The following is a 43,932-nucleotide window of genomic DNA, read 5'->3' on the forward strand; positions in this document are numbered from 1 at the left end:
CGCTACTCAGGGAATCTCGTTTGATTTCTTTTCCTGGGGATACTTAGATGTTTCAGTTCTCCCCGTTGGCTCCTCCCTGCCTATGGATTCAGCAGAGGGTGACGAGACATGACTCTCGCCGGGTTTCCCCATTCGGGCATCTCCGGATCAACGCCTACGTGCGGCTCCCCGAAGCTTATCGCAGCTTATCGCGCCCTTCTTCGCCTGTCCGTGCCAAGGCATCCACCGTGCGCCCTTAGTTCGCTTGACCGGATTGTCTCGCTTCGTCGTGGTTAGCGACGAGGATCAACCCAGCCCACCCAAAAGCCTACAACACACGCTTGGTGCTCTCGAGTCATCAAGCCAAACCTTCAGCTCGACTTCTTCTTACCCAACCCACTACCCGTGTTTTCAATCAGTCTGTTCGCGGCCCAAAGTGCCGCAGAGCCTTCTAACTTAACCGTCTTGGTCGCGGTTGTCAACGGGGTCCGTCGACATTGTTTGTGGAGCATCTTTCGATGCTCCACCCGCGAAGTCCTTCAATCTACAACCTAACCTATTGTCTGTCAATGGGTTAGGATTCTCGCTTCCAGCTTTTCTTCACCCGGGTGTTCGGCGTTTTGCGTCGAACCACGCTTCAACCATCGCCGCGCCAGGCGTCTCCCCGCCGAGCCCTCAAGGCCCGCGGCGCGGAAGCCGCGCCAGCACTGCGCCGTTCAAGCATCCCGTCGTGAAGGGCCTCCAGTATAATCCGTAACCTGCATGATGTCAACGGGTTACGGTCGAGGAAATCCAGCTTCCTCTCGAACGCGCGGTCGATCCTCGTCCACCCCCGGCACCTCGTCGGGCCACAGCAGGCGGGTGCCGGCGGCCCAGAGGGCCAGGGCAACGAATCCCACCAGCTGGCCGATCGGGCGCAGCGGGCGGTAGTCGGCAAAAGTGCGGCGCACCGACTCCGCGGCGTCGCCCAGGCCGAATGCGGTGCCGGCGGCTGGGCCCATCCGCCCCCACAGGACGGGGATCACGGAGAACTTGATGACGGCCAGCAGCAGGGCCAGGGTCGCCAGGCTGAAGACCAGGCGCCGGCGCGTGCCGCCCGAGAAGGCGCCCCACGAGGTGACGGCGAGCGCCGCCACCACCATCCACTCGATCATCCCCGGCGGCGGCAGCAGCAGCTCCAGCGCCTGCGCGCTCGCCACGGTGCCGTACGCCAGCGCAATCCACCCCGTGGCGCCCTCCGGCCGCGCCCATGCGCCGCGAAAGACGAGCAGGTAGCTGAAGAGGAGCGCGAACACGCCTTCCACCATCCCGAAGGCGCGGTATTCCACCCCCTCCGGCACCAGCGCGACCCCCGCGACGGCGGCGGAGGCCAGAAAGACGAGCGCGGCGGCCACGTTGCGTTGGGCGGCGGTCATCTGCGGGGCACCCATTCCAGCGGCCCGGGGCGCAGCTGCCGCTCGATCCGCTGCGCCAGCGCCTCCGCCCTCTGCTTCGTGGGCGTGGCAGTCGGCGCCGTCTGCACCCGCTGGACGATGGCGGCGGCGTCGCGCAGCATCTGGTTGTCGTCGCCGCGGTACCAGGGGGTCGTGCCGGCGCCCAGCATCAGCCCCGCACGGTCGAGTGCGATGCCTGCCCACAGCTCCGTTGCCTCCGCAGTGCGCTCGGGGGTGCCGGCGCGCTCGCGGGCGGTCAGCGCCTCTTCCTCCGCCTCCGCGTAGCGCGCGATGGCGGCGGCCGTGTCGCCACGCGCGGCGGCGTCCAGCGCGGCCTTTACCCGCTCGCGCGCGCGGGAGATGCGAGGCGTATAGGCGTCCGGCGCCAGCGCGACCAGCGCGCGGCCGCCCACTTCGCCCGCGCTCTGCGGCTGGCTGGCATAGATAAGGATGACCAGGACGGTGAGGGCGGCCAGCAGCGCCAGCCCGGGAATCACCCAGGGGTCGCGCAGGGCGGAGCGGGCGCGGGGGGAAGGATGCACGGCGGGCTCCGTGAAGCCCGCCTGGGGCGCGGGGGCGCTCATCCCGGCGGCGCCAGGTCGAGCAGCTCGCGCACGTCGTCGGCGGGGATGAAGAAGTCGCCCAGGCGCGCGCGGTGCGGCCCGTGCCAGTCCGACCCGCCGGTGACGAACAGGCCCAGCTCGCGCGCAATCCCCCGCATCTTCTTGCCGTCCGTGGGATGCGTGTTGGGGCGAAAGACCTCGATCCCCGCCAGACCGAGCTCGGCAAAGCGGGGCGTGTACGCCTCCACCACCTCCTGCTTGGGGTGCGCCCACACGGCCACGCCGCCGGACGCGCGGATCATGGCGATGGCGTCGCCCACGGAGGGCAGCTCGGTGGGGACAAAGGCCAGCCCGCCGTCCGCCAGATAGCGGTCAAATGCCTCGCCCATGGACCGCACGTGCCCGGCGGCCACCAGAGCCCGCGCCACGTGCGGCCGGCCGATGGCGCGCGCGTCGGCTCCGCCCGCGGCTCGCAGCACGTCTTCGTAGTCGATGGTGATCCCCTGGCCCTGAAGGACGCGCACCATCTGCCGCGCGCGCTCCTGCCGCCGGCCCAGCGCGCCGTGCTGGTGGGCGCGCAGCGGTTCGGCGTCGGGCTGCACGTGGTAGCCCAGCACGTGCACCTCGTCGCCGTCCTGCTGCGCGCTCACCTCCACGCCGGTCAGGACGCGCACCGGCCCGCCTTGCGCCGCGGCCAGCGCCTCGGCCAGGCCGTCGATGGTGTCGTGGTCGGTGATGGCGATGACGTCCAGGCGCGCGGTGGCGGCCGCCTGCACCACCTGCGCGGGCGTGAACTCGCCGTCGGAGGCGCGGGTGTGGATGTGGAGATCGGCTCTCTGCATGGGTCAGTATATAGGGAGACGACTCACCGCCGGCCAGTGGGGCGCGGCGGTGAGCAGCGTTGCGGTAGATGGGGAGCGGCCCTCAGCGGCGCCAGGCCAGGCCGATGCCGAAGCTGGCCCCTTCGGCCAGGTTGATGCCGAACCGCAGCGACACGTTGGACGCAAAGTCAAAGTCCGCGCCGATGTCGGCACGCACGTCCAGGTCCAGCTCGTCGTCGTCCTCCGCCAGCCCGTTGTCGTTGCCGCCGCCGGGTGAGGCGACGATGGCCAGGCGGGGGTGGATGTACGGGGTGACGGTAAACGAACCCGTCGGAAGCGCCTGCCCCGCCACGAACCCCACCTGCCCCCCCACCCGCGGGTCGTCGCCGATCATCCCCTGTGCGCCCGCGGTGAACGCCAGTCCGATCGGCGCGCCGGCCAGGATGACCGGGTTGCGCAGCTCGATCCCCAGCAGCAGCGCGCCCTCCTCCGTGTCCGCATAGCCCGCGCGCAGGCCGATGTCGCCGCCGCGCGACAGGCGGCGCCAGATGCCTTCGATGGCCACGTCGCCCAGATCGCTCACGTACACGCCGAAGTCATTGGTCGGCGTGGGCGACATGAAGGGCGGCGTGTAGACCTGCGCCTGCGCGCTCCCCGCCATGAGCGCGGCCGTCAGCGCCAGCGCGGCTGCGATCCGGATTTGCTTCATCTTCTTCACCGTGGACGGTCTGGTTCCCAACGTAACGACGCCCGCTGAACGGCCGAGTATAGGCCGGCGGGCTTGCTGGTGTTCCCGGGTGCAGGTTTGGGACCATGTGGGGCCTGCGACGGAAGCAGGGGAGGTGAACGGGTGAACGGGTGAACGGGTGAACGGGTGAACGGGTGAACGGGTGTGAGGGTGTGAGGGTGTGAGGGTGTGAGGGTGTGAGGGTGTGAGGGTGTGAGGGTGTGCGCTTCGGATGGTCCGGTGCAGGCCCCCTCCGGGCGGGCACCACCCGCCCACCTCCCCCGAAACTGCCGGGGGAGGTTGAGGTAGAGCACCGTTCCCCTCGCCTCGACACCGTCGAAGCGCGACGGACCTTCCGTCACCACCCCTCCCCCGAAGTTGGGGGAGGGGTCGACCGCCGTTGCGAGGAACGAGCAAACGGCCGGTCGGGGGAGAGGGCCCCCGCGGGTCGCGCCACCCTCCGCCTCCCGCACCGCTTCACCTCAGCCGTTCACGGTCCCCCGGTACGCCCCTTGCCGCCTGGCACAGTTCGCGATCCGCATCGACCGAACCCGCGGCGAGCCTGATGCCCAACCGCCTGGCCAGCGAGACCAGCCCGTACCTGCTGCAGCACAGGGACAACCCCGTGGATTGGTATCCCTGGGGTCCCGAGGCGCTGGAGCGCGCGCGAGCGGAGGGGCGGCCGATCCTGCTTTCGGTGGGCTACTCGGCGTGCCACTGGTGCCACGTGATGGAGCACGAGTCGTTCGAGGATCCGCAGACCGCGGAGCTGATGAACGAGTTGTTCGTCAACGTGAAGGTGGACCGCGAGGAGCGGCCGGACATCGACAGCATCTACATGGCGGCCGTGCAGCAGATGACCGGGCGCGGCGGCTGGCCCATGACCGTGTTCCTGACGCCCGACGGCGCGCCGTTCTACGGCGGCACCTACTATCCGCCGGAGCCGCGCTACGGGATGCCCTCCTTTCGCCAGGTGCTGGCGGGGGTGGCGGACGCCTGGGACCAGCGCCGCGACGACGTGGACCAGAGCGCGGCGGACCTTACGGAGGCCGTGCGCCAGGGCACCGACATGCGGCCGCCGCCGGGGGCGCTGAACCCGGCCGTCCTGGACCAGGCGTTCGCGGGGCTCCTGTCCCGCTTCGACTTTGGGTGGGGCGGGCTGGCGGGGGCGCCCAAGTTTCCGCAGCCGATGACCATCGACTTCGTGCTGCGGACGTGGAAACGCACGGGGAACCCCGAGGCGCTGCGCTGGGTGGAGGTCACGCTGCGGCGAATGGCGTCCGGCGGCATCTACGACCACGTGGGCGGCGGCTTTGCGCGGTACAGCGTGGACGCGCACTGGCTGGTGCCGCACTTTGAGAAGATGCTGTACGACAACGCCCTGCTCGTCCCGCTCTACCTGAACGCGTGGCAGGCGACGGGGGCGGACGAGTACCGCGGGGTGGCTGAAGACGTGCTTCGGTGGGTGGCGCGGGAGATGACGTCGCCGGAGGGCGGCTTCTACTCCGCGCTGGACGCGGACAGCGAGGGCGAGGAGGGGCGCTTCTACGTCTGGACGCCGGCCCAGATCGACGAGGTGCTGGGGGCGGAGGAGGGCGCCATCGTCCGCGCGTACTACGGCGTTACGGAGGCGGGGAACTTCGAGGAACGCAACATCCTGCACGCCTGGCGCACGGTGGAGGCGGCGGCGGGGGAGGCGGGCGTCGCGCCGGAGCGGCTGATGGAGGCCGTCTCCCGCGCACGCGAGCCGCTGTACCAGGCGCGGGCACGGCGCGTCTGGCCGGGGCGCGACGACAAGATCCTCACGGCGTGGAACGCGATGATGCTGCGCGCCTTCGCCGCGGCGGCGCGCGCGCTGGGGAGCGGCGAGTACCGGCGGATCGCCATCGCCAACGCGGAGTTCCTGCTGTCGCGGCTGCGAGTGGACGGGCGGCTGCAGCGCACGTACAAGGAGGGGCGCGCCAGGATCGACGCATTTCTGGACGACCACGCGCTCCTGGCCGGCGCCCTGGTCTCGCTGTACGAGGCGACGTTCGACGCGCGCTGGCTGCGGGAGGCGCGGGCGCTGATGGACCAGACGCTGGAGCGCTTCTGGGCGGAGGACGAGGGCGTCTTCTACGACACGGCCGTGGACGCGGAGAAGCTGGTCATCCGCCCGCGCGACCTGTGGGACAACGCGACGCCCTCCGGCAGCTCCGCCGCGGTGCATGCGCTGCTGCGGCTGGCGGAACTGCTGGGCGAGGAACGCTACCGCCGCGTCGCGACGCGGGCGCTGGAGGGGACGGCGGAGCTGGCGACGCGCGTGCCCGCCGGCTTCGGCCTCCTCCTTTCCGCGCTGGACTTCCACCTGGCGACGCCGACGGAGATCGCGTTCGTGGGGACGCCGGGGGAGGTGGAGACGGAGGCGCTGCTGCGCGTGGCGGCGCGGACGTACCTGCCCAACGCGGTCACCGCGCTGCGGCGGCCGGAGGAGGACGGGGCGGTGGAAGAGCTGGTGCCGCTGCTGCGGGGCCGCACCGCGCGCGGCGGCCGGGCGACGGCGTACGTGTGCGAGCGGCTGGCGTGCCGGCAGCCGGTGAACGAGCCGGCGGAGCTTGCGGAGCAGCTGGAGGCCCGGAATGGCGCGGCTTGACGGGGCGGGGCGCCACTTGCGCCCCGCCGCGCGCCCACGGCAATATGCGCCGTCAAACGGCGGCGCGCCTTTTAACCAGGAGATCGTGCCATGCGTAGCATTATCCCCGCGGCCCTGGCGCTGCTTGCGGCGTGCGCCGGCCCCTCCCAGTCCGCCGGCGGCGACCCGCCCCCGGCGTCCAGCCAGCCACCCGCGGCCCAGCCGCCCGCGTCCGGTCAGCCCCCAGCGAGTGGAGGACAGGTGAGAGTCGACGTGGTGCAGGGCAGCGCCAGCTCCGCCGGCGGCAGCGACCAGCACGCGCGCGCCCAGGGCAACGCGGGCACCGTGGTCATCACCGGCGTGGCGACCACGCCGTCGCCCTGCCACAAGCTGGCGGGGTCGGTGGATCGGAGCGGCGGCGGCGTGACCGTGCGCATCAGCGCCACGGCGGACCCGGAGACCATGTGCATCGCCTCCATCGGCGCCATCCCCTACACGGCGACGGTGCACGGCCTGCCCGCGGGGACGTACGACCTGCGCGTGGAGCACACCTATCCCGGCACCGGGTGGGAGACGGCGTCGGTGATGGACGCCCAGGTGACCGTGCGCTGACCGTCATCCACCTCTCCCGCACCGGCAGACCGATGCTCGCACCGCGCCACGCGCTTCTCCTGCTGCTCGCGCTTTCGACGGTACCCGCCGCCGCGCAGCGGCCGATCCCCGCGGGGCGGGGGAGCCCGGACGCCTACGCCGTTCCCGCCACGCCTGCGCCCGCGCCGATCGCCCGCGAAGAGTTCGCGCGGCGGCGGCAGGCGCTGGTTCGCGAAATGGGCGACGGAGTGCTGGTGGTGATGGGGTCGCTGGAGCCGGACGCGGACTACATGGCCTTCGCGCAGAACGCCCCGTTCCGCTACCTGACCGGGGTGAACGAGCCCAACGCGGTGCTGGCGATCTCCAGGCGCGGGCAGACGGTAGAGGAGCACCTGTTCGTGATGCCTCGCGAGCCGGCGGCGGAGGTGTGGCAGGGGGCGCGGCTGGGCGCGGAAGGGGCCACGCGCCTCACCGGCATCCCCGCGCGCACGACGGAGGAGATGGAGGCGGCGCTGGGCGGGCTCCTACGCGGGGTGCGGACGCTGTACACGGTGGCGCCGCTGAGCATCGACGGCAGCAGCAACCCGTTCCAGCGGCCGGACCAGCAGTTCATCCAGCAGCTGCAGCGTGCGCACGGCGTCGCGCAGGTGAAGGACCTGAGCGGCGAGCTGTTCGCCATCCGCCAGGTGAAGTCGCCGGCGGAACTGGACATGCTGCGGCGGTCGATCCTGATCACCAACCTGGCGCACCGCGAGGCCATGCGCGCGGTGGAGCCGGGGATGAACGAGTTCGAGGTCCACGCGCTCATCGAGGCCACCTTTCGCCGCTACGGCGCGGAGCGACCCGGCTTCGGCTCCATCGTGGGCTCCGGACCCAATTCCACCACGCTGCACTACCGCGCCGCCGACCGCTACATGCAAAGCGGCGAGATGCTGGTGATGGACATCGGCTCGTCGTTCAACGGCTACGCGGCGGACGTCACCCGCACGGTGCCGGTGAACGGCCGCTTCAGTCCGGAGCAGCGCGCCATCTACGAGATCGTGCTGGCTGCGCAGAAGGCGGCGGAGGGTGAAGCGCGCGCAGGCGCGACGATGGGGCGGCTGAACCAGGCGGCCACGCGCGTGATCGCCGACGGCCTCACCCGGCTGGGGCTGATCGAGTCCCCGCAGGCCACCTACGACTGCGCGCGCGGCGGCGGGACGGGGCAGTGCTCACAGGTGGGGATGTTCTACATGCACGGGCTGGGGCACGGCATTGGCCTGGACGTGCACGATCCCGACGGCGGCGGCAGCCCGGGCGGCTTTGTGAACGGCAGCGCGTTCACCATCGAGCCTGGCATCTACGTACGCGCCGACGCGCTGGACTACCTGCCCGACACGCCGCGCAACCGCCAGCTTATCGCCCGGATGCGGCCGCTGATCGAGCGCTACCGCAACATCGGCGTGCGCATCGAGGACGACTACTTCATCACCGGCCGCGGGCTGGAGCGGGTGACGGCCGGCGCCCCGCGCGAGATCGACGAGATCGAGGCGCTGATGGCGACCGAAAGCTTGTGGAACCGCGAGCGGCGGCCGGAGATGGTGGAGTGGTACCGCGGCATCACCCCCCGCTAGGCGCGCCCGCCGCATGACGGAGCCGCTGCCGGCCACGACGGACGAACGCCCCGCGCACGAAAAGCACGGGGTGGCGGGGCTGCTGGTGCTCGCCTGGCTGGTGGCGACCGCCATCCGCTTCGCCTGGACCGCGTGGAGCCGGTTTGGCGAGGACGCAGTGCCGTGGTGGAGCAAGATCGCGACGGCCGCCGTGGCGCTGCTGGCCCTGGCGGCCGTGCTGCCGCTGCTGCGCCTTCGCCGCAGCGGGTGGGAGATGGCGGTGTGGGTGCTGGTGACGGCGGTGGTGATGGACCTGGCGCTGATCGTCCTGGGCACCCGCCAGTGGATCGCCGTGACGGCCGCCGCGGGCGCCTCGGCCTTTTGCCTGGGCTACCTGTGGCGCGCACGGGCCGCCTATGCCGGCGACGATGACCACTGGGAAGAGGGGGTGGATAATGCCCATCGTCCCGCGACCGTCTCCGCCACCGAAGCGCCGCCTCGGGCCGCGGTTCAGCCGGCCGACCCGGTGGCGGATGCGCTGGCGGCGATCCACCGGCGCATCGTGGACGCGGGGAGCGCGTGCGCGGTGCCGCGCGAGGCGCTGCTGGAGGTCGCCGTGCGCAACGGCCTTTCGCCGGACGCGCTGCGGCGCGAGGGGCTTCCCCTCTACCGCACCTTCCTGGACCACTTTCTCGCCAGCGGCCCGCTGACGACGGAGGAAGACCGCGAGCTCTTCTGCCTGGAGGGCAAGCTGGGGCTGGACGCCATCGCCGTCGCGCGGCTGCGGGCGGAGCGCAAGCCGGCGGACCGCGTTCCCGCGGCCGCGGCCGCTTCGGACCAGGCCCTGCATCCTGTGGATACGCCGCACCGGGGGGAGGACGCGGACGATCCCACCGCCGGCGAAGCGGTGGAACCGGGCGCGGTTGAACCTGTGCCGGCGGTGACGTCCACGGGGCTGGCTGGCGCCGCGGGATCGTCCGCGCTGGCGGACTACGAGCAGCACGAACTGGACGCGCTCACCGCGTGGGCCGGGGTGGACGTGCCGTGGAACCGCGAGCCCCGCCCGGCGCTGGACACGCTGCGGGCGTTCCACCGCATCAGCACCGAGCCGCTGGAGGAGGTGGATCCCGGCCTGCCGCTGGGCGAGGGCGAGCGCTGCTTCGCCGTGCGGATGGTGGAGTTGTACCGAATGCCTCCGGGCGCGCAGCCGGGCCCCGTGGTGACGCGCGGCGCGATGGACGCCACCGCGTTCGTGGACGGCAGCCTGGAGCGGGACTGCGACCTGTCGCGCTACCAGCGGGCCGGCGGCTGCCGCTTTCTGATCACGGACCGGCGGCTGCTCCTGGTGGCGCCTTCGGGGCAGCAGAGCCCGCTGCCGCTGGACCGGATCCGCGCCGTGCAGCCGCACCGCAACGGGCTTGAGGTGCACCCCTCGCGCGGCAATCCTGTTTTTCTCGCCTTCACCGACGGCGTGGCCGACGCGGCCATGCGCATTGCCCGCGTGCTGCGGGACATTCGCGGCGGGCGCCCGGCGTGACGCGCCGGAGCCATTCCTCATCCACCGATCCACTGATCCCGTGACCCCGTTCCGCTACTTCGGCGGCATCGACTTTTCGGGGGCCAAGGAGCCCCTGTCCAACCTGTGGAGCGCCGTGGGCGAAGAGCGCGACGGCAAGCTGTGCATCGTCTCGCTCTGCCCGCACCCCTACCGCGAGGACCTGGCGTCGTTCGTGGCGGAGGGATGGCGCAAGCACGCGAACCCCGAAGCCGGCGCCCGCATCCTGTGGGGCGCCGACTTTCCGTTCGGCCTGCCGGTGGACGCGGTGAGCGCGCTGGAGGGGCTGCGTGAGCGGTCGTGGCGCGGCCTGGCGGCGTGGGTGGCGGACCGCCCGCCGGACGAGGTCAAGGAGGCGCTCCCCGGCTTTCTGAAGGCACTGCGAAAGACGGACACGGGTGGCGCGCTGGCGCCGATGGACCTGCGCCTGTATCGGCAGACGGTGGAGGGGATCCGCTTCCTCTGGGAGCTTCGCGACGCGGCGGACGTGTCCATCGTCCCCGGGATGCCGCGGCAGGATGCGGACACGGTGATGATCGAGGTGTACCCGTCCGGCGCCGTAAAGGATCTGGGGATGAAGGGCTCGCGCGTCCCCTCGCGCCCCGGCGAGGTGCGGGCGCGCCCGGCGGCGTTTCGCCCGTTCCTTTCCTTCGATCACGCGTGCATGGAGGCGACCGCCTGCACGCTGGAGGACGCGCGCGACGCCTGCATCGCCTGCCTGGTCGCCTACCTGTGCCGCGACGACCCGGACCAGCCGTACCGCCTGGACCGCGTCCCGCGCGACCTGGTGGAGCTGGAGGGGTGGATCTACCGCGCCCCGGCGGCGCTGGGGTGATAATGATGATTCCACTCGCCGCCACCCCGGGTTGAAACCCGGGGCGGGAAATGCCAGAAGCCCGGTCTCGGCTCGTTACACTCGCCGAACCAGGCTTCACCTTCATGTGCACCACAATCTCGGGTAGAGTCCGCGGGATCTCGTCGCACGAACATGGCCGGCGCAGCCGCGACGGGCCCACACGAGCGGTTGAAGCCCCGTTCGATGCCGCGTGAGCGGCGCCGAGACGGGGCTTATGGCATTTCCAGCCGCGGCTTTGAGCGCCCCGGAAACCGGGGCATCTCGGCGACGGATGGCCTATTGCCGTGCTCCGTCGGTGACCCCGGCCCGCGCATCCAGCTCCTGCCGCCGCCTGCGCCGCGCCCGCGCGATCATCGGGCCGTAGACGGCGGCGTTGATCACCACCACGCCCGCGCCGATGCCGAACTGCAGGCCGCGCGTAAGCCCGCGCGGGTAGAGCACCGACACCACGTAGTGCTCGATGAACCCGCCCTCGTACCCTGCCTGCCCGCCGCGCTGCCGCAGCCCGTTCTCCAGCGGCGTGAGCGGGCAGATCCACCCGGCGAACATGATGAGCGCGCCCCACACGGCGCACGGCACGTGCACCCACGCCAGGCGCCGCCAGCGCAGCACCAGCAATCCACCGATGCCCGCGAAAATGGCGAAGGCAAGGTGGATGACGAGCACCACGTCGGCGAGGGTGCGGTAGATCAACGGCGGCTCCGGTGCGGATCCACGCTCACGATCACGACGCGATCATCGCGCGTCGCGGCCGGCGAGGGCGTGGCCGATCATGATGCGGTGCCCGTCCGGCGTGCGGACGCCGAACTCGCGCAGCCCCCACGGCTTGTCTTCGATCGGGTGATGCGGCCGCACGCCCGCCGCGACGACCTGCGCGTAGAACGCATCCGCGTCATCCACCCGCAAGTAGGCGAAGTAGCTGTGGTCGCCCAGATCGGCCGGGGGAATGGCGTCCGGGCACTCGCCCAGCATGATCCAGCAGTTGTCGCGCCCCACAAAAATCCACCCTGGCGGCTCCATCACGATCTCGAACCCCAGCGCCCGCACAAAGAAGTCGGCCGTCAAGCGGACGTCAGGAACGGCCAGTACGTAGTGGTTCTGCTGGATCGCGGCCATTGTCATCGGCTCCTGTATGCAAGTGTGTTGCTCCTCCCTCATACCAGATCCGACAAAACTGTCATTCTGAGGGAGGCGCCGCGCAGCGCTCTCCGTTCGCGCAGGAGCATGGCGCCGACCGAAGAATCTCCATGCTGAAACGCGCGGTTCTTTCCGTCACGACCGGGTTCCCCGGCGTTGCCCGGAAAGGGGTTCCGCGCGAGGTGAGGGAGATTCTTCGGTCGCGCCACTGGCTTCGTGGCGTTCCCGAGAGGCCGACGAGGGCGCTCCCTCAGAATGACAGGTGTTTTCCCGGATTCCGTATCACACACCCTCACACCCTCACACCCTCACACCCTCACACCTTCAAGACAGACGCGCCGGGACCGGAGAAATCCCGTCCCGGCGCGGCCCACAAACACAGGCCCCCGGTACGACCATTGGGGGCGTCTGCGTGCCGGGCGCCGTGGTGCGCAGCTCGCGGCGGATGATCTTGCCGATGGGGCTCTTGGGCAGGTCATCGCGGAACTCCACCTGCCGCGGCACCTTGTACCCCGCCAGCGACTCGCGGCAGTGCTTGACCACCGATTCCTCCGTGAGCCCCGGGTCCTTCTTGACGATGAACGCCTTGACCGCCTCGCCCGAGTGCTCGTCCGGTACGCCGATGACGGCCGCCTCGCGCACGCCGGGGTGGTTGGCCAGGCAGTCCTCCACCTCGTTGGGATACACGTTGAAGCCGCTTACCAGGATCATGTCCTTTTTGCGGTCCACGATCTTGAAGTAGCCTTCCTCGTCCATCTGCGCGATGTCGCCCGTGTACAGCCAGCCGTCGTCCAGCACCTTGGCCGTTTCGTCGGGACGCTGCCAGTACCCCAGCATCACCTGCGGCCCCTTGCACGCCAGCTCGCCCGGCTGGCCGGGTGCCACGGGCTTGCGGTCCTCGTCCACCAGCTTGACGTCGGTGCTGGGGAAGGGGATGCCGATGGTCCCCTCCTTGACCCGGTCCACGGGGTTGAAGCTCACCACCGGCGACGCCTCGGTCAGGCCGTAGCCCTCGATCACCGGTGTGCCCACGACTTCCTTCCAGCGCTTGGCCACGGCGCCGTGCAGCGCCATCCCGCCCGCCACCGAAAGTTTGAGGCTCTTGGGGGGATTCTGCTGGAACCACGCCTCGTTGGCCAGCGCGTTGAACAGCGTGTTGACGCCCGAGAACCACGTCACCGGGTACTTTTCGAACGCTTTCTGCAGGTTCTGGGGCGGCCGCGGCGACGGGATGAGCACGTTGTGCCCGCCGATCTGATAGAAGAGCAGCAGGTTTACGGTATAGGCAAAGATGTGGTACAGCGGCAGGGCGGTAAGGATGGATTCCTCGCCCTCCTTGAGCAGCGCCGCGTTCATCGACAGCATCTGCGCCACGTTGCCCAGCAGGTTGCCGTGCGAGAGCATGGCGCCCTTGCTTACGCCCGTGGTGCCGCCCGTGTACTGCAGCGCCGCCAGCGTATCCAGCTTCACTCCGTTCATGTAGCCCTTCACGTCCGCCCCGCCGGCCACGCGCTCGCGGCCGGCCTTGAGCGCGGCCTGCAGCGACGTGTGGGGAACGGTGGTGGGGGGCAGCTGCTTCTTGACGTACTTGAGCACGGTGCGGATGACGAACGCCGGCACCGCGGGGAACCACTCGGTGATGCGCACCGTCACCACGGTCTTCACCTGCGTCTTGGGCAGCACGGGGGGGAGGCGGTCGGCGAACAGGTCGCTGATCACCAGCACTTTGGCGCCGCTGTCGTTGAACTGGTGGATCATCTCCGGCGGCGTGTACAGCGGGTTGGTGCTCACCGCCACGCACCCCGCTTTGAGCACGCCAAACAGCACCACCGGGTACGAGAGCGAATTGGGCATCTGGATGGCCACCCGGTCGCCCGCGTTCAGCCCCAGCGCGCCGCGCAGGTAGGCCGCGAACTCGTCCGACATGCGGTCCACCTGCTCGAACGTCAGCGTGCCCGCCATGCCGTTGGGCATCACCTGCGTGAACGCCGTCTTCTGCGCGTACCTGGCGCTCAGGCGGCGCACCATGTCAGGCATGTGCGCAAAGGCGATGGGGGCCATCTCGGCGTGGCTGCCGGGCGAGTAGTGCGAAGCCCAGGGACGGTCCGTCATAGATGCATCCTCCTGGCGGAGCAGGGTGGGGCAGATCGAGGGTGTTGACTCACAGGTTACACGCGTCAGCCCCCGTGCGCCAGTCGCGCGGTGAGCAGAGTTCATCCTGATGGTACCGGGGATGGAAGCCGATTGGACGGTGTCGGCGTGCCGAGGAGCGCGCATCCCGCGGAAACTCCGCGCGGCATGAGGGGGGATCCGTCGCCGCCCTACATCTTGTCCCAGTCCCAGATGGCGTACGAATCCGCTTGAGGAACGCGGTGGCCGGCCAGCTTGAGCGTGAGCAGGATGTTGCCGCGGTGATGGCTCTCGTGCGAGATGAGGTAAGCGAGCGACGTCATCAGCCCCTTCTTGAAGCCGCGCTTCTTCGTCTCCCCCGCCGCGGCCAGGCGAAAGAACTGCTCGACGGCCTCGCCGGACTGCCGGAGGGCGGCGATCAGCTCTTCGCGCGGCACCACGTCCTCGCCGCCGTACTTCGCCAGGCCGATGGACAGCGGCTTGTGCCAGTTCTCCAGCTTGTAGGCGCGGATGGTGTGCATGTGCGCGAACTGCTTCCATACCCGTCCGCCGCCCCGCGGCCCCGACGAGCACGCCAGCCCCTGGTCGCTGATGCGCTCCAGCAGGAACAGGTTGATGCGGTTGTGGGTGCGCCACGCCTCCACCAGCTCGTCGATCAGCGCTTCGGACATACGAGTACAGACGAGGGGCTGGACACCTGCAGGACATCAGGGAAGGCGGCGGAAGCCGGCCTGCTCGAAGTGCGCATCGAACGTGAGTGCATCCTGCACCCCCATCTGGTTCATCACTACGAACGAGATGCAGTCGGTAAGCGAATACCGCTTGTCCGCATGCTTTACTAGGTACTCCCAGCCTGCTCGGAACAGTTCCTCATCGACGTGCAGCAACTGGACCCAACTGCTGGTGATCAGCAGGGTGCCGATCTCCACCGCGCGTTGATGCCTTCCGCGGCTGTTGAAGGCGGTGACTACCTCATCGACGACGTATGACGTCGTGAGAAGCCGGCGCGTTCGACCGATAAGCCGCCAGTGATCGACCGCACGCTTGTGGTACTGATCGTCCGCCGCGTTCAGCGCGATGAGAAAGCCCGTATCCAGAAAAAGGGGGTCACGCGTCGGCCTGATAGAGGTAGCGATCATGGTTCTCCGCTGCGTCGGGCACCCCAAGGGTTACGGGATCGTTCCCCATCTCCCAGATAGGATCATTGTCATCTTGCAACGGCGTAAGCACCACCACGCCGCCCTCCATCCGCACGTCTACTTCTTCGACGTCCGGGAGCATCTCACGAGGGATATTCACTCCTGAGTCGGTGACTTTCAGCTTCATCTGTGCCTCCATGTAGGCATGGGATCATCTGCCTCATCGTACAAATCTAACGCTACATAGTTCGGCGCGCTCCAGTCTCAATCCAGCACGCCCGTCAGCCAGTGCATCACGTTAAGCAGGAACTGCGCGTTCTGCGGCGCGCGGGGATCGTTCATCCCCATTGGCTGGCGCTGCGGACCGGCGCGCTGGGCGGAGAACATCGCCGCCTCACCGAATGCCGCCACGCGGCCGCGCCCGTGCCGCAGCACCGCGCCCTGCAGCTGCCCGCCGGCGTCTGCCCGCGGTGTGATGGACGAGAACTGCCACGCCACGGACGGAAGCAGCAGCACCGTTCCCCGCGCCAGCGTCATCAGCGGCTCCGCGTCAGGCGCCGTTACCACAAAGGCCTGGCCTGTGAAGGCGAACACGCTGTCTACCCTCTCCGACGCGTCGCGGCCGCGGGTGACGGGGTGGTCCGCCAGCGACCCGTCGGCTCGCGCGAAGCGCATCTTCGACTCCTGCAGCGTGGAGTCGTACGCGAAGCCGTTGCCCATCATGACGCCGAACTCCGCCGCAAGGTCCGCCGCCGCGCCGGGAAAGGGCATGTGGTCGGCGATCAGCAGCAGCGACCCGCCCTCGCGCACCCACGCCTCCACCGCCGCGATCTCCTCGGGCGTAAAGGCGTACGGCGTAGGCAGCTTCCAATCCTGGTCGTTGCCGGGGTGCAAGGCGTTGGCGATCACCAGCACGCGCGCGTCCACCAGCGCCTCCCGCGTGAATGGCGCGCGCAGCCCGCGAACCACGAACCCGTCGCGCCGCAGGGTTTGCGCAAAGGTGTAGTAGCGACCATCCGAGGTATGGAAGTTGGTGTGCCCCTCGTCCAGCAGCACCAGCGGCCCCGCGCCCGCCGCGAACGCCGGACGCGTGATCGCCGGCGCAAACGCGGAGTCCGGCACCTGCTGCGCGCCCGCCGGGGCCGCGATGGTCATCGCGGCCAGCAGCAGCGCGCGCATCCTCTTTATCCGCATCGTTCACCTCCGTGGGGATTCATGGTCGCCGGGCGATGGGCGTGAGTGGCATCCGGAGCCCGGATGGTTGCCACGGAGGAGGGTGGATGATGGATGGGACCGGCCGCCACTCCGCCGGGGCGGTGCGCGGCCGCGTGGGCCGGGCGGCGATGACGCGGGGCGGCGCCGCATCATCGCCGACGCTGGCTACTCGCCAGCCACAGGGGGCGCGAGCAGCCGGGGGGCGGGGGCCATCAGGGTGCGCGGGTTGGCGTAGGCGCGTTCCTGCAGCTCGGGGATGGTGGCGCCTGCGACCAGAAACTTGCCCGCGCCCTCCACCACCCGCCGGCGCAGCAGCTCCGCCTGCTCGGGCGCCATCTGCCCCTGCTGGGCGCGCTCCTTCAGCCGGTCCAGCATGGGCAGGCTTTCGGCGGCCAGGCGGTAGCGCTGCGCCGCCGGCAGCTCGCGATAGAATACCACGCGGTCCCAGAGGGAAAGCACCACCGCGCGCACGGCCGCGATCACCGGTGTGGCACCCATCAGCTCAAAGGTCTTGTCGCTCCCCGAGTCGCAGGCGATCACGGACAGCCCGCCAGGTTCCGCGCCCTCCAGCACCGCGCAGGCGCCGTACATCAGGTCCAGGCTGTCCAGCAGCGTGGCCAGCCGCGTGGGCGTGGAGAAGCGGCGGGGGGATTCGATCACCTGCACCGTAAGAACGTCCGCGCCGCTCTGCACGTCACCCCGGCGGGCGGCGTCCACGCTGGGGATGCCGGCCTGTGCCAGCAGGCCGCTCACGCGCGGCAGGTACTGCGTGGCGAACCGCACCCGCTCCGCGTAGGCAAAGGCTTCCTGTGCGCGGTTCTCCGCCGCGATCAGCAGCGACCAGGTGTCCGCATGCTCCAGCGGGGTAATGCCCAGCTGCTCGGACAGCATGCGGGCGGGGCGGGTGTAGCGGTGGGCCAGCAGGCCGTAGTCGCGCAGGGCGCTCAGCAGGCGGGTGAGCAGCTCGCCCGGCACCGGCTCGCGGCGGTAGCCCAGGCGCGCCACCTCTACCAGCGGCAGTTCCAGCCCGCTCTGGGCAAGCGCGCCGCTCACCTGCTCGACGCCGCTGATCAGATCGGCCTTGCGCATGGTCTCCGGACGGGATCGGGGGATGGGCCCGCCAAGCTAGATGCCCATCTCCCCGCCTGCAAGCGGATGCCCTCTCCTGTCAAACCTCGCGCAAATCGAAACGCATGCTGACGGGGATCTCCGCCGGATCTCGCGTACCAGCCGCCTCGATCCGTTGCTTCTGGATGATGCGATTGATCTTGAAACCCAGGCGCTGATACCAAGCGACCAGATCCGGCTGTGCATCCAGCGTGACATACCGGCAGCCGACCCGCTGTGAGATCTCCAGCGCGAAGTTTACAACGTCGTAGATAATGAGCGTTCCGAGTCCGCGACCGCTGCGCGTGTGATCGACGCCAAGTTGCGCCAGCTTAAGAGCAGCGAGGTTCTTGTACCGCAGCGCCGCCGGCTTTTCACGCGTGCCCAGGACAACGGCGTCCATGCAGACCGTCGTGTACGCCACCAGTTCCCCGGCGGCATGGTATACATAAGTCGTCGTCAGGCGTTGCCGTTGATCGGACCACGCCCACTCGTAGAGAAAGGCATTCTGGGATTCACGCTGGCAGTCAAAGCCTTGGGGTGGAGGTCCCTCCAGCCGTTGCTTCGCCAAAATTACGAACTCGGATGGCGGTGGTAGAGCCATGGGATCGATTCAGGTCGAAAGAAAGACCGGGCGAGTCAACGTGACCCGCCCGGCACATCCTTGCTGCTGCCCCAGCCTCTGTTACTCCCCGGTTTGTGGTGGTTCGCCCGTGTCATTGGCTCTGCCGCTTGCCGCTTGGCGCTTCCACAACTCGGCCATGTACCGGGCGCCCGCGAACGTGCGGCGTCGCTCGGGCGTGTCCTCCGGTGGACGCGCCAACTCTTCGAGCACCTCCCGGGAGCCTTCTTCTGACAGAATCGTCGCGTCGGTGAGATACATGAACCCTTCCGGTCGCTGGTCCCTCGTTCCCTCAAGCTCCTGGACGCTGTGGGTTTTTCCAGGTGGGGTCAAGCCCCCCGCGTGAAAGCGGTCAGCCGTGCGCACGCAGGATTTCGGGACCCGCCAATCGGCTCCGTACCCACTATTTCACAGCGCGCACAAGCAGAATCAGGGCGGCGACAAGCCCCAGGCCGGCGGCAACCAGGAGGCGCGTACGGCTCCGAATGAGCCAGCTGCGGATGGGAGGGCCGGCGACGCTGGTGAGCAGGGCCAGGAGGGTGTACTTGATCCCCCGGCCAACCGCGGAGAAGAGGACGAAGGTGCCCAGCGAAATCCCCGCCGAGCCGGCGACGATGCCGTAGAGCACGTACGGCACCGGCGTGTAGCCGGAGGTCACCAGCGCCAGCGCCGCGTTGTCGCGGTAGAGCGCCGCGACCGCATCCACCCGCTCCAGCAAGCCGTACGAGGCCAGCACCGGCCGCCCCACGCGATCGAAAAGCGCCGCGCCGAACGTCCACGCGATCGTCCCGCCCACCACCGACCCCGCCGCCGCCACGCCGGCCAGCGTCCACGCCCGCCGCGGCCGCGCCAGGGCCAGCGCCGCGTACAGTGCCTCCGTCGGGGCGGGGAACAGGCATCCCTCGATCACCGCGAAACCGAACAGCAGCGCGGGCCCGGCCGGGTGCCGCGCCCACCGGTCCAGCCGGGGGAAGGCGTCACCGGTCGGTGCGTCGCGCACGTCGGTCACGGCGCCACGGCGGCGAGGGAGATCAGGCGCATCAGGAGCAGCGGTGGCGAGGGAAATCGCGGATCGAAGACAACGGACAGCGGAAGATAGCGCGTCGTCGAAGGGACGCGAAGATGTCGCGATCAGGCGCCGCCACGCGTTCTATCGGCCGGGTCGAGCGACGAACATAGAGCGGAGACGACTACGGTGCGGATCGAGAGATTGACGCGGATGCTGGCGATGGCGGCGTGCCTGGCGGCGCCCGCCTGTTCCAGCGCGCCGGGCGAGCCGGACGGCCCCGGGCTGAGCGCCAGCGTGCCCACCGACGCGGCGAGCATCATCGGCGACATCACGGAGGTGGACCGAAGGAACGGAGGGCTGCGCATCCTGGTGGAGCAGATCCCCACGCGCAGCGCCGGCTATCCGGTCGCCTGGATCAGCGTGAGTCCGGGGACGGACGTGGTGCGGCGCGCGGATGGCTCCGTGTCGCGCGGATCGTCGCAGGAACTGGAGGTGGGGATGAAGGTGCAGGTGTGGTTCACCGGTCCGGTGGCGGAATCGTACCCCGTGCAGGCCACCGCCCAGACCGTCGTCGTCGAGCGCTGATGCGCGAAGAAAACTGAGGAAGGGGTACAGAGGAACAGAAAAAGCCAGAGACGCAGAGGAAAGGATGGTCCTCTGTATCTCCGGCTTTTGTCTGTTCCTCTGTACCCCTTCTGTTCTGCCGTTCCGCGATCAGCCTGCTCGCGGGGGAAGCTCGCCGTCGAGGAGGCCGTAGACGTCCAGGTCCTCCATCACACCCCACTTGGGAAAGTGGCTGCGCAGCCGCCCCTCGTGGCGCATGCCTACTTTGCGCAGCACGGCGCCCGACGCGGGGTTGCGCCCCAGGTGCGCGGCGTGGACGCGGTGCAGGTCCAGCGTGTCGAACGCCCAGCGCAGCAGCGCGTCCGAGGCCTCCGTAGCGTATCCCCGCCCCCAGTGCGGACGGCCGATCCAGTAGCCCAGCTCCGCCCGCCTGTGCACCGGCACAAGCCGGATCTCGACCGATCCCGCCAGCTCGCCCGTCGCGCGGAGCGTAACCGCCAGGATCACCGCCTCGCCGGCCTCGTGGCGCCGCGCGTGGGTGGCGATCCAGGACTCCGCCCCGCCTTCAGGGTACGGGTGCGGGATGGCTGCCGTGGTGCTGGCCAGCTCGCCGTCCGACACATACGCCTGCGCCGCCGGTGCGTCGTCCGCCGTGAACGGGCGCAGCACCAGCCGTGCGGTGGTCAGCGTAGACGGTTCGGGCATGGACAGTCGGGTGATAGGGACGGCGGACGGCCGTGCGGAAGATGCGCGGGCTCCGTCGCGAAGGTGGCGAACGGACGAACGCCGGCCGGACCGCCGCGGGTGCGGGGTCCGGCCGGCCTGTCAGAACCGCCGCCTTCAGCGCCAGATCAAGCGGAGCAACCTGCGGCCGATGGGGAAGAACCCACCCAGGAGCCGGGTGACGGCGCCCAGGAGCAGGCTCTTGAAGAGAAAACGCAGAACCAGCATGGCGGGTTGGCGTTGGAGGAATGTCGACGGTCTGCTCTCACGCCCATCCTGTACGTGGGCAGGCCGCCGATGGTTTCATCGTCTTGCATCTACGGCGCCGGGGCCGCCGCCGCGCCGCCTCCGCCGATCCCCAGCGAAGGGATGCTGATCTCGTACAGCCGGGGCCACAGCTTGCCGGTCACCAGCAGCCGGTTGGACTGCTCGTCGTACGCGGTGCCGTTCAGCACGCCCTCTGGGTCGCTCACCGGGGGAATGATGGCGGTAAGGTCCAGCTTGCCCTTCACCCGCCCCGTGGCCGGGTCAATGCGCACGATCTCCTGCGTGTGCCACACGTTGGCCCACACCTCGCCCCGCACCCACTCCAGCTCGTTCAGCTGGTCCACGGGCTGCCCGCCATTGGTTACCCGCAGCGTGGTGTCCACCTGGAACGTCGCGGGGTCGATAAAGGTCAGGTAGCTGGACCCGTCGCTTACGATCAGCCGCCGCCCGTCGGAGGTAAGCCCCCACGCTTCGCCCGTGTACGTTACCTGCCCGGCGGGGCGCATGGTGTTGGCGTCGTACTTGAAGGCCACGCCCTCCTTCCAGGTGAGCTGGTAGAGCGTATCGCCCAGCGCGGCCAGGCCTTCGGCAAAGTAGGTGGCGGCCAGGTCGACCTTGTCGAGCACCCGACCGGTCTCCAGCTCCACCCGCCGCAGCGACGACTCGCCGTAGCGGCCGGTGCTTTCGTACAGCGTTCCGTTGCGCCACACCAGCCCCTGGGTAAAGGCGGTGGAATCGTGCGGGTAGCTGCGTACCTGCTGCACGGCCACCGTCGGCGCGGTCGGCTCCATCGGCGGTTCTTCTCCCTCCTCAGGTGTATTTCCGTTGCTGCCTCTGCACGCGACGACGACCAGCATCGCCGCGGCAAGCACTCCTCCGAACCGCAGACGCACTCGCATTCTCGTCCTCCGTATGGTCATCGCCCCGCCCGCGAGCCCAGCCACGCCCCGCGAAACGCGCGCATCTCCGCCGTCACCGGCATTCCCGCCACCTCGTACGCCACCACCTCCAGCGCGGGGTTCTCCGCCAGCGTCATCGACCCGCTGCGGCGATGCCCTCGCTGCATGAACTCTACCGCAACCACGTCGCCGGCGCGGTGCGCGTCCAGCACCGCCCGCAGCGCGTCGGGGTTGGGGGTGGGGCGGCCGTCCAGCGACAGGATCACGTCATCGGCGCTGAGCCCCGCCTGGTACACCGAGCCGTGGGACAGGGGCCAGTCGTCCACCAGCACGCCACCGTCGCCCTGGCCCAGCTGCACGCCCAGCCAGGGGCGCCCCGGGGCCGGCTTGCGCAGCAGGAACCCCGCCCGCGCCAGCAGCGCGGCGTAATCCACCACCTCGGGCCCTTCGATGTACCGGTCAAAGAAGTCGTTCGCGAACGCCGGGTCGCGCGTGACCTCGCCCAGCACGCGGCGCAGGTCGGCCAGCGTGTACGGCCGCGCCGGCGCCAGCTCCGCCGTCTGCGCGCGGCCAAACTCGCGCCACATGGCGCGCATGTAGTCGTCCAGCGTCACCCCGGGAAAGCGAGTGCGCAGGGTGAGGTCCAGCCCCAGCCCGATCCCCGATCCCCACGTGTAGTAGGAGAGGAAGGTGTTGCCGCGGTTGTGCGGGTCGATGGAGGACGCCGCGTCCACGAACGGCGCCTGCATGCTCATCTCCACCGCCGAAAAATAGCGTCGCCCCGGCGCCGTGACGACGGGCGACACGATGGACCCGCCGATCCCCGCCGCGTACGCCGAGTCCGTGAGGAGCCCAGCGCGGCGGATGAACAGGTCGTCGTAGTAGCTGGTGAAGCCCTCGGCGAACCACAGCTCGCCGCTCATGTTGGCGCGGGTAAAGTCGAACGGCTCCAGCGCGGCGGGGCGAATGCGCTCCACGTTCCACGCGTGAAAGAACTCGTGCGACAGCGTGCCCAGGTTCGCCATCTCGCCCTCGGCCAGCGGGCGGCGGTTGATGATGACGGTGCTGTTGCGGTGCTCCATCCCGTCACCCGCCACCCAGGGCAGGTAGTCCGCCAGAAAGGTGTAGGTGCCAAAGTCGAAGCGCGGCGCCTCGCCAAACACGGCGATCTGCTCGGCGACCACCTTGCGCGCCTTGTCCGCGTAGCGGTCCGCCTCTTCCGCCGTGCCCAGGTGGTGAAGGACCAGCCGGATGGTCTGCGGGCCGTCCGGGCCGGGGACGGTCCAGCTGCGCACGTCCCAGGGGCTCACCTCCACCGGCGAATCCAGGAAGTACTGCAGGTTGGGCGCGGTGAACACGGCGGAGTCGGCCGTGGGCACCAGCTGCGTGGCCACCTTCCACCCGTCCGGCCGCTCGAAGCGCGCGCGGATGGGGGCGTTCTCCATCCCTCGCGCCCACATGAAGGTGGCGGGGGCGTTCAGGTGCGCGTGGCTGGCGTCGATGGCGGCGTAGGTGCCGTCCGCGCGGTCGCCGAACACGGTGTAGTGGACGGTGACGGTGCCGTCGTGCCCCGCCACGTCCCACTGGTGCGGATCCGCGCGGGTGAACGCCAGCGTCCGCCCCTGCCCGTCGGCCGCGCGCACGGCGTAGACGTTCTTGGCGAACTCGTGCAGCGCGTAGCGGCCGGGAGAGCTGCGGCTCATCCGCAGCTGCAGCGGCTGGCCGGCGGGGACGCCGCGAAAGGTGGCGGTGACCTGGGCCTCGTGGTGCGCACGGTTGGGAAAGCGGACGTCGTACTCTACGCTGGCCTGCGCGGCGGCGTGGCCGGCGGCCAGCAGGGTGGCCAGCGCGGCGAGCGAAGTACGGCGGAGGAGCGGGATGGGGCGCATCTTGGATGTTCCGGAGAGCGGAGACGGTGGTTGCGGGAGATTTAGCACCCCGGCGCGGCGGGTGCCAGCGGGAGGCGGGTGCGTGGAACCAGGGGAGGGGGCGGGATGTTCCGTCGGGGCGGCTGACGGGCGGGGATGTTCGGGGATCGAACTGCGTCGTCGGGGTGCCCCTCCCCCGGCCCCTCCCCGTTCGTTCCTCACGGAGAGGGGAGAGGGTTGCCGACAGTAGAGGGCTCGGCGACGGGCATCGAACTGTCGCCCGACAGGCCCCCTCTTCCCCGGCCCCTCTCCCCCGCTGTCGCGGGAGAAAGGGGAGAACTTCGATCCGGTTTCGACAAGGTGCGTCGCACCTCCCTCCCCCGCGCAGTTTGCGGGGGAGGGCCGGGGAGGGGGGCGGCCCACCATCCCGCACCCAATTCGCCGAAGCGCCCCAATGTCCGCCTCACACCCAACCTCCCCCGGCGGTTTCGGGGGAGGTGGGCCGGTGGTGCCGGCCCGGAGGGGGCCCGCCGGGCCGTCCGAAGCACATCCCCAAACGCGAAGCGGGCGCCCTGATGGACGCCCGCCCGCCTCGAAGCGTGGTTCCGCCGTGCCGCTTTACGGGCGCGGGCGGGTGTTGCGCTCCGGGGTGTAGGTGCCGCACTCGGCACCGTTGGAGCTCACGCGAACCTCGATGCTGCCGGCGTGGCACTCGTGGTTCTCGTTGAACTTGCAGTCCGTCACCGTGCACGCGCCCACCACCGACGTCTGCGGGAGCGACTTCTCAAGGGGGTTCTGCATGTTCGTCCTCCGGGTTCGGGTTCGGTTGCCCTGCACACAAGCAAGGTGCGGGCCAAACCCGGAACCGCGCAAGTATTCGATCTACATAGACTTGCGACTCATTCTCATCCGTGCTCAGCGCGTGGCGTTCTCGCGCACGCGCTGCTCGATCCAGCGGGCCAGGCCGGGGTGGGGAAGAAGGGGCTCGCCGCTGTACACCACCGGCAGCCCCTCGAGGTCGCGGCGGAACTTGACCTCGCTCACGCTGCCGCGGGAGATGAGCACCGGCACCACCGTCACCGGCTGCCCCGTGGCCTGGTGCTGGCGCTGGATCTCGGCCCGCACCTGCGCCACCGCCGCCGCGCGCACCTCGGCCGGGGCGTCGTCGCGCACCAGCCCCAAGCCCACGCTGGCAAAGCCGGTGGCGGCGCGCACGGAGTCGGCGACGGGGCGCAGGTTGCGCATCCAGTGCGCGTACGCCTCGTCGTCGTTGGGGCCGTGGCCCATCAGGTACAGGGCGCGCCCGGCCGGCTGCGGCTGCAGGGCGAGCGCGCGCTGCGCCAGCACCCGCGCCACGTCGGGCGAGTCGTCGATGGCGCGCGCCACGCGCATGGGGACCGCCACCTGCGCCCGCTCGATGCCGGCCATGTGCAGGTGGTGCTGCATCATCTCTTCCAGTGCCTCGGTCTCGCCCGCCAGCCAGCGGATCTGCTCGTAGTGCCCGCTGTGGCTGGAGACCAGCAGCGGCACCACGACGATACGCGAGGCGCCCGCGTCGGCCAGGCGCTTGGCCGCGTCCTGAAAGCGGTGCTGCGGCGCCTCGGGGCCCATCAGGAAGCTTACTTCCACGGGCCCGCCCGTGCGCACCGCGCCGGCGACGGGGCGCACCTGGTCGTTCCAGCCGCGGTCGCCGCCGTGGGCCAGGATGATCGTGCCCACCGATCCGCCCTGCGCGGCGGCCAGCGACGGAAGGGCGGCCAGCAGCAGCGCCGCGGCGGCGGTACGGATCGACATCGTTCCCATTCTCCTGGTGGTGTTCTGGATGTGCATGAGTTGCGCTCCCCGGCGGTCCAGGAAAGCGTTGCGTACAGGTTGCGGCCGGTGAAGCCCGGCCATCCCGCCGGGCCGGCGCCGGTCAGGTTGTCCATCCCCACCGCCAGGGCCAGCCCGGCCGGCAGCGTGTGCGACAGGCGGCCGTCCAGCCGCGTGTAGGATGCGCGGTACAGCAGTACGCCCTGGCCCTCCGCTTCCGGCGTGCGGCCCGTGTACGACGCGGTGAGCCCCACGCGCAGCCCGGACGCGCGCGCGTACGCCAGCGCCAGCCGCCCGGAGTGCGCCGGCCGTCCAAAGAGCGGCCGGCCGCTGGCCTCGTCCCGCGTCGCCAGCCACGACCAGCCGGCGTCGGCCCGCAGGCCGCCCAGCACGGCGCCGGTCTGCAACTCGAGTCCCGCCGTCCGCCCCCGCGCCACGTTCTGATAGCGGTAGACGGCCAACTCCGGCGTGGAGACGGCGGTATCCACCACCGTCTCGATGAAGTCGTCGAACCGCGTGCGAAAGGCGGAGGCACGCAGGTAGGTTCGCTGGCCCGCCCACTCCGCGCCCGCGCTCACGCTGAACGAGTCTTCCGGGCGCAGCGCCGGGTTGCCGCGCACGGTGTAGCCGGCGGCGTCGTTCAGAAAGTCCATGTGCAGCTCCTTGAACGCGGGCGCCCGGTACCCCGCCCCGGCGGAGGCGCGCACGGCCAGCGACGGCGCGGGTCGCCACACCGCGGCCAAGCGCGGCGTCCAGTGATCACCCCACCGGCTGCTGTGCGACAGGCGCACGCCGGGCACCAGGCTCACCGCGCCCGCCGTCCACGTTCCCTGGCCGTACGCGTCCAGCGCGGTGGCGTCACGCTCTTCGCCCTCCACGCGGTCGCTGCGGGTCCAGTCCTGGCGCAGCTCCGCGCCGCCGTCCACCGTCAACCCACGCACGGTCCCGGTGTAGGCCAGCGCGGCCTCGGCCAGCCGCTGCACCTCGCGGTCGCCGCCGTCCACGGGCACCGGCCCGCTGGCGCGGCTCAGCGCGTGCTCGAACCCCGCCAGGTACAGCGAGGGGACAAGGCGGTGCGCGCCCGCGGTCCACGCGGCGGACAGACGGCCGCTCCACTGCCGGTTGTCGGCGAACTGGTACAGCTGCCCCGTGCGCCAGCGCTGGCTTTCCTCCACCAGCCAGCCGCCCGCCTCTACCCGCAGCGCGGGCGCGGCGCGCCAGCCCACGCGGGCGCTGCCGTCCCAGCGCCGGGTGCCGGCGTCCAGCGGCCGATCCTGGCCGGGGACCAGGTCCACGTCGCGCAAGCCGCCGCGCGCCGTCCAGTCCACCGCGCCCGCGGAGGCGCGCGCGTGCGCCACGCCGTCGCGCCGGCCGCTCGATCCGCCGGTGAGCTGTACCCCGCCCGCCGGCGCGCCCGGCTGGGGAGCGCGGGTGATCAGGTTGATGACCCCTCCCATGGCCTCGGAGCCGTAGAGCGTGGACTGCGGCCCCTTGACCACCTCCACCCGCTCCACGTCCGCAACCGGCAGCCGCGTAAGGTCGATCTCCCCGCTGATGCGGCCCACCACGGGCTCGCCGTCGATCAGCACCAGCACCCGCTCCGACCCCAGCCCCTGCAGGTAGACGCCGGTGCCCACCGGGTGCCCGCCCTGAACCTCCACCCCCGGCACCATCGCCAGCACGCCGGCCAGGTCGGTGGCGCCCCCGGCTTCGATGCGGGCACGGTCGACTACCTCCGTCGCCACCGGCGCCTCGCCCAGCGTCTGCAGCCGGCGCGACGCGGTGGCTACCATCGTCTCCATCCGCAGCGGGCGCGGGGTGAGTGCGATGCGGACGGAGCCGTCCGCCGGCACCGCCACCTCGGTCCGCACCGCGGCGTAGCCAGGGTGCCGCACCTCCACCGCGTGGACGCCGGCGGGAAGCATGAGCGACCACCCGCCCGCCCCGTCCGACGACGCGGTGGCGCCGCCGGCCTGGATCCTTGCCCCCGCCACGGGTGCGCCCGTCCCTGCTTCCGTCACCGTCCCCAAAACGCGCTCCTGCGCGGCGGCCGCGCTGGCGAAGAGCAGCGCCGCGGCCGCCGCCAACCCCCGAAGCACGGTCATCCGGCGATCTTTGCGTAGCGTACGGTGATGCGGCGGGGCTCGCCGGCCGGGCCGTAGTACGAGGTGAGCTGCACCTTGAACACCGTGTCGCCGCGCTTGAGCAGGTACACGTCAAAGGTGGGCCACACCTGGTGGTCGCTGCCGGTCAGGTTGTAGCGGTACCACGGCTTGGCCTTGAAGACGCCGCCGTAGCTGTCGCCCTTGAACGCTGTAGCCGGGGGCGAGGCCGCGCTGGTGATGGCGTCGAACGCCTCGGTGGCGGCCACGGCGCCCGCCTGCCCGCCGCCGCTCGCGCCGCCGTTCACGCGGATGTCGTAGCCCTCCAGCGCCAGGTCCCAGTCCGCCGCCGTGGAGACGGCGCCGGTCGCCAGGTCGAAGTACACGCGCCCGCCGGAGACGTCGACCGTCGTCTGCTTCGTGGCGCCCAGCGGCGCGCTGGCGGAGGGCTGCACCGCGTACTCGAGCGTCACCTTGCCGGCGTGCGCGCGCTGTGCGTCGGCCAGCGCCACCACGCGCAGCTTGGCGAACGCCGCGCCCTCCGCGGTGCGGACGTAGAACGCCTTTGCCGGGTTGGCGGAAACCACGTGCGTGACGGGGTTGTACGACCACCAGCCGGAGAAGGCCGAGGTGAGCGAGTCCACCCGCCACGCCGCCGGGTCCACCGGCGCCGTGGCGGCGGTGGCGGCCGTGAACGCGGCCAGGTTGCCGTCAGCGGTAAAGGCCTGCACCTGCGCGTCCGTCGCCGCCGCGTTCTGGCACAGGCACCACCCCGTCACGCCCCCCGGCCCCGCCTGCCCGCCGTTCAGCATCACGCTGGTGGCGTTGACGGCGATGTCCCACTCCGCGTTGGCGCCGGGGTTGGCCACGGCCATGGCGGGGGATGCGGCGTCCAGGTCGGCGTAGGCCCAGCCGGCGGAGCCGTCCAGAGTTACGGAAAGCACCTGCGGCGCGCCGTCGTCGTCACCGGCGGCGGGGTTGCCGTCGCACGCGGGAAGGATGAGGAGCGCGGCGGCAAGCGGAGCGAGCAGTCTGGTCATCGTCGTGGATGCGGTTGAGAATGAGTTTCAAACTCATCGTAAGTTGCTGAACATCGAACCGCAAGAGTTTTCTGCTCGCCCGTGCGCCGTGCGCCAAAACGCGGGGACGCGAAGCGCGTTGCTCCACGTCCCCGGCTCCGCGCCGCCGGACACCGGCAACGAAGAAGCGCCCCGCCGGACCAGCCGGCGGGGCGCTTCTTCATCCATCCATCGAACCGTTACCCCGGTCCTCACGTCTCACCCGGAGGCGCAGGGCGGAAATTCGGGCGCATTTCTCCGCGCCTCCGCGCCTCCGCGCCTCCGCGCCTCCGCGCCTCCGCGGCCCTCCGCGTGACACCCGCGGTTCGTGCGGAGACGGCGGGCTACCGCTCCTGCGCCAGCGCCTGGAAGGCCTCCGCGCGTTGCGTGTACTTCTGTACCCCGGCCTGGTCCTGCCGCATGTCGGCCACGGTGGCCATGGCGGCAAAGGCATAGTAGTACTGCATGGGGATGTTGCGCGTGGCGTCGTCGGCCCAGACGGCGCGCTCGGGCATGTTGCGGAACATGAACACGCGCTCCACCAGCTCCACGTTGCGCTGCACGTCAAAGTACCCGCCCGTGAACTGCATGATGGTGGGGTCCGCCGGCATGGGCAGCAGGCCGGCCGTGCCGTTGGGGTCCAGCATCTTGTAGGCAAGCCCCTGCCGCGACGTCTGCTGCACCAGCCCCAGCTCCAGGTGCGTGTTGGTGGTGGCCGCAAAGTAGATGGGGCGGTCGCCCCAGGTGCTCTGCAGCATCATCGTCACAAACTGGTGCGCCGGGTAGATCTCCTGGTTGGGGGGCAGCTTGAACGCCATCCCCCGCGCCTCGAAGCCCATGTCGTCCGTCGACATCAACCCGCCCGAGTTGGTGATCTCCTCGATCTGCACGTCCGTAAGCTGCAGGATGGGGCGCGTGGGCGCCTTCGGGTTGCCGTAGATGCGCGGCGCCTTGGACGGATCGAACGGACGCTGGCAGATGATGCGCGTGGGGTCCTCCATCGCCGCGTTGGGCGTGGAGCACGGCGTGGTGATGTCGCGCAGCTGCTTTACGTACCACGGCGTGTTGAAGTACGACATCACGATCACCGTAACGTCGCGGCGAATGCCCTCCACCTCCTGCAGGTACCACAGGGGGAAGGTGTCGTTGTCGCCGTTGGTGATCAGCACTCCGTACGGTTCAACCGACTGCAGCACGTTGTAGGCAAAGTCGCGCGCGGCGTAGTCGCCCTCACGGGTGGCGTACTTCCAGTTGGTCAGCAGGGGGATCAGCGCCAGCGCCATCACCGGGCTGGCCGCCATCACCATGCTGCGCCCGCTTCCCAGCGCCTGGCTAAGCCGCAGCCAGAGCGAGGTGAGCCCCACGCCCACCCACAGCCCCCACACGGAAAAGGTGATGACGTAGAAGTAGTCGCGCTCGCGCACCTCGCTGTCCGGGTAGCCCATCTGCTGCTGCTGGACGTACCCGTACTTGAAGTTCATGTAGTAGACCAGCCCGAACGACAGCGTAAAGAACAGGACGGCGATGTACCAGAAGCTCTTGCGGTCCCGCGCGTAGTGCTCCTTGGCGCCCCAGATGCCCAGGAGCAGAAAGAGCATGGTGAAGGGCATGCGCGCGGCGCCAAAGAAGCCGTCGCGGCCGCTGAGCGAACGGGCCCACTGCCAGTCGAAGTACTGAAAGAAGTTGGCCATCTGCGCGGGGAACGGCGCCATCCGCTGCGTCATGGGCGGCTTCTGGTACTGCTCGCGCCGCAGCGCCGAGGCCAGGTCGGGGCAGTCGCCCGCGTAACGCCCCAGGGTGACCGCCGAGGCCACGGCCGTCACCATGTTCTCGCACTTGGGCGCCGCCTCGTTGATGACGGGGTCCTGGTTGGCGCGGATGGGCAGGTACAGCTGCACGCACAGCCCCAGCACCGCCACGCCCGCCATGGCCGGGTACAGCTTCCAGTTTCCCAGCACCCGGGGCTTCACCAGCACCAGGAACACGAACAGCGCCGGCGCCGCCAGAAACGCCATCAGGTGGTTGCCCACCGAGAGTGCCAGGACGAAGACCACCAGCACGATGGCGTTGTCGTCGCGCCACAGGCGGGTCTTCTGCCCGCGGTGCTCCTCTACGTGGTCGCGCCACAGAAACGCGATCCACGACATCAGCGCGATGGTGAACAGCGTGACGGTGTACACCTTTTCGTTCACGTTGCTCTGGTTCCACACGGTGAACGCCGTCCCCGCCACCCACACCGAGGCGAACGCACCCACCCGCCGCACCGTCTCGTTGGAGGTGAACGACACCAGGATGCGGTGCACTACCAGGTACCAGAAGAACGCGCTCCCGACGCTCATGAACGCCGAGAACAGGTTGATCCGCACCGCCACCGGCAGCCCCAGCGGCGAAAGCAGCAGCTCCCACGCGCGCGCCAGCAGCACGAACAGCGGGTTCCCCGGCGGGTGCGGAATGCCCAGGATGTGCGCCGTGGCAATGTACTCGCTGGTGTCCCAGAACGCCGTGCTGGGCGCCAGGGTGATGGCGTAGAGGATGAACAGCGCCGCCGCCGACGCCAGCGCCCACAGGTAGGGCGGGCGATGGTGGGCGGGTGCGTCAACCAGCTCCACGCGGGGCGAAACCCGCGCGGGGGATGCGGCTTGGCTCATGAAACCACTCGGCCGTGAGATACGGGATGTGGAGCGTGCTCTTGGGGCAAAACGCATCGAAAGTAAGCGGTTGGCGGGGGCGTGGGAAGGAGTGCGAGAGTGCGGGAGTGCGAAAGTGCGAGAGTTCCCGCGTCCGAAAGCACCGAGGTGACGGCGTCGGGAGGCGTGGCGCGTCCATCGCCCGATCGTCACCCGTGGCTGATGGGATGCCGGCGCGGGGCGGGAAGTTGGATGCAAGGGCTCGATGGGAGGATCGTGTGCCGCGACTAGCCAGCGGAGCGGCGGGGGCGTATCGTCCCCGGTGGACGATTCACCGCGGACGCCGATCACGAGCCGGATGCAAGCCGAATCCCCCGCCCCCGCGCGCAGGCGCGCCCCGCTGCTCCCCGTTCTGGCGGGGTTCGCGCTGGCGGCGCCGTTCCTTTTCCTGTTCCTCAAGCACCCGGACGGCGCGTTCGACCTGCTGGCGCTGCTGCTTGCCTTTACCGGCGGCATCTACTACGGCGCGGCGCTCAATGGCGGCAGCCGGGGGCGGGTGGTGTTCGAGGGCGCCTTTGCCGCGCTGCTCATCGGCTTTGGGCTGCTGTCGCTGTTCTGGACGCCGCTGTGGATGGCGCTGGGCTTCATCCTGCACGGCGTGTGGGACCTGGTGCACCACACCGGCGGCGTGGGGCACGGCGTCCGCCGCTGGTTTCCCCCCTTCTGCGCCGCGTGGGACTGGGCCATCGCCGGCATGGTCGTCTTCTTCACCCTCGGCGGCTAAGTCCTTCCGGCGCCGGGGTTCACGCGAGACGCCGCACCGCCCGTCCGGCTCCGGCCCGCATCTTGAACCGCGGGGCGTCGGCGGCGGGCCGAATGCGCCGGCCGCACCCGTACACCGTCATCGCAGGGTCGTGGTGTCTACCCCCTCCCGATTCGATCGCCTGTTCAAGCGGCTGCTGGCGCAGCGGCGCACGGACCAGCGTCCCGGCGCGGCGCCCGGACGCCGCGCGGCCGACTACCAGCCCATCCGCGGCTGGCGCCCCAGCCTGTTCATTGCCCTGGGGATCGCGCTCCTCGACTGGAGTACCAAGGCCGCGATCTCCGCCTCCATGCCCATCGGCGCCTTTCGCGAGGTCATCGAGGGGCGCGTGGCCTTCTGGCACGTGCGCAACCCGGCCATGATCCTGGGGCTGTGGGCCAACTTTCCGCTGGGCGGCCGCAAGGTCATCGCCTTTATCGCCGCCATCCTGGGCATTCTGGTGCTGCTGCAGATCGTGGGGCGCGCCCACCGGCTGCCCAACCACCACCGCCGCTGGGCGTGGGTGTTCGTGGGCTTTGTCCTGGGCGGAATGCTGGGGAACCTGGGCGAGCGGGTGCTGCACTGGGGGGTCACGGACTACCTGTCGCTGCGCTACGGCGACTACTGGCTGCCGCCGGGCAACGTGGCCGACCTTGCCCTGTTCCTGTCCGTGCCGCTGGCCATCCCGGTGATCGTGTTCGAGATGATGGGCCGCGCCCGCCGCGGCCGCGGCACCGTGCCCGTGCACCCGCGCGGCCCGGAGCCCAACACGGCCTGAGGCTGTTTGGGTGGCTCCAGGCCTGCCCCATGGTCAGTCATCCTGAGGGCGGCGCCGCACGGTATATTGCTCGTACGAAGGAGGTTGGCGCCGGCCGAAGGACCTTGCCGGCAGAATCCGGGGGCTGGATGCCCGGCGTGGATCATGCCCATCGCGATCGGAGAGAAGGTCTTTCGGTCGCGCGCAAGGACTGCGCAAGTTCAGGTTGCCGGCGGCGCTCCCTCAGGATGACTGGCTTTTGAATCTCGTCGGAGAGGTTTAGCGACACCCTTCTGAAGGCCCGGAACGCGGCTGGCGGGGTACGGGAGGGCGCGCCTATCTTGGGCGCGCCCGTTTTTTTGTTCTCTCAGAAGCAGAAGTGATGGCCCCGGATAGCAAGCGCCAGCGCCTCGCGGACGTTCTTCGCGAGTGCGGCTCCGTCGTCATCGGCTACAGCGGCGGGGTGGATTCCGTGTTCCTGGCCCGCGTGGCCGTCGACGTGCTGGGCGCGCCCAACGTGCTGGCGGTCACGGGCAAAAGCGACAGCATCGCCAGCTGGATGGAAGACACGGCGCGCGAGGTGGCCGAGCGCTTCGGCATCCCCTGGCTGGAGCTGGAAACGCACGAGATGCGGGACCCGCGCTACGCCGCCAACCCCAGCAACCGCTGCTACTTCTGCAAGAGCGAGCTGTGGACGCGGCTGGCGGACGTGGCGCGCGACCGCGGCATGGGCGCCGTGCTGGACGGCAGCAACGCCGACGACGTGGGCGACCATCGTCCCGGCGCCGTGGCGGCGACGGAGAACGCCGTTCGCTCGCCGCTGCTGGAGGCGGGGCTCACCAAAGCCGAGATCCGCGAGTGGTCGCGCGAGCTGGGGCTGCCCACCTGGGACCAGCCCGCGGCGCCGTGCCTGGCCAGCCGCATCCCCTACGGCATCGCTGTCACGCCGGAGCGGCTGCGGCAGATCGAGACGGCGGAGCTGGCGCTGCGCGCGCTGGGCTTTCGCGACTTTCGCGTGCGCCACCACGACGGCCTGGCCCGGCTGGAGGTGCATCCCGCGGAGATCGCCCGCGTCGCGGAGCACCGGGCGGGGATCGCGGAGGCGGTGCGCGCGGCGGGGTTCCGGCGCGTGCTGATCGACCTGCAGGGCTACCGCCGCGGCTCGCTCAACGAGGGGCTGGCCGGCGCGCAGCTGGTGCAGCTGGGGGCGTTTGGGTGAACGGGCGATTCGGTGAACGGGTGAACGGGTGAACGGGTGAACGGGTGAACGGGTGAACGGGTGAACGGGATGGAGATGGACGATCCGCGGGTGGCGGAAGCGGAGCGCATATTCGCGACGCGTGGCGTGGCGGCGGACGTATCCGTCGACGGGCACGAGCGCGAGATCGCCGCGGTCCGGGTGGCGGGCGATGCGTGGGGGCGTATGCTGGGCGACGAGGGGGCGGCGATCGCGGCGGAGGTCAAGGCGCTCGGCTTTCGCTACGTCGCGCTAGACCTGGCCCCGCGGGACGACGACGGCGGCTGACGCGGTGACGGACGACGTCATCTACCTGGACTACGCGGCCACCTCCGCCGTCCGCCCCGACACGGTGACGGAAGCCGTCGCGCGCTACCTGCGGGACGTGGGCGCCACCCCCGGCCGCGCGGGGCACCGCCGTGCGGTAGACGCGGGGCGCATCGTCCTGCGCTGCCGGCGGAAGCTGGCGCAGCTCTTCAACGCCCCCGGCGATCCTGGCCGCCTTACCTTTCACCTGAACGCCACCCAGGCGCTGAACACGGCGCTCTTCGGCCTGCTGCGGCCGGGGGACCGCGTGGTCCGGACGGAATACGACCACAACGCCGTCCGCCGCCCCGTGCTGGCGCTCAAGCAGCGCGGCGTGCAGGCGGTGGTGATCGAGGGCGACGTGCACGGCGGCCTGAGCATGTTCGAGGTGGAGCATGCGTTGAAGGGCGCGCGGCTGCTGGTTATCACCCACGCCAACAACGTGATCGGCAACGTGCTCCCCGTGGCGGACCTGGCGCGGATGGCGCACGAGGCGGGGGCGCTGGTGCTGATGGACGCGGCGCAGTCCGCCGGCCACCTGCCGATCGACGTTGAGCGGATGGGGATCGACCTGCTCGCCTTTACGGGCCACAAGGGGCTGCTGGGGCCGCAGGGGACGGGCGGGCTGTGGGTTCGCGAAGGGATCGAGCTGCCGCCGGCTTTCTTCGGGGGGACGGGCGGCGATTCGGATTCGCCGGACATGCCGGATACGCTGCCGGACCGGCTGGAAGCGGGGTCGATGAACGGCCCCGGGATCGCCGGGCTGCTGGCCGGGGTGGAGTGGCTGCTGGAGCACGGGGTAGATGCCGTGCATCGACGCGAAACCCGCCTCAAGCAGCGGCTGTGGGAGGCGCTGTACGACGTTCCCGGCGTGGTGATGCAGAGCCCGATGCACGGCGCGGACGGCGCCGGGATCGTGATGATCACCATCGACGAGATCGATCCGGCGGAGGCGGCGCTGCGGCTGGACCGCGAGTTCGGCGTCTTGGTGCGCGCGGGGCTGCACTGCGCACCGGAGTCGCACACGCTCCTGGGCACCGGCGCGACGGGCGCCATCCGCTTGTCGCTCGGCTGGGCGACCACGGCGGAGGACGTGGACCGCGCGGCGGCGGCGGTGGCGCGCATCGCGGAAACAAAAGGCAGCAGGCGCGGGTAGCTCTGCGGCCGCCGTCCACCGGACGGGACGGCCCGGAAACGGATTGCACGCGGCGTTCGTAAAGGCGTCGGAGATGCTCGTCGCGATCTGGCCGGGTACAGTGCCGTCCCGCATCAGGAGCGAACAAATTCGCCGCTGGAAAGTCGCAAAGTCCGCCTGCGCGGACTCGGCGGCCCGGCGATGTGCGACATCCCACGCACCTGCGCGTCCGCAACACAAGCGGTCGCCGCGATCGCTGGGGGAGCGGCGATAGAGTCGCGGCTACAGTCCGCGAAGGCGGCGCGAAGGCGGACTTCGCGCAGTTCCAGCGGCGAATTTATTCGCTCCTGGTGCGGACTTGGCGACTGGGGAATCTGCGGACTCGGTGGAATCTGAGGATACCTGCGGACTCTGTGGAATCTGAGGATATCTGCGATTCGGGGATTCGGTGGACGCGGTAGGCTTCGCGGTTCGGGGGACCGACGGACTTTGGCGCACTCGTCGCACTCGTCGGACTTGGCGGACTCGGTACGGCGATGTGTTGCGTCCGGTGCGGCTTCCCCTCCGCCTGGTGATCCGACGGGGTTCGGTGCGGCGGGATATAGAGGTGGTTGAGCGGGAACACGAAAGGAATGAGCGATGGCTCGTCGTGGAGTGGCAGGGAAGGTGATCTTGCTCGTTCTGCTGGCGGTGCTGGCGGGCGGAGCGTGGATGTTTCGCGGGATGATCCCCGGGCCCTGGCAGGACCGGGTGGTGACGGAGGTCTCGGAAGCGGCGGCGGCGTCGGCGGAGCGCAAGCTGGAGCGGCTGCGCGAGGAGGGTGACACGGTGCGCCTGAGCGGCGCCGAGTTCACCAGCTATATCCGCTTTCGCATGGCGGAGCGCTTCAGCACGGGCGACCTGGAACTGCCCAACGTGGCCTTTGCGGGCGAGACGGTAAAGGTGAACGGCCGTCTGCCCCGTGACCGCATCCCCGAGCGCGACCTGCGGCGGCTGGGCCCCGCCGCCGACTTCATCGCCGATACGGCCAACGTGAGCGTCGACGGCAAGATGCGGATGCTGGCGCCCGGCCGTGCGGCGCTCAAGGTAGAGTCTGTCAAGTTCGAGATCCTGCCCATCCCCCGCGAGCACTTTCTGGCCGTGCTGGACCGCGTGGGGGGGATGGACGAGCCCGGCCTGGAGCGCGACGAGGTGGCGTTCCAGCTGCCTCCCGGCGTGGCGGCCGCGCGCGTGGAGAACGGGATGCTGGTCCTTGCTCCCGGTACGCGGCGCTGAAGCCGGGGGCGGATGAGGGTAAGACGTGGTCTGGAGTGTTCTTCTAGCGGCGATGGAACCGATCGGACGAGCGCGAGAGCGGTGATGCAAGATGCGTCCGCCTCCAGGAGCGGATAAAGACGTCTCGGTGCGCGTCCGCCCAGGGAGCGAATGGGCGCGGTTCGAACCGCGCGACGCCTTCCGAACCGCGATCAAATTCTCCCCTCTCCGCGAGGAACGAGCGGGGAGGGGCCGGGGGAGGGGCCCCACGCGTGAGGGATGCGCGCCCGCAGGGCCGAGAACCCGGCGCGCATGCACAGTCGTGTCGGAAACGCGCATCCGCACGTGAGCGCCGGGGGCTCGGCGCCGTTGGCAACAGTTGTATCGTTGCCTACGGCGCGCGCAGCCCGACCCGGAGCGCAGCGGAGGGGCACGCCCAAATCAAAAGCAGTTCCAATCCGTTGAAGTCTACTCCACTGACGATATTCAAGGCACACGACGATGGCACGCATTCTGGTCGTTGACGACGAGGAAGGCATCCGGCGCGTCCTGCACCAGCTGTTCGAATACGAGGACCACGAGGTGCGCTCGGCGGGCGGCGGGGCAGAGGCCATCGCCATCCACGGAGAGTTTCACCCCGACGTCACCTTCCTCGACGTCAAGATGGCGCGGATGGACGGGCTGGAGGCCCTGACCAAGATCCGCGAGAACGACCCGGCGGCGGTGGTCATCATGATCAGCGGCCACGGGACCATCGACACCGCGGTCGAGGCCACCCGCCGCGGCGCCTTCGACTTTCTGGAAAAGCCGCTGGACACCGACCGACTGCTCGTCGTGCTGCGCAACGCGCTGCAGACGCAGGGGCTGGTGCAGGAAAACGCGCGGCTGCGCGGCGAGATCGAGAGCCGGCACCAGATCGTGGGCCGCAGCTTCGCGCTGCGGCAGGTTCTGGACCGCGTGGAGAAGGTGGCGCCCACGGACGCGCGCGTGCTGGTGACGGGCGAGAACGGCACGGGCAAGGAGCTGGTGGCGCGCGCCATCCACCGCCTTAGCCCGCGCGGCGACAAGGCGTTCATCGAGGTGAACTGCGCGGCCATCCCGTCCGAGCTCATCGAAAGCGAGCTGTTTGGCCACATGAAGGGCTCGTTTACCGGCGCGCACGAGGACCGTGCGGGCAAGTTCGAACTGGCTGACGGCGGCACGCTGTTCCTGGACGAGATCGGCGACATGTCGCTCCAGGCGCAGGCCAAGGTGCTGCGCGCGCTGCAGGAGGGCATCGTCACGCGGGTGGGCGGCGCCAAGCCGATCACGGTGGACGTGCGTGTGCTGGCGGCCACCAACAAGGACCTGGAGGAGGAGATCAAGGGCGGGCGCTTTCGCGAGGACCTGTACTACCGCCTGAACGTGATCCCCCTGCACGTGCCCCCGCTGCGCGAGCGCCGCGAAGACATCGCCATGCTGGTTCGCCACTTTACGGAATCGTACGCACGCGACGCCAACCTGCGCCCCAAGCCGTTCACGGACGACGCGCTGGACCGCATGCAGCGGATGGACTGGCCCGGCAACGTGCGCGAGCTGCGCAACACGGTGGAGCGGCTGATGATCCTGGCGTCCGGCGCCACGGTGGCCGCGGACGACGTGGAACTGCTGGTGGGCGGGCGAATGAAGGGTGGCGGCCTGTCGGGCGACCTGCTGGGGTGCAACACCTTCGCGGAGTTCAAGGAGGCGGCCGAGCGCGCCTTTATCCTGCAGAAGCTGCGCGAGAACGACTGGAACGTCAGCGAGACGGCGCGCCTGCTCGACATGCCCCGCAGCAACCTGTACAAGAAGATCGAGCGCTACGAACTGGTGCGCGAAGGCTGATCCGGGACAGAAGCGCTCTTCTTGAGAGGGTCGAGAAACCTCAGCTGTTCCCCCGGCAGCACACTGTCATCCTGAGGGAGCGCACGCCTGAACCATCATAGCCACAAGAGCTTGCGCGCGACCGAAGGATCTTTGTCGGGTCGCGACGGCCCAAGCCCTGGGGGGCCGTTCAAGGCTTCCGGGTTTGCAGGGGATGATCCTATGGCGGGCGCGCAAGGTCGCGACAAGCAGAGGGTTCAGCGTGGCGCCTCCCTCCGATCAGGAAATCACCGTTTCATGCCGAGTTCGGACTGATGGGCATCGAGGGCACCGACTGGCTGATCATTGGCGCGGCGTGGTTCGCGGGGACGTTCGGCTGCGGGTGGATCCTGGCGTGGATGTACAAGCGCCTGCACCCGCAGCTTGCGTTCTACAAGCTGTGGGCGTTCTGGTCGGCCATCCTGGGCGGCTTGGTCGCGCTGCTGTTCGCGTTGGGCGTGGTGCGGATGTGAATGCCGCACAGCCACAGAGGTGATAGGGAAAACCGGCGGCTCGATTTCAATCGGGCCCGCCGGTTTTCGTTTGCCGGGTGCTGCCGGCTCAGTCCTCCTACTGGACGTGCACGGATGTGTCCAGCGCCACGGCGCCCGGCCGATCGTTGATCGCGTGCACCACCACCAGGCGGTACACGCCCGGCGGCACGTTGTGGACGGTGGCCTGGTAGCCGATGTTTTCAAGGGCCGCGAAGCAGATGCCGTTCTGCGTGCCGGTCAGCCGGACCGTGAGCACGTGCAGCAACACGTCGGCTTCGGCGCTGCCCTGGTAGCCGCTGCACGGCGCCAGGAAGTTGCCCCGGATCTTCACCTCCCCGTTTCCGTCGCTGACCACGAACGCCGGCTCCGTCTGCAGGCGCTCGATGCGGAAATCCAGATCGACGCGTTGCGGTTGCGTGGCGCCCGTGGCATCCGAGCAGGCGGCGAGAAGGCTGGCGAACAACAGGGTGATCGTCTGACGAATCGTACGGATCATGGCAATCTCCTGAATCGGGGCGAAGGAACCGACAGGATGCGTGGCGCCGCGGTGAATCACGGCTCCACCACAACGCGTGAGACTCGCCGCGTGTGACTGGCGCCAGGCGGCATCCGGAGAGCGCGCTCGCTGTGTTCCAGGAACGCGCGGATTTCGGCGACGACGGGCTCCGGGTTGGAGTTGTGGATGTAGTGGTGGCCCTCGATTACCACGACGCGCGCGCCGGGGACCTGCTGCCGGAACCGCTCGACGACGGCGAGCGCGTTGGGATTGTGATGCCGGTTCAGCCACGCCTGCGCCGCGTCGCGCTCACCCGGAGCGGCGGTGGGCTCCAGCAGCCAGGGAAAGCGGGTGCGCAGCGAACGAGTGGTGTGGATCACCAGCACGGGGGCGCGAAGGCCGGCGTAGGCGGGGGCGAGGGGGACCGCGTCCGCATCCAGCGCGTCCACCGCCTCACGGTTGGGCCGCCCGTAGCGCAGGTCCGCCTCCAGCGCCGGGGTCCAGAAGCCGTAGAAGTACCTCCGCAGCCACTCCACCCGCTCCGCCATCGATCCAAATCCCGCGGCGGGTGTGGGGCGCGCGACCGGCGCGTCCACCATTGCCCATTCCGCCTGCCAGTCCGGCAGCGCGTCCAGGTACACCAGCGACGCCACGCGGTCCGGGTGCTCCGTGGCCAGGCGCGTGATCTCGGCGCCGGCCAGCGAGTGCGCCACCAGGTGCGCGCGGCGGATGCCCAGCGCATCGAGGAACGCGAGAACGTCCGCCGCCGTCTGCGCGATGGTGTAGCCGCCGTCCGAGTGGTCGGAGTGGCCGTGCCCGCGCCGGGTAAGCCCCAGCACGCGATGCCGGTCCGTCAGCCGCGGCGCCAGGTCGTCGAAGCTGTGCGCGGTGCTGCCGCTGCCGTGCAGCAGCACCACGGGCTCGCCGCGGCCTCCCCAGTCCAGGTACTGCAGGCGGATGCCGTTCACCGCGACGTACGCGCACCGGTGCGGCGACGGGTCGGTCCACCGCTCACCCGGGTCCACGCGGGGCTCGCCGCACTCGGCGGCCGCGGCTGGTGACGGCGGGGGAGAAGCGGGTTGTGCGCGGCCGGGTGCACAGGCGGCACACGCAACCAGCAGGGCGACGGTCAGGCGCATGGGGAGGATGCAGATCAGCCGGTGGCGGGGCATGGGTTGCTTTCCGGCTGATGGGATGCTCTCAACCGGTGCCGCTGTTGGATTCCGGCGCCGGGCCGGCCATCTGCAGGCGGTTGCCAAAGGGGTCGTAGAAGCTGCACCAGGTGACGAAGCCGGGAAAGACCACGGGATCGTCGCAGCGCACGCCGCGCGCGCGGAGTTCGGCGCACGAGGCGTGGCAGTCCGGCGTGTCGAGAACGATGGTGGTGCCGGTGGACGGCTGCCACCCGGGCTCCGCTGCCGTGAGCGCCAGGTTGCCGCCCGCGCCGCCGGTGCCGAACTCGATCCACCCCGCCTCCGGCAGATCATAGAGCGGCTCGCCCAGCCCCAGCACGTCGCGGTAGAAATCCCGCGCGGTCGCCAGATCGGGTACGGCGATGGATACGACGTTGATGCCGTGGAAGATCTGCATCTCTCCTAAACCTTTCCGCTTGTCGTCGCCGGCTTGCCTCGGTCGGAATATTCTCTCGCCGCGCCGAAGCCGAAAGAGAAGCGGGTCCGCGGCCTGGTCGCAGGGCGTGCCGTTGTACCCCCGCGATGGTGCGAGACTGGTCCCGCGATCAGTCATCCTGAGGGAGGCGTCGCTCCGCAAACTGCTCTCACGCAAAGGTTTGGTGCCGACCGAAGGACCTTGTTTGCCTGACTGGGCCAGCTGGTACGGCTCCCGGGAGGCTGGGTCTCGCGCGACCCGACAAAGATCCTTCGGTCGCGCGCAAACTTCGGCGTTCGTGAGAGTTGCGGGCGTGCGCTGTCTCAGGATGACAGCGTGCCGCCGTTGAACGGCTCCCGCAGGCTGGGTCTCGCGCGACCCGACAGAGATCCTTCGGTCGCGCGCAAGCTTCGGTGTTCGTGAGAGTTACGGGTGTGCGCTCCCTCAGGATGACACCGTGCCGCCGTTGAACGGCTCCCGAGGGGCTGGGCCTCGCGCGACCCGACAAAGATCCTTCGGTCGCGCGCAAGCTTCGGCGTTCGTGAGAGTTGCGTGCGTGCGCTCTCTCAGGATGACAGCGTGCCGCCGTTGAACGGCTCCCGGAGGCTGGGTTTCGCGCGACCCGACAAAGATCCTTCGGTCGCGCGCAAGCTTAGGTGGTTCTGAGAGTTGTGGGCGTGCGCTCTCTCAGGATGACGCCGTGCCGCCGTTGAACGGCTCCCGGAGGCTGGGCCTCGCGCGACCCGACAAAGATCCTTCGGTCGCGCGCAAGCTTCGGTGGTTCTGAAAGTTGCGGGCGTGCGCTCCCTCAGGATGACACCGTGCCGCCGTTGAACGGCTCCCGGAGGCTGGGTCTCGCGCGACCCGACAAAGATCCTTCGGTCGCGCGCAAGCTTCGGCGTTCGTGAGAGTTGCGGGTGTGTGCTCCCTCAGCTCGACTTTGTCCAAGTTGACATCGTGACGCGGCGGGAGGTCTCGCCCAAACACCCGTCCAGTTTACATTGGGTGCATGTGCTTTCCTATCGCCGCCGCTGGATCCGGATTCGCCGAGTTCGAGGCGCTTGTCCTCTCCTTCGCACCGCTCTTCACACAGCCGACGTTCAGTAACGCTCGCCAGCTGCTGATCGGCGCCCTGCTTTCACCCGGCAGGCGCACCGTCACCGCGGCGCTACGCATAACGGGCCTGGAGACACGGCGCACGTTTCAGAACTACCACAGGGTACTTTCTCGTGCCCGCTGGAGTGCGCTGCAGGCAAGCCGCATCCTGCTCTGGCTGCTCATCACCGTCTTCGTCACGCGAGGACCGATCGTCATCGGCCTCGACGAAACGATTGAACGTCGCTGGGGCAAGAAAATCGAGAAGCGCGGCATCTATCGCGATCCCGTCCGCTCCAGCCGTGGGCACTTCGTCAAGGCAAGCGGCCTGCGCTGGATTTCCGTCATGCTGCTCGTGCGAGTCCCGTTTGCAGACCGCGTTTGGGCGCTCCCCTTTCTGACGGCGCTTGCTCCCTCCGAACGATACGCGGAGCAGCGGGGGATCCGGCACAAGTCCATCACCGAGTGGGGGCGCCAACTCGTCAAGCAGGTCCGCCGCTGGGTGGCAGATCGCAGGATCATCCTGGTCTGCGACAGCACATACGCCACGTACGAGTTCGTCGCCAGCGTGCGCGATCACGTCACCCTCATCACACAGGTGCGCTTGGACGGCGGGCTGTACGCCCCGCCTCCGCTTCCCCCTCCTGGAAAGCGCGGCCGCAAGCGGCGCGTTGGAGAGCGCCTGCCCAGCCTGCAACAGCGCCTGAATGATCCTGACACCCAGTGGCAGACGATCCGCCTGCGCAACTGGTACGGCCGCACCGAGAAGGCGGTCGAGATCACCACCTTCACCGCCATCTGGTACTACAAGGGCAAGCCACCCGCACGCGGCCGCTTCGTGCTGGTCAGAGATCCGGACGGCAAGCTGGAGCCGCGCGGCTACCTCTGCACGGACGAGTCGCTTCGCCCGACGCGCATCCTCTCCTACTTTGTGCGGCGCTGGCAGATGGAGGTCACCTTCGCCGAGACGCGCCGCCATCTCGGAGTCGAGACACAGCGTCAGTGGTCGCGCCTGGCGATCGAGCGTACCACGCCCGTCCTGCTTGGGCTTTTCTCCATCGTGACGCTCCTCGCCGAGCGCCTTCATCGCTCTGGGGGACTGATGCCCCGACAGGCGGCGTGGTATCTGAAGCCGGCGCTCACTTTCAGCGATGCCATCGCCGCCGTGCGGCGCCGACTCTGGGCAAGCGAATTTATGTCGTACTCGCCGTCAGACCGCGAGAGCGCCACAATTCCAGCATCGCTGCTTGAGCACTGGGCGCAAACTCTGGCTTACGCCGCCTGAAGGGCCAAAGTCAAGCTGAGGGAGCGCCACGCCCCTAACTTCCATTCGCACAGAAGCTTGCGCGCGACCGAAGGATCTTTGTCGGGTCGCGCGAGGCCCAGCCCTCGGGAGCCGTTCACGTTCTTCAGCCAGGCAGACAGAGTCCTTCGCTAACCGCCAAAGGACGCGTGCGACGCTTCCGCGGAGAGTGCCAAACCTCACCTGCTCCCGTCGGGGGCCCGGTGTCATCCTGAGGGAGCGCACACCCCCAACTTTCACAACCACAAAAACCTGCGCGCGACCGAAGGATCTTTTGTCGGGTCGTGCGAGGCCCAGCCCTCGGGAGCCGTTCAAGTCCCTCGCTCGGGCAGACACGATCCTTGGGTCGGCGCAAAAGCCCCTTCGTACAAGAGGATGTAGCGCGGCGCCTCCCTCAGTTCAGGATAACCGATCTCAGAGTGTGTTTAAGAATCGACCAAGAGCTTATTTCCTGAGGGATGCGCCGCTCCGAACCTGCTGCGACAAAGACCTTTAGCGCCGACCGAAGGATCTCGCTGGCAACACCCCGGGGCTGGACCGGTGCCGCCGAGCCAGCC

41 protein-coding genes and 1 rRNA gene are annotated in these 43,932 nt (G+C 69.6%); 15 read left to right on the top strand and 27 right to left on the bottom strand.

Features of this window, described 5'->3' with window-relative positions:
• The 5 genes from ACOJUJ_RS00020 to ACOJUJ_RS00040 form a co-directional block, all read right to left on the bottom strand.
• Nucleotides 1-250, bottom strand: a 23S ribosomal RNA gene (locus ACOJUJ_RS00020); the annotation flags it as partial.
• Nucleotides 251-755: 505 nt separating this feature from the next.
• Entirely contained in the window at nucleotides 756-1,394 is a 639-nt protein-coding gene (locus tag ACOJUJ_RS00025) for a hypothetical protein (protein WP_420124785.1), read from the bottom strand.
• Nucleotides 1,391-1,954: a hypothetical protein gene (locus tag ACOJUJ_RS00030; protein WP_420124786.1), complete on the bottom strand. Its 564-nt coding sequence runs from the start codon at nucleotides 1,952-1,954 to the stop codon at nucleotides 1,391-1,393. The genes ACOJUJ_RS00025 and ACOJUJ_RS00030 overlap by 4 nt, the downstream gene beginning before the upstream one ends.
• A gap of 38 nt (nucleotides 1,955-1,992) precedes the next feature.
• Nucleotides 1,993-2,817, bottom strand: coding sequence for a PHP domain-containing protein (locus ACOJUJ_RS00035; protein ID WP_420124787.1), 825 nt, complete (start codon nucleotides 2,815-2,817; stop codon nucleotides 1,993-1,995).
• Nucleotides 2,818-2,899: 82 nt separating this feature from the next.
• Complete coding sequence (locus ACOJUJ_RS00040) at nucleotides 2,900-3,505, bottom strand: hypothetical protein (RefSeq protein ID WP_420124788.1); 606 nt, start codon at nucleotides 3,503-3,505, stop codon at nucleotides 2,900-2,902.
• A gap of 583 nt (nucleotides 3,506-4,088) precedes the next feature.
• Between ACOJUJ_RS00040 and ACOJUJ_RS00045 the strand changes: the two genes are divergently transcribed.
• From ACOJUJ_RS00045 to ACOJUJ_RS00065, 5 genes are all read left to right on the top strand, one after another.
• Nucleotides 4,089-6,155, top strand: coding sequence for a thioredoxin domain-containing protein (locus tag ACOJUJ_RS00045; protein ID WP_420124789.1), 2,067 nt, complete (start codon nucleotides 4,089-4,091; stop codon nucleotides 6,153-6,155).
• Between the two features lie 90 nt (nucleotides 6,156-6,245).
• Nucleotides 6,246-6,746 (top strand): hypothetical protein, encoded by a 501-nt coding sequence (locus ACOJUJ_RS00050; RefSeq protein ID WP_420124790.1) that lies wholly within the window; start codon nucleotides 6,246-6,248, stop codon nucleotides 6,744-6,746.
• 32 nt (nucleotides 6,747-6,778) lie between these two features.
• Nucleotides 6,779-8,338 carry an aminopeptidase P N-terminal domain-containing protein gene (locus ACOJUJ_RS00055; protein ID WP_420124791.1) on the top strand — a complete coding sequence of 520 codons (1,560 nt, stop codon included), beginning with the start codon at nucleotides 6,779-6,781 and terminating at the stop codon, nucleotides 8,336-8,338.
• A gap of 13 nt (nucleotides 8,339-8,351) precedes the next feature.
• The gene (locus tag ACOJUJ_RS00060; protein ID WP_420124792.1) at nucleotides 8,352-9,854 is read left to right on the top strand and encodes a hypothetical protein; all 1,503 of its coding nucleotides are present in this window, start codon (nucleotides 8,352-8,354) and stop codon (nucleotides 9,852-9,854) included.
• Nucleotides 9,855-9,894: 40 nt separating this feature from the next.
• Nucleotides 9,895-10,707 (top strand): hypothetical protein, encoded by an 813-nt coding sequence (locus tag ACOJUJ_RS00065; RefSeq protein WP_420124793.1) that lies wholly within the window; start codon nucleotides 9,895-9,897, stop codon nucleotides 10,705-10,707.
• A gap of 297 nt (nucleotides 10,708-11,004) precedes the next feature.
• Here ACOJUJ_RS00065 and ACOJUJ_RS00070 read toward each other — a convergent pair whose 3' ends face one another.
• The 11 genes from ACOJUJ_RS00070 to ACOJUJ_RS00120 all read right to left on the bottom strand — a co-directional run bounded on the left by ACOJUJ_RS00070 (nucleotide 11,005) and on the right by ACOJUJ_RS00120 (nucleotide 19,087).
• Entirely contained in the window at nucleotides 11,005-11,421 is a 417-nt protein-coding gene (locus ACOJUJ_RS00070) for a DUF2784 domain-containing protein (protein ID WP_420124794.1), read from the bottom strand.
• Nucleotides 11,422-11,463: 42 nt separating this feature from the next.
• A complete protein-coding gene (locus tag ACOJUJ_RS00075) occupies nucleotides 11,464-11,844 on the bottom strand; it encodes a bleomycin resistance protein (protein ID WP_420124795.1) in 381 nt (126 codons plus the stop codon).
• Nucleotides 11,845-12,189: 345 nt separating this feature from the next.
• Nucleotides 12,190-13,977, bottom strand: a complete 1,788-nt coding sequence (locus ACOJUJ_RS00080) for an AMP-binding protein (protein ID WP_420124796.1) — start codon at nucleotides 13,975-13,977, stop codon at nucleotides 12,190-12,192.
• A 209-nt stretch (nucleotides 13,978-14,186) separates the two neighbouring features.
• Nucleotides 14,187-14,666 carry a DinB family protein gene (locus ACOJUJ_RS00085; protein ID WP_420124797.1) on the bottom strand — a complete coding sequence of 160 codons (480 nt, stop codon included), beginning with the start codon at nucleotides 14,664-14,666 and terminating at the stop codon, nucleotides 14,187-14,189.
• A gap of 36 nt (nucleotides 14,667-14,702) precedes the next feature.
• Nucleotides 14,703-15,134, bottom strand: coding sequence for a type II toxin-antitoxin system VapC family toxin (locus tag ACOJUJ_RS00090; RefSeq protein ID WP_420124798.1), 432 nt, complete (start codon nucleotides 15,132-15,134; stop codon nucleotides 14,703-14,705).
• Nucleotides 15,103-15,321 (bottom strand): hypothetical protein, encoded by a 219-nt coding sequence (locus ACOJUJ_RS00095; protein WP_420124799.1) that lies wholly within the window; start codon nucleotides 15,319-15,321, stop codon nucleotides 15,103-15,105. Before ACOJUJ_RS00095 ends, ACOJUJ_RS00090 begins: the two co-directional genes overlap by 32 nt.
• A gap of 77 nt (nucleotides 15,322-15,398) precedes the next feature.
• Entirely contained in the window at nucleotides 15,399-16,328 is a 930-nt protein-coding gene (locus ACOJUJ_RS00100) for a DUF4350 domain-containing protein (RefSeq protein ID WP_420124800.1), read from the bottom strand.
• A 186-nt stretch (nucleotides 16,329-16,514) separates the two neighbouring features.
• Complete coding sequence (locus ACOJUJ_RS00105; RefSeq protein WP_420124801.1) at nucleotides 16,515-17,438, bottom strand: hypothetical protein; 924 nt, start codon at nucleotides 17,436-17,438, stop codon at nucleotides 16,515-16,517.
• 79 nt (nucleotides 17,439-17,517) lie between these two features.
• Complete coding sequence (locus ACOJUJ_RS00110; protein ID WP_420124802.1) at nucleotides 17,518-18,060, bottom strand: GNAT family N-acetyltransferase; 543 nt, start codon at nucleotides 18,058-18,060, stop codon at nucleotides 17,518-17,520.
• An 81-nt stretch (nucleotides 18,061-18,141) separates the two neighbouring features.
• Nucleotides 18,142-18,339 (bottom strand): hypothetical protein, encoded by a 198-nt coding sequence (locus ACOJUJ_RS00115; protein WP_420124803.1) that lies wholly within the window; start codon nucleotides 18,337-18,339, stop codon nucleotides 18,142-18,144.
• 142 nt (nucleotides 18,340-18,481) lie between these two features.
• On the bottom strand, nucleotides 18,482-19,087 hold the full coding sequence (locus ACOJUJ_RS00120) for a YqaA family protein (protein ID WP_420124804.1): 606 nt from the start codon (nucleotides 19,085-19,087) through the stop codon (nucleotides 18,482-18,484).
• Between the two features lie 186 nt (nucleotides 19,088-19,273).
• On the opposite strand from ACOJUJ_RS00120, the gene ACOJUJ_RS00125 reads away from it, so the two are divergent.
• Nucleotides 19,274-19,672 (top strand): DUF3221 domain-containing protein, encoded by a 399-nt coding sequence (locus tag ACOJUJ_RS00125; RefSeq protein WP_420124805.1) that lies wholly within the window; start codon nucleotides 19,274-19,276, stop codon nucleotides 19,670-19,672.
• Nucleotides 19,673-19,801: 129 nt separating this feature from the next.
• On the opposite strand, the gene ACOJUJ_RS00130 is transcribed toward ACOJUJ_RS00125, so the two are convergent.
• The 8 genes from ACOJUJ_RS00130 to ACOJUJ_RS00165 all read right to left on the bottom strand — a co-directional run bounded on the left by ACOJUJ_RS00130 (nucleotide 19,802) and on the right by ACOJUJ_RS00165 (nucleotide 31,028).
• Nucleotides 19,802-20,356: a GNAT family N-acetyltransferase gene (locus tag ACOJUJ_RS00130; protein ID WP_420124806.1), complete on the bottom strand. Its 555-nt coding sequence runs from the start codon at nucleotides 20,354-20,356 to the stop codon at nucleotides 19,802-19,804.
• Nucleotides 20,357-20,691: 335 nt separating this feature from the next.
• Entirely contained in the window at nucleotides 20,692-21,432 is a 741-nt protein-coding gene (locus tag ACOJUJ_RS00135; RefSeq protein WP_420124807.1) for a glutaminyl-peptide cyclotransferase, read from the bottom strand.
• Nucleotides 21,433-21,557: 125 nt separating this feature from the next.
• A complete protein-coding gene (locus tag ACOJUJ_RS00140; RefSeq protein WP_420124808.1) occupies nucleotides 21,558-23,429 on the bottom strand; it encodes a M61 family metallopeptidase in 1,872 nt (623 codons plus the stop codon).
• Between the two features lie 597 nt (nucleotides 23,430-24,026).
• On the bottom strand, nucleotides 24,027-24,209 hold the full coding sequence (locus ACOJUJ_RS00145) for a DUF1540 domain-containing protein (RefSeq protein ID WP_420124809.1): 183 nt from the start codon (nucleotides 24,207-24,209) through the stop codon (nucleotides 24,027-24,029).
• A gap of 114 nt (nucleotides 24,210-24,323) precedes the next feature.
• The gene (locus tag ACOJUJ_RS00150; protein WP_420124825.1) at nucleotides 24,324-25,127 is read right to left on the bottom strand and encodes a sirohydrochlorin chelatase; all 804 of its coding nucleotides are present in this window, start codon (nucleotides 25,125-25,127) and stop codon (nucleotides 24,324-24,326) included.
• Nucleotides 25,028-27,325 carry a TonB-dependent receptor gene (locus ACOJUJ_RS00155; RefSeq protein ID WP_420124810.1) on the bottom strand — a complete coding sequence of 766 codons (2,298 nt, stop codon included), beginning with the start codon at nucleotides 27,323-27,325 and terminating at the stop codon, nucleotides 25,028-25,030. Before ACOJUJ_RS00155 ends, ACOJUJ_RS00150 begins: the two co-directional genes overlap by 100 nt.
• Complete coding sequence (locus tag ACOJUJ_RS00160; protein ID WP_420124811.1) at nucleotides 27,322-28,362, bottom strand: HmuY family protein; 1,041 nt, start codon at nucleotides 28,360-28,362, stop codon at nucleotides 27,322-27,324. Before ACOJUJ_RS00160 ends, ACOJUJ_RS00155 begins: the two co-directional genes overlap by 4 nt.
• Nucleotides 28,363-28,724: 362 nt before the next feature.
• Nucleotides 28,725-31,028 carry a DUF2723 domain-containing protein gene (locus tag ACOJUJ_RS00165; RefSeq protein ID WP_420124812.1) on the bottom strand — a complete coding sequence of 768 codons (2,304 nt, stop codon included), beginning with the start codon at nucleotides 31,026-31,028 and terminating at the stop codon, nucleotides 28,725-28,727.
• A gap of 337 nt (nucleotides 31,029-31,365) precedes the next feature.
• Between ACOJUJ_RS00165 and ACOJUJ_RS00170 the strand changes: the two genes are divergently transcribed.
• The 8 genes from ACOJUJ_RS00170 to ACOJUJ_RS00205 all read left to right on the top strand — a co-directional run bounded on the left by ACOJUJ_RS00170 (nucleotide 31,366) and on the right by ACOJUJ_RS00205 (nucleotide 38,852).
• The gene (locus ACOJUJ_RS00170; protein ID WP_420124813.1) at nucleotides 31,366-31,791 is read left to right on the top strand and encodes a DUF6010 family protein; all 426 of its coding nucleotides are present in this window, start codon (nucleotides 31,366-31,368) and stop codon (nucleotides 31,789-31,791) included.
• Between the two features lie 133 nt (nucleotides 31,792-31,924).
• The gene (locus ACOJUJ_RS00175; RefSeq protein ID WP_420124814.1) at nucleotides 31,925-32,587 is read left to right on the top strand and encodes a signal peptidase II; all 663 of its coding nucleotides are present in this window, start codon (nucleotides 31,925-31,927) and stop codon (nucleotides 32,585-32,587) included.
• Nucleotides 32,588-32,948: 361 nt separating this feature from the next.
• On the top strand, nucleotides 32,949-33,785 hold the full coding sequence (gene larE, locus ACOJUJ_RS00180; protein ID WP_420124815.1) for an ATP-dependent sacrificial sulfur transferase LarE: 837 nt from the start codon (nucleotides 32,949-32,951) through the stop codon (nucleotides 33,783-33,785).
• A 60-nt stretch (nucleotides 33,786-33,845) separates the two neighbouring features.
• Nucleotides 33,846-34,091 (top strand): hypothetical protein, encoded by a 246-nt coding sequence (locus tag ACOJUJ_RS00185; RefSeq protein WP_420124816.1) that lies wholly within the window; start codon nucleotides 33,846-33,848, stop codon nucleotides 34,089-34,091.
• A gap of 4 nt (nucleotides 34,092-34,095) precedes the next feature.
• Nucleotides 34,096-35,265, top strand: coding sequence for an aminotransferase class V-fold PLP-dependent enzyme (locus tag ACOJUJ_RS00190; RefSeq protein WP_420124817.1), 1,170 nt, complete (start codon nucleotides 34,096-34,098; stop codon nucleotides 35,263-35,265).
• Between the two features lie 645 nt (nucleotides 35,266-35,910).
• Nucleotides 35,911-36,519 carry a hypothetical protein gene (locus tag ACOJUJ_RS00195; protein ID WP_420124818.1) on the top strand — a complete coding sequence of 203 codons (609 nt, stop codon included), beginning with the start codon at nucleotides 35,911-35,913 and terminating at the stop codon, nucleotides 36,517-36,519.
• A 480-nt stretch (nucleotides 36,520-36,999) separates the two neighbouring features.
• Nucleotides 37,000-38,361 carry a sigma-54-dependent transcriptional regulator gene (locus ACOJUJ_RS00200; protein WP_420124819.1) on the top strand — a complete coding sequence of 454 codons (1,362 nt, stop codon included), beginning with the start codon at nucleotides 37,000-37,002 and terminating at the stop codon, nucleotides 38,359-38,361.
• Nucleotides 38,362-38,654: 293 nt separating this feature from the next.
• On the top strand, nucleotides 38,655-38,852 hold the full coding sequence (locus ACOJUJ_RS00205) for a hypothetical protein (protein WP_420124820.1): 198 nt from the start codon (nucleotides 38,655-38,657) through the stop codon (nucleotides 38,850-38,852).
• Nucleotides 38,853-38,949: 97 nt separating this feature from the next.
• On the opposite strand, the gene ACOJUJ_RS00210 is transcribed toward ACOJUJ_RS00205, so the two are convergent.
• From ACOJUJ_RS00210 to ACOJUJ_RS00220, 3 genes are read right to left on the bottom strand one after another with little or no spacing between them, the layout of a single operon-like run.
• The gene (locus ACOJUJ_RS00210; protein WP_420124821.1) at nucleotides 38,950-39,429 is read right to left on the bottom strand and encodes a hypothetical protein; all 480 of its coding nucleotides are present in this window, start codon (nucleotides 39,427-39,429) and stop codon (nucleotides 38,950-38,952) included.
• Nucleotides 39,426-40,541: an alpha/beta fold hydrolase gene (locus ACOJUJ_RS00215; protein WP_420124822.1), complete on the bottom strand. Its 1,116-nt coding sequence runs from the start codon at nucleotides 40,539-40,541 to the stop codon at nucleotides 39,426-39,428. Before ACOJUJ_RS00215 ends, ACOJUJ_RS00210 begins: the two co-directional genes overlap by 4 nt.
• A gap of 28 nt (nucleotides 40,542-40,569) precedes the next feature.
• Nucleotides 40,570-40,959 (bottom strand): VOC family protein, encoded by a 390-nt coding sequence (locus tag ACOJUJ_RS00220; protein WP_420124823.1) that lies wholly within the window; start codon nucleotides 40,957-40,959, stop codon nucleotides 40,570-40,572.
• Nucleotides 40,960-41,986: 1,027 nt separating this feature from the next.
• Here ACOJUJ_RS00220 and ACOJUJ_RS00225 point away from each other — a divergent pair.
• The gene (locus ACOJUJ_RS00225; protein ID WP_420124824.1) at nucleotides 41,987-43,357 is read left to right on the top strand and encodes a transposase; all 1,371 of its coding nucleotides are present in this window, start codon (nucleotides 41,987-41,989) and stop codon (nucleotides 43,355-43,357) included.
• Nucleotides 43,358-43,932: the final 575 nt, after the last annotated feature.

Source organism: Longimicrobium sp., from assembly GCF_048594345.1.
Taxonomy (GTDB): domain Bacteria; phylum Gemmatimonadota; class Gemmatimonadetes; order Longimicrobiales; family Longimicrobiaceae; genus Longimicrobium.

Excerpts from the sequence above, each read along its gene's own strand:
- ACOJUJ_RS00025 (WP_420124785.1), bottom strand. The coding sequence starts at position 1,394 with ATGACCGCCGCCCAACGCAACGTGGCCGCCGCGCTCGTCTTTCTGGCC.
- ACOJUJ_RS00035 (WP_420124787.1), bottom strand. The coding sequence starts at position 2,817 with ATGCAGAGAGCCGATCTCCACATCCACACCCGCGCCTCCGACGGCGAG.
- ACOJUJ_RS00040 (WP_420124788.1), bottom strand. The coding sequence starts at position 3,505 with ATGAAGCAAATCCGGATCGCAGCCGCGCTGGCGCTGACGGCCGCGCTC.
- ACOJUJ_RS00045 (WP_420124789.1), top strand. The coding sequence starts at position 4,089 with ATGCCCAACCGCCTGGCCAGCGAGACCAGCCCGTACCTGCTGCAGCAC.
- ACOJUJ_RS00050 (WP_420124790.1), top strand. The coding sequence starts at position 6,246 with ATGCGTAGCATTATCCCCGCGGCCCTGGCGCTGCTTGCGGCGTGCGCC.
- ACOJUJ_RS00055 (WP_420124791.1), top strand. The coding sequence starts at position 6,779 with ATGCTCGCACCGCGCCACGCGCTTCTCCTGCTGCTCGCGCTTTCGACG.
- ACOJUJ_RS00060 (WP_420124792.1), top strand. The coding sequence starts at position 8,352 with ATGACGGAGCCGCTGCCGGCCACGACGGACGAACGCCCCGCGCACGAA.
- ACOJUJ_RS00075 (WP_420124795.1), bottom strand. The coding sequence starts at position 11,844 with ATGGCCGCGATCCAGCAGAACCACTACGTACTGGCCGTTCCTGACGTC.
- ACOJUJ_RS00080 (WP_420124796.1), bottom strand. The coding sequence starts at position 13,977 with ATGACGGACCGTCCCTGGGCTTCGCACTACTCGCCCGGCAGCCACGCC.
- ACOJUJ_RS00085 (WP_420124797.1), bottom strand. The coding sequence starts at position 14,666 with ATGTCCGAAGCGCTGATCGACGAGCTGGTGGAGGCGTGGCGCACCCAC.
- ACOJUJ_RS00090 (WP_420124798.1), bottom strand. The coding sequence starts at position 15,134 with ATGATCGCTACCTCTATCAGGCCGACGCGTGACCCCCTTTTTCTGGAT.
- ACOJUJ_RS00095 (WP_420124799.1), bottom strand. The coding sequence starts at position 15,321 with ATGAAGCTGAAAGTCACCGACTCAGGAGTGAATATCCCTCGTGAGATG.
- ACOJUJ_RS00100 (WP_420124800.1), bottom strand. The coding sequence starts at position 16,328 with ATGCGGATAAAGAGGATGCGCGCGCTGCTGCTGGCCGCGATGACCATC.
- ACOJUJ_RS00105 (WP_420124801.1), bottom strand. The coding sequence starts at position 17,438 with ATGCGCAAGGCCGATCTGATCAGCGGCGTCGAGCAGGTGAGCGGCGCG.
- ACOJUJ_RS00110 (WP_420124802.1), bottom strand. The coding sequence starts at position 18,060 with ATGGCTCTACCACCGCCATCCGAGTTCGTAATTTTGGCGAAGCAACGG.
- ACOJUJ_RS00115 (WP_420124803.1), bottom strand. The coding sequence starts at position 18,339 with ATGTATCTCACCGACGCGACGATTCTGTCAGAAGAAGGCTCCCGGGAG.
- ACOJUJ_RS00130 (WP_420124806.1), bottom strand. The coding sequence starts at position 20,356 with ATGCCCGAACCGTCTACGCTGACCACCGCACGGCTGGTGCTGCGCCCG.
- ACOJUJ_RS00135 (WP_420124807.1), bottom strand. The coding sequence starts at position 21,432 with ATGGAGCCGACCGCGCCGACGGTGGCCGTGCAGCAGGTACGCAGCTAC.
- ACOJUJ_RS00140 (WP_420124808.1), bottom strand. The coding sequence starts at position 23,429 with ATGCGCCCCATCCCGCTCCTCCGCCGTACTTCGCTCGCCGCGCTGGCC.
- ACOJUJ_RS00145 (WP_420124809.1), bottom strand. The coding sequence starts at position 24,209 with ATGCAGAACCCCCTTGAGAAGTCGCTCCCGCAGACGTCGGTGGTGGGC.
- ACOJUJ_RS00155 (WP_420124810.1), bottom strand. The coding sequence starts at position 27,325 with ATGACCGTGCTTCGGGGGTTGGCGGCGGCCGCGGCGCTGCTCTTCGCC.
- ACOJUJ_RS00160 (WP_420124811.1), bottom strand. The coding sequence starts at position 28,362 with ATGACCAGACTGCTCGCTCCGCTTGCCGCCGCGCTCCTCATCCTTCCC.
- ACOJUJ_RS00165 (WP_420124812.1), bottom strand. The coding sequence starts at position 31,028 with ATGAGCCAAGCCGCATCCCCCGCGCGGGTTTCGCCCCGCGTGGAGCTG.
- ACOJUJ_RS00170 (WP_420124813.1), top strand. The coding sequence starts at position 31,366 with ATGCAAGCCGAATCCCCCGCCCCCGCGCGCAGGCGCGCCCCGCTGCTC.
- larE (WP_420124815.1), top strand. The coding sequence starts at position 32,949 with ATGGCCCCGGATAGCAAGCGCCAGCGCCTCGCGGACGTTCTTCGCGAG.
- ACOJUJ_RS00200 (WP_420124819.1), top strand. The coding sequence starts at position 37,000 with ATGGCACGCATTCTGGTCGTTGACGACGAGGAAGGCATCCGGCGCGTC.
- ACOJUJ_RS00205 (WP_420124820.1), top strand. The coding sequence starts at position 38,655 with ATGGGCATCGAGGGCACCGACTGGCTGATCATTGGCGCGGCGTGGTTC.
- ACOJUJ_RS00215 (WP_420124822.1), bottom strand. The coding sequence starts at position 40,541 with ATGCCCCGCCACCGGCTGATCTGCATCCTCCCCATGCGCCTGACCGTC.
- ACOJUJ_RS00220 (WP_420124823.1), bottom strand. The coding sequence starts at position 40,959 with ATGCAGATCTTCCACGGCATCAACGTCGTATCCATCGCCGTACCCGAT.
- ACOJUJ_RS00225 (WP_420124824.1), top strand. The coding sequence starts at position 41,987 with ATGTGCTTTCCTATCGCCGCCGCTGGATCCGGATTCGCCGAGTTCGAG.